Source organism: Syntrophotalea carbinolica DSM 2380, assembly GCF_000012885.1.
GTDB classification, from domain to species: domain Bacteria; phylum Desulfobacterota; class Desulfuromonadia; order Desulfuromonadales; family Syntrophotaleaceae; genus Syntrophotalea; species Syntrophotalea carbinolica.
This window is the reverse complement of record NC_007498.2, coordinates 2,594,594-2,652,129: the sequence shown is the minus strand read 5'-3', so window position 1 is coordinate 2,652,129 and position 57,536 is coordinate 2,594,594. Positions and strand designations below refer to the sequence as shown.

The 57,536-nt window shown below is 54.7% G+C and carries 51 protein-coding genes, 1 pseudogene and 2 riboswitches (2 of these 54 running past the window's edge); of the genes and pseudogenes, 33 read left to right on the top strand and 19 right to left on the bottom strand.

What is annotated here, in order from left to right; translation table 11 throughout:
• On the top strand, positions 1–162 hold the end of the coding sequence (locus PCAR_RS12410) for a histidine kinase (RefSeq protein WP_011342028.1). Its footprint begins 1,260 nt before the window's first position; only the last 162 of its 1,422 coding nucleotides appear in the window; its start codon lies beyond the left edge, outside the window; its stop codon occupies positions 160–162.
• A 920-nt stretch (positions 163–1,082) separates the two neighbouring features.
• On the top strand, positions 1,083–2,423 hold the full coding sequence (ltrA, locus tag PCAR_RS12405) for a group II intron reverse transcriptase/maturase (RefSeq protein WP_011342026.1): 1,341 nt from the start codon (positions 1,083–1,085) through the stop codon (positions 2,421–2,423).
• A gap of 397 nt (positions 2,424–2,820) precedes the next feature.
• Here the strand turns inward: ltrA and PCAR_RS12400 are convergent, their stop codons facing one another.
• The gene (locus PCAR_RS12400; protein ID WP_148204343.1) at positions 2,821–3,489 is read right to left on the bottom strand and encodes a glycosyltransferase; all 669 of its coding nucleotides are present in this window, start codon (positions 3,487–3,489) and stop codon (positions 2,821–2,823) included.
• Between the two features lie 445 nt (positions 3,490–3,934).
• Positions 3,935–4,013: riboswitch (cyclic di-GMP riboswitch) on the top strand.
• 112 nt (positions 4,014–4,125) lie between these two features.
• On the opposite strand from PCAR_RS12400, the gene PCAR_RS17960 reads away from it, so the two are divergent.
• The 6 genes and pseudogenes from PCAR_RS17960 to PCAR_RS12375 all read left to right on the top strand — a co-directional run bounded on the left by PCAR_RS17960 (position 4,126) and on the right by PCAR_RS12375 (position 8,586).
• Complete coding sequence (locus tag PCAR_RS17960; RefSeq protein ID WP_011342023.1) at positions 4,126–5,619, top strand: lysozyme inhibitor LprI family protein; 1,494 nt, start codon at positions 4,126–4,128, stop codon at positions 5,617–5,619.
• 12 nt (positions 5,620–5,631) lie between these two features.
• A complete protein-coding gene (locus PCAR_RS12390) occupies positions 5,632–5,904 on the top strand; it encodes a hypothetical protein (protein WP_041531372.1) in 273 nt (90 codons plus the stop codon).
• A gap of 15 nt (positions 5,905–5,919) precedes the next feature.
• Positions 5,920–6,645 carry an REP-associated tyrosine transposase gene (locus tag PCAR_RS12385; protein WP_245523289.1) on the top strand — a complete coding sequence of 242 codons (726 nt, stop codon included), beginning with the start codon at positions 5,920–5,922 and terminating at the stop codon, positions 6,643–6,645.
• Positions 6,646–6,699: 54 nt separating this feature from the next.
• A pseudogene (locus tag PCAR_RS19140) lies at positions 6,700–6,891 on the top strand (REP-associated tyrosine transposase); the annotation flags it as partial.
• 69 nt (positions 6,892–6,960) lie between these two features.
• Entirely contained in the window at positions 6,961–7,422 is a 462-nt protein-coding gene (locus PCAR_RS12380) for a hypothetical protein (RefSeq protein WP_148204342.1), read from the top strand.
• Between the two features lie 192 nt (positions 7,423–7,614).
• Entirely contained in the window at positions 7,615–8,586 is a 972-nt protein-coding gene (locus PCAR_RS12375; RefSeq protein WP_011342020.1) for an REP-associated tyrosine transposase, read from the top strand.
• Positions 8,587–8,744: 158 nt separating this feature from the next.
• Here PCAR_RS12375 and hflC read toward each other — a convergent pair whose 3' ends face one another.
• Both hflC and hflK read right to left on the bottom strand, forming a co-directional pair.
• Positions 8,745–9,677, bottom strand: coding sequence for a protease modulator HflC (gene hflC, locus PCAR_RS12370; protein ID WP_011342019.1), 933 nt, complete (start codon positions 9,675–9,677; stop codon positions 8,745–8,747).
• Positions 9,677–10,678 carry an FtsH protease activity modulator HflK gene (hflK, locus tag PCAR_RS12365; protein WP_011342018.1) on the bottom strand — a complete coding sequence of 334 codons (1,002 nt, stop codon included), beginning with the start codon at positions 10,676–10,678 and terminating at the stop codon, positions 9,677–9,679. The genes hflC and hflK overlap by 1 nt, the downstream gene beginning before the upstream one ends.
• 194 nt (positions 10,679–10,872) lie before the next feature.
• Here hflK and clpS point away from each other — a divergent pair, with 194 nt between their 5' ends.
• The 3 genes from clpS to aat are packed head-to-tail and all read left to right on the top strand — an operon-like array spanning position 10,873 to position 14,153.
• Positions 10,873–11,187: an ATP-dependent Clp protease adapter ClpS gene (clpS, locus tag PCAR_RS12360; protein ID WP_011342017.1), complete on the top strand. Its 315-nt coding sequence runs from the start codon at positions 10,873–10,875 to the stop codon at positions 11,185–11,187.
• 13 nt (positions 11,188–11,200) lie between these two features.
• Positions 11,201–13,459: an ATP-dependent Clp protease ATP-binding subunit ClpA gene (gene clpA / locus PCAR_RS12355; RefSeq protein WP_011342016.1), complete on the top strand. Its 2,259-nt coding sequence runs from the start codon at positions 11,201–11,203 to the stop codon at positions 13,457–13,459.
• 1 nt (position 13,460) lies between these two features.
• A complete protein-coding gene (gene aat / locus PCAR_RS12350) occupies positions 13,461–14,153 on the top strand; it encodes a leucyl/phenylalanyl-tRNA--protein transferase (RefSeq protein WP_011342015.1) in 693 nt (230 codons plus the stop codon).
• A 433-nt stretch (positions 14,154–14,586) separates the two neighbouring features.
• Here aat and PCAR_RS12345 read toward each other — a convergent pair whose 3' ends face one another.
• Positions 14,587–15,300, bottom strand: coding sequence for a PilZ domain-containing protein (locus PCAR_RS12345; protein WP_011342014.1), 714 nt, complete (start codon positions 15,298–15,300; stop codon positions 14,587–14,589).
• Positions 15,301–15,451: 151 nt separating this feature from the next.
• Complete coding sequence (locus PCAR_RS12340; RefSeq protein ID WP_011342013.1) at positions 15,452–16,312, bottom strand: DUF815 domain-containing protein; 861 nt, start codon at positions 16,310–16,312, stop codon at positions 15,452–15,454.
• A gap of 194 nt (positions 16,313–16,506) precedes the next feature.
• Here PCAR_RS12340 and PCAR_RS12335 point away from each other — a divergent pair, with 194 nt between their 5' ends.
• Positions 16,507–17,616 (top strand): THUMP domain-containing class I SAM-dependent RNA methyltransferase, encoded by a 1,110-nt coding sequence (locus PCAR_RS12335; protein ID WP_011342012.1) that lies wholly within the window; start codon positions 16,507–16,509, stop codon positions 17,614–17,616.
• Between the two features lie 114 nt (positions 17,617–17,730).
• Positions 17,731–17,925: a 30S ribosomal protein S21 gene (gene rpsU / locus PCAR_RS12330; protein WP_011342011.1), complete on the top strand. Its 195-nt coding sequence runs from the start codon at positions 17,731–17,733 to the stop codon at positions 17,923–17,925.
• Positions 17,926–18,115: 190 nt separating this feature from the next.
• Here rpsU and PCAR_RS12325 read toward each other — a convergent pair whose 3' ends face one another.
• Positions 18,116–19,561 carry a glyceraldehyde-3-phosphate dehydrogenase gene (locus PCAR_RS12325; protein WP_011342010.1) on the bottom strand — a complete coding sequence of 482 codons (1,446 nt, stop codon included), beginning with the start codon at positions 19,559–19,561 and terminating at the stop codon, positions 18,116–18,118.
• A 410-nt stretch (positions 19,562–19,971) separates the two neighbouring features.
• Here PCAR_RS12325 and PCAR_RS12320 point away from each other — a divergent pair, with 410 nt between their 5' ends.
• On the top strand, positions 19,972–20,955 hold the full coding sequence (locus PCAR_RS12320; protein ID WP_011342009.1) for a class II fructose-bisphosphate aldolase: 984 nt from the start codon (positions 19,972–19,974) through the stop codon (positions 20,953–20,955).
• Between the two features lie 46 nt (positions 20,956–21,001).
• Here the strand turns inward: PCAR_RS12320 and PCAR_RS12315 are convergent, their stop codons facing one another.
• The 3 genes from PCAR_RS12315 to PCAR_RS12305 all read right to left on the bottom strand — a co-directional run bounded on the left by PCAR_RS12315 (position 21,002) and on the right by PCAR_RS12305 (position 24,374).
• Positions 21,002–21,940, bottom strand: coding sequence for a glycosyltransferase family 2 protein (locus PCAR_RS12315; protein ID WP_011342008.1), 939 nt, complete (start codon positions 21,938–21,940; stop codon positions 21,002–21,004).
• Positions 21,941–21,989: 49 nt separating this feature from the next.
• Positions 21,990–22,958, bottom strand: a complete 969-nt coding sequence (locus PCAR_RS12310; protein ID WP_011342007.1) for an NAD-dependent epimerase/dehydratase family protein — start codon at positions 22,956–22,958, stop codon at positions 21,990–21,992.
• A gap of 414 nt (positions 22,959–23,372) precedes the next feature.
• Positions 23,373–24,374 carry an IS481-like element ISPca3 family transposase gene (locus tag PCAR_RS12305; RefSeq protein WP_011342006.1) on the bottom strand — a complete coding sequence of 334 codons (1,002 nt, stop codon included), beginning with the start codon at positions 24,372–24,374 and terminating at the stop codon, positions 23,373–23,375.
• Positions 24,375–24,609: 235 nt separating this feature from the next.
• On the opposite strand from PCAR_RS12305, the gene PCAR_RS17955 reads away from it, so the two are divergent.
• From PCAR_RS17955 to PCAR_RS12285, 4 genes are all read left to right on the top strand, one after another.
• A complete protein-coding gene (locus PCAR_RS17955; RefSeq protein WP_011342005.1) occupies positions 24,610–25,812 on the top strand; it encodes a GGDEF domain-containing protein in 1,203 nt (400 codons plus the stop codon).
• A gap of 183 nt (positions 25,813–25,995) precedes the next feature.
• Positions 25,996–26,310: a 4Fe-4S dicluster domain-containing protein gene (locus tag PCAR_RS19275; protein ID WP_425358609.1), complete on the top strand. Its 315-nt coding sequence runs from the start codon at positions 25,996–25,998 to the stop codon at positions 26,308–26,310.
• A gap of 456 nt (positions 26,311–26,766) precedes the next feature.
• Positions 26,767–28,161, top strand: a complete 1,395-nt coding sequence (locus PCAR_RS12295; RefSeq protein ID WP_011342003.1) for an MATE family efflux transporter — start codon at positions 26,767–26,769, stop codon at positions 28,159–28,161.
• 694 nt (positions 28,162–28,855) lie between these two features.
• The gene (locus PCAR_RS12285) at positions 28,856–29,617 is read left to right on the top strand and encodes an alpha/beta hydrolase (RefSeq protein ID WP_011342000.1); all 762 of its coding nucleotides are present in this window, start codon (positions 28,856–28,858) and stop codon (positions 29,615–29,617) included.
• Between the two features lie 16 nt (positions 29,618–29,633).
• On the opposite strand, the gene PCAR_RS17950 is transcribed toward PCAR_RS12285, so the two are convergent.
• The 7 genes from PCAR_RS17950 to PCAR_RS12250 all read right to left on the bottom strand — a co-directional run bounded on the left by PCAR_RS17950 (position 29,634) and on the right by PCAR_RS12250 (position 38,907).
• The gene (locus PCAR_RS17950) at positions 29,634–30,533 is read right to left on the bottom strand and encodes a S1C family serine protease (protein WP_148204340.1); all 900 of its coding nucleotides are present in this window, start codon (positions 30,531–30,533) and stop codon (positions 29,634–29,636) included.
• Between the two features lie 373 nt (positions 30,534–30,906).
• Positions 30,907–33,999, bottom strand: coding sequence for an efflux RND transporter permease subunit (locus PCAR_RS12275; protein ID WP_011341998.1), 3,093 nt, complete (start codon positions 33,997–33,999; stop codon positions 30,907–30,909).
• A gap of 33 nt (positions 34,000–34,032) precedes the next feature.
• A complete protein-coding gene (locus PCAR_RS12270; RefSeq protein ID WP_011341997.1) occupies positions 34,033–35,163 on the bottom strand; it encodes an efflux RND transporter periplasmic adaptor subunit in 1,131 nt (376 codons plus the stop codon).
• A 198-nt stretch (positions 35,164–35,361) separates the two neighbouring features.
• A complete protein-coding gene (locus PCAR_RS12265; protein ID WP_052643420.1) occupies positions 35,362–36,132 on the bottom strand; it encodes an HAD family hydrolase in 771 nt (256 codons plus the stop codon).
• A gap of 70 nt (positions 36,133–36,202) precedes the next feature.
• Entirely contained in the window at positions 36,203–36,964 is a 762-nt protein-coding gene (gene trpA, locus PCAR_RS12260) for a tryptophan synthase subunit alpha (RefSeq protein WP_011341995.1), read from the bottom strand.
• Entirely contained in the window at positions 36,957–38,183 is a 1,227-nt protein-coding gene (gene trpB / locus PCAR_RS12255; RefSeq protein ID WP_011341994.1) for a tryptophan synthase subunit beta, read from the bottom strand. Before trpB ends, trpA begins: the two co-directional genes overlap by 8 nt.
• Positions 38,176–38,907, bottom strand: a complete 732-nt coding sequence (locus tag PCAR_RS12250) for a GntR family transcriptional regulator (protein ID WP_011341993.1) — start codon at positions 38,905–38,907, stop codon at positions 38,176–38,178. Before PCAR_RS12250 ends, trpB begins: the two co-directional genes overlap by 8 nt.
• Positions 38,908–39,246: 339 nt before the next feature.
• Here PCAR_RS12250 and PCAR_RS12245 point away from each other — a divergent pair, with 339 nt between their 5' ends.
• Both PCAR_RS12245 and PCAR_RS12240 read left to right on the top strand, forming a co-directional pair.
• A complete protein-coding gene (locus PCAR_RS12245; RefSeq protein WP_011341992.1) occupies positions 39,247–39,648 on the top strand; it encodes a hypothetical protein in 402 nt (133 codons plus the stop codon).
• Positions 39,649–39,880: 232 nt separating this feature from the next.
• Positions 39,881–41,167, top strand: a complete 1,287-nt coding sequence (locus PCAR_RS12240) for a diadenylate cyclase (protein ID WP_011341991.1) — start codon at positions 39,881–39,883, stop codon at positions 41,165–41,167.
• Between the two features lie 130 nt (positions 41,168–41,297).
• Here PCAR_RS12240 and thiC read toward each other — a convergent pair whose 3' ends face one another.
• Together thiC and thiD are read right to left on the bottom strand one after the other, a co-directional pair.
• On the bottom strand, positions 41,298–42,590 hold the full coding sequence (thiC, locus tag PCAR_RS12235) for a phosphomethylpyrimidine synthase ThiC (RefSeq protein WP_011341990.1): 1,293 nt from the start codon (positions 42,588–42,590) through the stop codon (positions 41,298–41,300).
• Positions 42,591–42,658: 68 nt separating this feature from the next.
• Positions 42,659–44,098: a bifunctional hydroxymethylpyrimidine kinase/phosphomethylpyrimidine kinase gene (gene thiD / locus PCAR_RS12230; protein ID WP_052643418.1), complete on the bottom strand. Its 1,440-nt coding sequence runs from the start codon at positions 44,096–44,098 to the stop codon at positions 42,659–42,661.
• 63 nt (positions 44,099–44,161) lie between these two features.
• Positions 44,162–44,268: riboswitch (TPP riboswitch) on the bottom strand.
• A gap of 425 nt (positions 44,269–44,693) precedes the next feature.
• Here thiD and alr point away from each other — a divergent pair.
• The 8 genes from alr to PCAR_RS12190 all read left to right on the top strand — a co-directional run bounded on the left by alr (position 44,694) and on the right by PCAR_RS12190 (position 54,028).
• Positions 44,694–45,830, top strand: coding sequence for an alanine racemase (gene alr / locus PCAR_RS12225; RefSeq protein WP_011341988.1), 1,137 nt, complete (start codon positions 44,694–44,696; stop codon positions 45,828–45,830).
• An 81-nt stretch (positions 45,831–45,911) separates the two neighbouring features.
• A complete protein-coding gene (locus PCAR_RS12220; RefSeq protein ID WP_011341987.1) occupies positions 45,912–47,144 on the top strand; it encodes an ASKHA domain-containing protein in 1,233 nt (410 codons plus the stop codon).
• A gap of 113 nt (positions 47,145–47,257) precedes the next feature.
• Complete coding sequence (gene purH / locus PCAR_RS12215) at positions 47,258–48,823, top strand: bifunctional phosphoribosylaminoimidazolecarboxamide formyltransferase/IMP cyclohydrolase (RefSeq protein ID WP_011341986.1); 1,566 nt, start codon at positions 47,258–47,260, stop codon at positions 48,821–48,823.
• 224 nt (positions 48,824–49,047) lie between these two features.
• The gene (purD, locus tag PCAR_RS12210; protein WP_011341985.1) at positions 49,048–50,319 is read left to right on the top strand and encodes a phosphoribosylamine--glycine ligase; all 1,272 of its coding nucleotides are present in this window, start codon (positions 49,048–49,050) and stop codon (positions 50,317–50,319) included.
• A 118-nt stretch (positions 50,320–50,437) separates the two neighbouring features.
• Positions 50,438–50,956, top strand: coding sequence for a 5-(carboxyamino)imidazole ribonucleotide mutase (gene purE, locus PCAR_RS12205; RefSeq protein WP_011341984.1), 519 nt, complete (start codon positions 50,438–50,440; stop codon positions 50,954–50,956).
• Between the two features lie 105 nt (positions 50,957–51,061).
• Positions 51,062–52,435, top strand: a complete 1,374-nt coding sequence (gene resB, locus PCAR_RS12200) for a cytochrome c biogenesis protein ResB (protein ID WP_011341983.1) — start codon at positions 51,062–51,064, stop codon at positions 52,433–52,435.
• On the top strand, positions 52,432–53,289 hold the full coding sequence (gene ccsB, locus PCAR_RS12195) for a c-type cytochrome biogenesis protein CcsB (protein ID WP_011341982.1): 858 nt from the start codon (positions 52,432–52,434) through the stop codon (positions 53,287–53,289). Before resB ends, ccsB begins: the two co-directional genes overlap by 4 nt.
• A complete protein-coding gene (locus PCAR_RS12190) occupies positions 53,279–54,028 on the top strand; it encodes a tRNA1(Val) (adenine(37)-N6)-methyltransferase (RefSeq protein WP_011341981.1) in 750 nt (249 codons plus the stop codon). Before ccsB ends, PCAR_RS12190 begins: the two co-directional genes overlap by 11 nt.
• Before the next feature lie 7 nt (positions 54,029–54,035).
• Here PCAR_RS12190 and PCAR_RS12185 read toward each other — a convergent pair whose 3' ends face one another.
• Positions 54,036–54,542: a DUF721 domain-containing protein gene (locus PCAR_RS12185; protein ID WP_011341980.1), complete on the bottom strand. Its 507-nt coding sequence runs from the start codon at positions 54,540–54,542 to the stop codon at positions 54,036–54,038.
• A 282-nt stretch (positions 54,543–54,824) separates the two neighbouring features.
• Here PCAR_RS12185 and ffh point away from each other — a divergent pair, with 282 nt between their 5' ends.
• The 5 genes from ffh to trmD all read left to right on the top strand — a co-directional run.
• Positions 54,825–56,174 carry a signal recognition particle protein gene (ffh, locus tag PCAR_RS12180; protein WP_041531369.1) on the top strand — a complete coding sequence of 450 codons (1,350 nt, stop codon included), beginning with the start codon at positions 54,825–54,827 and terminating at the stop codon, positions 56,172–56,174.
• Between the two features lie 170 nt (positions 56,175–56,344).
• Positions 56,345–56,605 (top strand): 30S ribosomal protein S16, encoded by a 261-nt coding sequence (gene rpsP, locus PCAR_RS12175; protein ID WP_011341978.1) that lies wholly within the window; start codon positions 56,345–56,347, stop codon positions 56,603–56,605.
• 59 nt (positions 56,606–56,664) lie between these two features.
• Positions 56,665–56,898 carry a KH domain-containing protein gene (locus PCAR_RS12170; RefSeq protein ID WP_011341977.1) on the top strand — a complete coding sequence of 78 codons (234 nt, stop codon included), beginning with the start codon at positions 56,665–56,667 and terminating at the stop codon, positions 56,896–56,898.
• A complete protein-coding gene (rimM, locus tag PCAR_RS17945) occupies positions 56,898–57,425 on the top strand; it encodes a ribosome maturation factor RimM (protein ID WP_011341976.1) in 528 nt (175 codons plus the stop codon). Before PCAR_RS12170 ends, rimM begins: the two co-directional genes overlap by 1 nt.
• On the top strand, positions 57,425–57,536 hold the beginning of the coding sequence (gene trmD, locus PCAR_RS12160) for a tRNA (guanosine(37)-N1)-methyltransferase TrmD (protein WP_011341975.1). Its footprint extends 632 nt past the window's final position; the window shows 112 of its 744 coding nt (coding positions 1–112); the start codon lies at positions 57,425–57,427; its stop codon lies off the right edge, out of view. Before rimM ends, trmD begins: the two co-directional genes overlap by 1 nt.

Sequence of the window (57,536 nt, the reverse complement as noted above, 5' to 3'; positions counted from 1 at the left end):
CTCGGTCATGAGTTTGTGGTCGGCGCCAGTTATACCATCATGAAAGGCCTGACCGCCGATATTAACGCTGGTTACCTGATTGCTGGTGATGCTTGGGAGGCTTTGAGTGCCGACGGCGACGATGTCTTCCGTACCGACGCCCGTATTCGTTTTCAATTCTAAATTTTTTGGTTCTTTGTTGTGACCATTCGGGCTGGATTATTCTGGCCCCATTTTTTCGGATTTATCCACCGAATATTAAAATCCCCGGGCCTTGTGGCTCGGGGATTTTTTATGCTCGCGAGCACGAAAAAGATGCGCCGGCACGTCGGCAACTGCTATCGAAGCTATCGCCGCAAAAGATAGTCAAGGCGGTCGAAAAAGATTTTGGAACAAACAAGAAACTTGCCCGCCAGATAGGCATGTATCTTCGCCACCGATACAGCGGCAAAGGGAATCGAGAGATAGGAGCGTTGTTCGGCGTAGGGTCATCCGCCATAACGGAAGCCAGTCGTCGGTTGCAGGAACGGATAGAAGGGGATGCAAAGCTGGCAGGGGCAATTCAGGGGGTAAAGAGCAAATTGGTAATTTGAAATTTGGAGAGTTGACTGTACGCAGTAACAACTGCTTAATCTAGCGGGTTAAAGTCCCGTCCGGGGAGTTGTCCGTTCACCCCGGTAGCTCAAGGGAGCGGCGTCTTGGTAACAAGGGGTCGTAAGTTCCTAATTGGCAAAGCAGCAGGCCGTAACGCAAGTGAACCTGGATGTAGCCTCGTAACTCAATATGAAGATGCCGACCCTGTGGTCAAATGGGGAAGGCCGCTGCCACGGGCTCAGATAGCGGAAGCAGCCCGTGTGATCTTCCGGGGTAGCAGGGACGGCATGTTGCGGAAGATAAGCAGTCCAGTGCTGGAGACCCGATGCGGCGATGCTAGAGGAACGTCAACCGGCGCGTATAAGGCAACGAAATCGCGTTGGGCCGTATCGGGAGTCGGAGGGGTCCATAGTACCGTTTGAGGGCACGGGACAGCATAACCCGGTCCGAGGGAAGGGACCCTGCTTTGTTCACGCAACCGAAGAGTGGAAGGTGAGGGGATTGCAGAGATGCTAACAACCCCGGGAAACATCAGGAAACTACAGAGGAAGCTCTACCGCAAGGCCAAGCAGGAACCGGCCTGCCGCTTCCACGCCTTGTACGACAAGGTCTACCGGGCCGACATCCTCAGTCACGCCTATGCCCTTGTCCGTGCCAACAAAGGGAGCGCCGGCATCGACGGCGTCACCTTCGCGGCCATCGAGGAACGGGAAGGGGTCTCCGCACTCATTGCGGAACTGGAAGAAGCACTGAGAAGCAAGACGTATAAACCGGACCCTGTCAAGCGGGTCATGATTCCCAAGGCCGATGGCAGTCAGCGTCCCTTGGGGATTCCGACCATCCGGGACCGGGTGGCTCAAATGGCCGTAAAGCTGGTCGTCGAGCCGATCTTCGAAGCGGACTTCTGCGACACTTCCTACGGATTCCGGCCGAAGAAGTCAGCCCACGACGCAGTCGATGACGTAGCGTATGCCATGAATATCGGCTACACCGAAGTCATCGACGCCGACATCTCCAAGTACTTCGACACCATCCCCCATACCAACCTCATGGCCGTGGTCGCGGAGCGCATCTGTGACGGAGCAATCCTGCACCTCATCCAGATGTGGCTCAAGAGCTCGGTCATGGAAGTCGGCAAGGACGGCAAGAAACGGAATGTCGGCGGCGGCAAGGGGAACCGCAGAGGAACTCCGCAAGGCGGGGTCATCTCACCGCTGTTGGCCAATCTCTACCTGCACATTCTGGACAGGATCTGGGAGCGGCGCAACCTGCAACAACGGTTGAACGCCCGTATCGTCAGGTACGCTGACGACACCGTCCTGCTTTGCCGAAGAAACAAGTCGGACGAGGCCATGGCGGTGCTGCGGCAGATACTGGAGCGGCTGGGGCTTACCCTGAACGAAGCAAAGACCAAGGTCGTCAATGGTTACAAGGGGGGCTTCGACTTTCTCGGATTCTCAATCCGGATGGGGAAAAGCAGAAGAACGGGGAACTATTATCCCCATGTTCAGCCCTCGAAGAAATCCCTGCAAGTTATCAAAGACCGGGTAACCAAACTCACCAACCGAGTGAGGACGGTAAGGCCGTTAGCATGGGTGGTGAACGAAGTTAACGCCACCGTAAGAGGGTGGGTAGGCTATTTTCACTACCGTAATTGCAGCAAGACAATGACTCGTCTGAAGAGTCATGTCGAAGAGCGGTTGCGGACCCATTTACGCAAGCGGCACAAGGTCCGAGAGCGAAAAGCGGGGTACGTCCTGTTTCCCATTGGGACATTGTACAAAAGTGTGCCCTGTACAAGGTGCCGACGACAGCGGGCTGGACAAATGCGCATGCCTCGCGGTGAATGACATCGGAAAGCCGTGTGCGGGAAAACCGCATGCAGGTTTGATGAGGGAGGGCTGGGTAAGACCTACCCTTAATGGGGTCTCATGAACTCCATGGACGATGTGCGTAACAACAGGGAGCTGATGACCCTAGTGACCGGGGCTTGGCATCAATGAGCCATGCTATTGATGTTCATGTCCTCCTACTGCCAACCACCAATCCGGTATGGTGGAGTGAGTGCCGGCATTCGTTGCGGGACGGGCCCGTCAATCTGCATCTGGTCGACGGGGTGGAGGGGTATATGGGCCGGGGTCGGACCAAAGGTTTCTGTTTGGGAAATGCTCCCCATGTCGGGTCGAGAAGGGTGAAGCTTTTGTGTGTTGAGGAAAAAGATCTTTCCGTAATGAGGGTATCTGGATCTTAAGAGGTTGTCCCTTGAGCAGCGGCAGGTGTTGCAAGACGGGCCTTATATTTAATCGCTGCCTCGTAAAGTGTCGGGATGACCTGCCAGCGGGCAGCGTAAACGTCTTTAACGGGGAAATCTTTGTGGTTATTGGTCCGGTGAATGCGCCACTTGTAACCAAACCGATTCACGTGAATCCAGGGTCCATGTTTGCAGATGAGGCCCTTCAGTACAAAATCGCCCAACCAGGGCCACTTTTCCTCCAGTTCAGTCAGATAGGGCTCTACGCAGGACCGTCGCATGACGTAGATGTGATGCAGGTATTTGGGCTCCAATTGCAGAAGGGGATTCCAGGTCTCGCCGCTCCATATGCCCGGTTTGATGGTCCGTCCATTAATGTCGATTAGCAACTCGTCGGTAAAAGCTCCGCAGGCATCGGGGTTGGCCTCCAAGGCGTCAATACACGCCTGAAAAGCACCGGGTATCACCAAATCGTCGGGATCAATGCAGCTTACGTAAGGGGAGGTGCCCTGGCGGAAACCGTTGGCCCTGGCTTTGCCAAGATGACCTTTGACGCCTGGTATTTCATGTAAATGGATGGGCTCTTCCCGCACAGAGGCTTTGCATTCCTCCCACCACCCCTGATGGGTGTCCGGCATCAATAAAACATGTGTGTCTACTTTCACTTTATGCTCCATCCCTTTTGCTATTTCTTTCCAAAGAGGGCCGTCCCATCTGGCCCGGTCTGTGTGGGGCATCCTTGAGGCGACACCCCTGAAATTAATAAAAATGTTTCCAGCTTGGTTTTCAATTCCGCCTCTTTCAGAAATACCTGCGCGACAAAGTCCATTTCACACAAAATCCGATTATGGAAAAGGGCGTCTTCCTCAAGGTTGGGCTTGAGATCCAGGTTGGTCCGTTGCCCGCCAAACGAGAGATTGGTCGAGGTGACGCGATGAAAGAATATCCTATGTTGCTTTTTATTTGTTACGTTTACAACAAGCTAACATAAAAATAATTAAAAATATTTTGACACTATAATCTAATTTTTGTAATTAAGTAACTGTCTTTTGTGGAAGCCGATTAATCTATAATACGTTCTTCTGAAAGCGAAAAGATTAAAAGCACTAGCCGACGAAAAGGTAAACCCCGGGCAACCGGGGGGCGCAAAGCCGCTCATCCGGATCTTCCGGAAAGGAGGGCTGTCGAACCGGCTTGAGAGGCAACATCTCTCAGGATGATTCGATCATTTGGGCCCGCCTTTTTTGGCGGGTTTTCAGTTTTTCAGGATAGATAATAAGGAATCGGAAAAGGAGACAACTGTGAGTTTGGGTCAACGGGTTCTATTACTATGCATAGCTCTCTCTTTCTCGATCACCTGCGCATCAATGGCCGAAGGGCCTAGCTTCGATTGTGAGAAGGCTGGAACGAAGATCGAGAAGATGATTTGCGCGGATGCGGAGCTTTCAAAACTCGATGTCCGGATTGACGAGGCTTATGCTGCAGCTTTGCAGGCGACCGAAGCCCCCGAGACTTTAAAACAGCAGCAGCGGCTGTGGTTAAAAGCACGCAACGCGTGCGACGATGCTGCGGGCCTGAGCGAATCCTATACCTCTCGGCTGGCGCAGTTAGCAGCAGAGCCGGCGGATAAAAGTTGTCAGGCTGTTAAAGATTACTGCAGCGAAACAAAGAACATCACCTCTAGGCTGATCTGTTCTGACCAGGAACTATCGGAAATGAATCGCTCCCTGGCACGCTCCTATGCAAGGGCCTTGGAGCGGGTGAACGATTCGGCGACATTCAAGCGTCAGCACGAGGAGTGGCTTCAACGCATATATTACTGTATGGGAGATAGACCCTGCGTCTGGCAGAGATACCGGATGTACCTCTCCGCGCTTGACACGTTTTTAAAGGTGGCTGACCAAACCGGACAAGAGCCATCCGGCGCTTTAGCGAAAAAAAGATCGTTTGAGCCTCCAAGTGTTGCGGCCTCTTCATCGGCAGAGACACCTGCGTACACGTTCAGGTTTGAAAAAGACACCGACTGCACCGTATGCCGTGATCTTCAGGCCAATTACCAGGAGCTAAACCCTGCTCAATCCTCGTTTGCCTGCGAAATCCCTTTGAACCCCGCAAACCCTCAGTTCAGCTGGCCTCAGTGGCAGGAAATGATCGTCGAAGATCATCTGGATGTGATCTACACAATTGAATCCCACCTTTTACATGACGACCTGCCGCCTTTCGAAATCTGGCGGTCACAATATTTGGCCGACATGGCCAAGGGTACCTCTATGAGGCGGGCGGCCGGAGGTAAGCTTGTGCAAGCCTGCTTCAATCCCCGACTGCGGCAAACCCAAGTTCGCTTTGAGTCCGATGGCCGTCTGGAAAAGGTACTCGGCTACACCCGGGATCGCTTTGGTGGCGAACGATGCAGAGAGTCTATTACTGGATGCCCACTGCCTGTTAATGGCAACCTGGAAGCCTATCGCGCGTATTACCAATGTAACGAGCAATTGCAAAAAGACTCTTGTGTCCGGATGGATAGCCCCGGTGACCACATTGTTTTATTTGAACCGACAATACGCCAAGTACATTTTGTCTTTCCAGGGGATCAGGGGGCCGGTATGTCGACTATCGCGGCCGGACATCTGTTTCTCCATCACAAAAAGGCATATTTGGCTTTGGTTACAGTCTCGGGTATCTCCGTAAGCCAGATTGAAAGACTGGAGTTTGACAATCCAGCTATAAAGCCAACCAACCTTGGGAGGCAGGTTTGCGATATAATTTTTATTTTCCAAGATAAAACTATAAAATAAGGGAATAATGCTATGTCGATCACCATTTCAAGCACTTTAAAACAAGCACAATATGAGAATCTTCGTTACGCATTGATTGCTCAGTTCGAAGGAAAATCTCCAACGCCATATTTTGATAAGGCAAATCCTCCGCTTATTACTATTGGTATCGGTTTTAATATAGATAGAGAAAATAAAGATAGGCGAAACGAGGTAATGGACGCCATGGGCTTTAGTCCTGCCCAGAAGCAAATAAAGGGGTCAGCCCTTGACATTGGACAAAAGGTAAGCCCCGTCAAATATTAAACGGAGAGGTGGAGAATGGCGCGACCGCTACGCATCGAATTTGAAGGTGCGCTATATCACGTGACCGCTCGCGGCAATGAGCGCCGGAAGATATTTTTCAGCAAAAGAGATTTTGAGAAATTCAAGGAGTATATAGCCGGCGCGCAGAAAAAAATCGGATTTCTGCTCCACAGCTATGTGCTCATGGACAACCACTACCATTTGATGGTGGAAACACCGGAGAAGAATTTAAGCCGGATCATGCATCATATCAACGGTTCGTATACGACCTACATCAACATCAAAAGGAAAAGGAGCGGCCATCTCTTTCAGGGACGCTATAAAGCGATTGTGGTGGACAAAGACAACTATCTCCTGGAGCTGAGCCGTTATATCCACCTGAATCCGGTGCGAGCGAACCTGGTGCTAAAGCCCGGGGAATATCCCTATAGCAGCTACCGGCTATTTATCTCGGGTGAAGAGGAAAAGATGCTCACCCAAAAAGGGGTGCTTGGTATGCTGGCAAAAGATGAGCAGGTAGCCAGAGAGTGCTATCGCACTTTTGTGGAGGATACCCTTGGCAAAGAACCGGAAAACCCCCTTAAGCAAGTATATGCAGGGGCGCTTCTCGGCTGCGAAAGCTTTGTGGACAAGATCCGGCAACGCCTTGAAAACAGTAATCTGGGAACGCGGGAAGTATCCTATAGCCAACTACTGAAGGCTTCTCCAACCCCCGAGCAGATCTTGGACGTCACCTCCTAGCATTTTGGAGAGTCGGCCGGGGCAGCCACAGTCAACAGTCGCAGCGTAGCCCGAAAGGTTGGAATATATCTGGCGAAGAAGCACACCGCAGCAACCAACCGCCAAATTGGTGAGCTCTTTGGCGGTATGGGATATACCGCAGTGGCCAAGACCTATCAAAGGGTGGCCAGGCAGATCGGAAAGGATGAAGCATTGCAGGTGGCCGTCCAAGAACTGGAAGAGAAATTGTCCATTGTCAAGGGCTGACCCTTAATGGGGCTCCTTGATTCAGAGATGTCGAAAGGTTGTTTCATGGTGTTTTGTAAATTTAAGTCAATGACACAGAAAAAACAAAGTTTTCATTATATCGCTTTTGTTCTGGTCCTGTTGCTTTTTGTTGCTAGTCTATCTGCGGTTTTTTCGAGGAGCAAAACAAAACCTACTGAACAAATTGTTCCTATCCTGACTAAAATTGCTAGGGACATGAATCAATATTGTCCGACTATGCTGAGTGAAAGCTTAAGATCAGATAAAGTTGAATCACAAGGAAATAATCTAATATTACACTATTCTTTGGTTGAATCCGATCTTGGTGAAATTAATAGTATTGATTTAATTTCTGACATAGAAAAAGATATGGTGCCAACAATTTGTAAAATGGATGTATGGCGAAAAGTGTTATTAAAAGGTGCTGTTTTTAAGGCTTATTATTATGATAAGCATGGAAAAAATATCGGAAACATTGATATTTCTTATGAAAAATGCCTGCACTATGAGCAGTGTGAGAATATAAAATAAGGATAGATTTATGTCTGATATGTCTCTTGGAACTGAAACCGGAATTGAAACCGGAACTGGTGGTCAACTTGCCACTGACGTGTTGTTGTCAACAGCCAATTGCAAACAAAGGGGTCAGTGCAAACAAAGGGGTCAGCCCTTGATATTGGACAAAAGGTAAGCCCCGTCAAATATTAAACGGAGAGGTGGAGAATGGCGCGACCGCTACGCATCGAATTTGAAGGTGCGCTATATCACGTGACCGCTCGCGGCAATGAGCGCCGGAAGATATTTTTCAGCAAAAGAGATTTTGAGAAATTCAAGGAGTATATAGCCGGCGCGCAGAAAAAATTCGGATTTCTGCTCCACAGCTATGTGCTCATGGACAACCACTACCATTTGATGGTGGAAACACCGGAGAAGAATTTAAGCCGGATCATGCATCATATCAACGGTTCGTATACGACCTACATCAACATCAAAAGGAAAAGGAGCGGCCATCTCTTTCAGGGACGCTATAAAGCGATTGTGGTGGACAAAGACAGCTATCTCCTGGAGCTGAGCCGTTATATTCACCTGAATCCGGTGCGGGCGAACCTGGTGCGAAAGCCTGGGGAATATCCCTACAGCAGCTACCGGTTCTTTATCTCGGGTGAAGAGGAAGGTATGCTCACCCAAAAAGAGGTGCTTGGTATGGTGGCGCGTGACGAGCGGGTAGCCAGTGAGCGCTATCGCACTTTTGTGGAGGATACCCTTGGCAAAGAACCGGAAAACCCCCTTAAGCAAGTATATGCAGGGGCGCTTCTCGGCTGCGAAAGCTTTGTGAACAAGATCCGGCAACGTCTTGAAAACAGTAATCTGGGAACGCGGGAAGTATCCTATAGCCAACTACTGAAGGCTTCTCCAACCCCCGAGCAGATCTTGGACGTCACCTCCGAGCATTTTGGAGAGTCGCCCGGGGCAGCCACAGTCAACAGTCGGAGCGTAGCCCGAAAGGTTGGAATATATCTGGCGAAGAAGCACACCGCAGCAACCAACCGCCAAATTGGTGAGCTCTTTGGCGGTATGGGATATACCGCAGTGGCCAAGACCTATCAAAGGGTGGCCAGGCAGATCGGAAAGGATGAAGCATTGCAGGTGGCCGTCCAAGAACTGGAAGAGAAATTGTCCATTGTCAAGGGCTGACCCTTAATGGGGCTCGTCTGTCCACTGGGCGGGGTTGTTTACATGAAGGAGTCAGTGACCGGTAGCAGAGTTGTGCAAGGATTTTTCCTCTAGTTTGCTTGAATGAAAAACGGGACAGTGCAATCACTGTCCCGTTTTTAGTTACGATGGCTGCGGTTTTACCGGCTTTTCTGCAGATAGCGATAGAAATCGCTGTCGGTGGTAATCACCAGCTTGCCGTTTTGGCCAACCGATTTGCGGTAGGCCTCGAGACTCCGTACAAAGGCGTAGAAATTGCGGTCCTTGCCGTAGGCGCCGGCATAGATTCCGGCGGCTTCGGCGTCAGCCCGGCCTCGGATCTCTTCGGCTTGCCGATAGGCTTCGGAGGTGATGCTTTTAAGCTCCTTGTCCATCTGGCCGAGGATGTCGGCTTTTTCGCCTTCGCCCTCACTGCGGAATTGGGCGGCGACTTTTTTTCGCTCGGAGATCATGCGTTCGTAAACGCGTTTGCGGACCTGTTCCACATAATTGATACGCTTGATCTGCACATCGATGAGGTCGATGCCGTATTCCGGCGTACTGGCACGGGCTTTTTCCAGAATGTTGGACAGGATTTGTTCCCGACCGACCAACATTTCGGGTGAAACCGGCAGGCCTTCGATTTCAATTTGCTCCGTTTCGCCGCCAGGGGCCTGGTAGTCCGTACCGCGGACTAATTCAACCAGCAGGTGCCCGGAGACCGCGTCGCGGACGACGGAGTCGATAATGTCGTCGAGCCGACTATGGGCGCCGCGTTCGGTGGCGACGGTCTTGAAGAACAGCAGCGGATCGGCGATACGCCAGCGGGCGGTCGTGTCCAGGAAAATATAGCGTTTGTCCTTGGTCGGGATCTGGTTGGGGTCGCCGTCCCATTTAAGAATCCGCTTTTCGAAACGGTGGACCGTCTGGATAAAAGGAATTTTCAGGTGCAGGCCGGGGCCAAGTACGTCGCTGACCGGCTTGCCGAACTGGGTGACCAGGGCTTGCTCACCCTCTTCAACAACGAACAGGGGAGACTGTAAAAAAGCGATGACGAACAGGATGAAAACCAGCATGAAGATCGGTTTTTTCATTACTGGCCTCCTTTTTTGTCAGCGCGCAGGGGGAGCAGGGGCAGGGTTCCGGCACCGTCACGGTCCATGATATAGATCTCCTCAAGGTTGGGCAGTACCTTTTCCAGGGTTTCCAGATAGAGCCGCTGGCGGGTGACGTCCGGCGCCTTGCGGTATTCGGCGAGCAGGTCCAGAAAACGGCTCGTTTCGCCGCGGGCCTTGTTGATGCGCTCCACCGCATATCCTTCCGCTTCCTGGATGGTGCGACGTGCTACCCCGCGGGCTTTGGGGACCTCGCGGTTGTATTGCTCCCGTGCCTGAAAGATCAGGCTTTCTTTCTGCTGTTCGGCTTCGTTGACTTCGTTGAAGGCTGCCTTGACTGGATCGGGCGGGTTGACGTCCTGGAACTTGACGGTGACGATGCGTACGCCGATGTCGTAGCTGTTGAGGATCTCCTGCAGGTCCGTCTGGATGCTGTTGGCCAGCACGGCTCGTTCCGTGGTGAGTACTTCGGAGACATTTGAGTTACCTACCACCTTGCGCACCACCGCTTCGGACAGATCGCGAATGGTTCCTTCCGGATTGTGAATGCGGAACAGGTACTTGAAGGGATCTGAGATCTGGTACTGGACGATCCATTCGACGTCGCTGACGTTAAGGTCGCCGGTCAGGGTCAGGGATTCGTCTTCGAGATTTCTCTTGCTATAGGTGGTGCGCACTCCGGCCTGAAGGGTGCGAAAGCCGAATTCCTCCTTGAGCACGCGCCCGGTTTTAGCCTTGTATATCCGGTCGACTCCAAACGGAATCTTGATGTGCAGGCCCGGTTCGGAAAATCCGCTGAACCGGCCAAACCGTAGCACGACACCGGTTTCTTCCGTCTCTACTTTGTAGAAACTGCTGGACAGTCCGATCAATACCAGCAGGGTGGCCGCCGCGATAACAATCAGTCGCGGCAGGGGCTGGTTTTGTTTGAGGCGTTTGGCCAGATTTTGCAGGTCATCGCCCGGGTATCGAGATGGCATGAATCCTCCTTTGTTTATGCGATGTTAGCAGAATATGGAATGTTATTCATGGAGAGGTAATCCGCGTTCTGGATTATAACAGACTTTTTCGCATCTCGGAGAAAAACCGCCAGGGCAAATGTTCGGCCGTGCTTGGAAGTGGCGGGGTAAGTGTGATAGAGTTTTTGAAAAGAACAATGCAAGGGAGAACAACGGTGAGTCAGAAAAAAACGTCTTCGGACGTTCATATTGAGGAGCGAAAAGCAACGCGCACGGCACCGCCGCCGCTTTTTAGAGTATTGATGCACAACGACGATTATACCACCATGGAATTTGTCGTAGAGGTTCTTCAAGGGGTATTTCATAAATCTGCGGCTGAAGCGCATCGTATTATGCTGAACATCCATAATGAGGGCACGGGCCAATGCGGAACGTTCCCCCATGAAATAGCTGAGACCAAGGTCGCCCGGGTTCATCAGGTCGCCCGCCAGGCAGGTTTCCCCTTGCGTTGCAGCTTGGAAGAAGCATGAAGGGAGAGACCCTATGTTCGCACAGGAAGTACAGATAACCTTTTCACTTGCTGTTCGGGAGGCGCAGCGCCGCCGCCACGAATATCTGACCACTGAGCATATTCTCTATGCCATGCTGCTCGAGGAACATGGCAAGGAATTGATTGTTGCCTGTGGGGGGGATACCGAAGCGCTTAAGGGTCAATTGGAAACCTATTTCACCGAACGCCTCGAAAGCCTGGTTGAGGATACCGACAATGTTCCCGAACAAACCGTCGGTTTGCAGCGGGTATTGCAGCGGGCGGTGTTGCATCTGCATTCCGCCGGGAAAAAAGAGATCACCATCGGCGATCTGCTGGCGGCCATGTTTGCCGAAAAAAACACCCATGCGGTCCATTTTCTCGAGGAACAGGGCGTCTCCCGCCTCGATGTGCTCAACTATATTTCTCACGGTGTGACCAGGGTCTCCCGCCAGGGGGACGATTCCCAGCCGCATACGCCGTCCCAGCCCGGTGGCGGCAGTGACGACAAGGCCAATCCGGAGCGCGAGAAAACCAAGCAGGATCCGTTGACCCTGTTTACGGTCGATCTGGTGGAGAGGGCTCGTCAAGGTCGCATCGATCCTCTTATCGGCCGGGACGCCGAACTTGAGCGTACCGTTCAGGTGTTGTGTCGCCGTCGCAAAAACAATCCCCTGTTCGTTGGGGAGGCGGGCGTCGGGAAAACCGCCATGGCCGAGGGTTTGGCGTTGATGATCAGTCAGGGCCAGGTGCCGGAGATTCTCAGCCGGTGCGAAATTTTTGCTTTGGATATGGGGACATTGCTGGCCGGCACCAAGTTTCGCGGCGATTTTGAAGAACGCCTCAAGTCCGTTATCAAAGCGCTGGAAACCCACCCGGACTCGATCCTGTTTATCGATGAGATCCATACCGTGGTCGGAGCTGGTGCCACCAGCGGCGGTTCGCTTGATGCATCCAATATCCTCAAACCGGTGCTTGCCAGTGGTGATTTCCGCTGTATTGGGTCGACCACCTACGAGGAGTACAAAAATCTGTTCGACAAGGATCGGGCTCTGTCGCGACGTTTCCAGAAAATCGATATCGTCGAGCCCAGCGTCGAGGAAACTGTCGATATTCTCCAGGGGCTCAAAGATCGCTACGAGGAACATCATGGCGTGAGCTTCACCGACGAGGCCATAACCGCAGCGGCTCAGCTGTCCGCCCGTCATATTAATTTCCGTCACCTCCCGGACAAGGCCATCGATGTCCTCGATGAAGCCGGTGCCGCCATGCGTCTTGCCGGTGGTCGTGTGGTGCATTTGGACGATGTCGAACGCGTGGTTGCGGGCATTGCCCGCATTCCGGAGCGCAGTGTCTCAACCTCCGATCGCCGGCGGCTGAAAACCCTGGGGCGGGATCTTAAGCGTCAGGTGTTCGGTCAGGATCAGGCGGTTGACGCCCTGGCCCGTTCGGTACTCCGGGCACGCGCCGGGTTGGGGCATCCCGATAAGCCGACCGGTTCGTTTCTGTTTACCGGGCCGACCGGCGTCGGCAAGACCGAAGCGGCGCGCCAGTTGGCGTTGCAGCTCGGGGTTGAATTCATTCGCTTCGATATGAGCGAATACATGGAAAAACACTCGGTGTCGCGCCTTATCGGTGCGCCTCCCGGTTACGTCGGTTTTGACCAGGGTGGTCTGCTTACCGATGCGGTGACCAAACAGCCCTATGCCGTACTGTTGCTCGATGAAATCGAAAAAGCGCATCCGGACTTGTTCAGTATTCTGTTGCAGATCATGGATCACGGCAGCCTGACGGATAACAACGGCAAAAAGGCCGATTTCCGTAATGTTGTGCTGATCATGACCAGCAATGTCGGAGCGCGGGAGATGAGTGCCAATCCCATCGGCTTCGGCAAGGAGGGGGAGACGGTTCCGCGCCAGGCCGTTGAACGAACCTTTGCTCCGGAATTCCGCAATCGTCTCGATGCCATTATCCCTTTCCATGGCTTGGGTGAACAGACCATGCTCAAGATTGTGGATAAGTTTCTCGATCAATTGCGCGAGCGGTTGGCCGAGCGCCAGATTACCCTGGTGGTATCCAGCGCTGCCCGGGCAGACCTGGCCCGCCGTGGCTATGATCCGCGCTTTGGTGCACGTCCCCTGTCGCGTCTGATCCAGGCTGAAGTCAGCGATGTTATCGCCCAGGAAATCCTGTTTGGTGCTTTGCAGTCCGGTGGCGAAGTCCGTATCGGGTGCCGTGCCGGGAAACTGACCTTCCGTTTTTCCGCAGAGTAACATGCCCATCTATCAACTTATCGACGAGTTGGTTTTTCCTCCATTGGATCATGCTGAGCCCGGCGGCCTTCTAGCGGTGGGGGGAGATCTGTCTCCCCGCCGTCTTTTGCTCGCTTATTCTATGGGGATCTTCCCCTGGTTCAATGCCGACGATCCGATTTTGTGGTGGAGCCCCGATCCGCGGTGTGTCCTCGCACTTTCGGCTTTTTACCTGAATCGCAGTCTGTCCAAAGAACTTCGGCGCGGGCGTTATGAGGTTACTTTCGACAAGGCCTTTTCCGAAGTTATTCGTGCCTGTGCCCGGACGCCGCGTAAGGAAGGTCCCGGCACCTGGATTACAGGCGATATGCTCAAGGCCTATGAACTTTTGCACGGTTTGGGTTATGCGCATTCGGTGGAGGCTTGGTATGAAGGCTGTCTGGTGGGGGGCTTGTACGGCGTTGCTTTAGGCGGCTGCTTTTTTGGGGAATCGATGTTTCACTGCATGCCCAATGCCTCCAAAGTAGCATTTGCAACGCTTGTAAGGCACCTGGCGATGCTTGGTTACCATCTCATCGATTGTCAACAATCCTCCCGTCATCTATTATCCATGGGAGCGACAGAAGTGCCTCGCGCCGAGTTCCTTCAACTTCTTCAAAACGCCGGTGTACACCCCTCCACTTTGCCTCCCAAGGGAAAATTCCCCTCCCGTTGAGTCTCTTCCCGTATATGAAACGATTGGCCGTCGGCGGCAGCTTCGCCGGTATTTGGCCTGCTTGTGTGTGCCCAAAGTGGCCGCTTTTATTATCTGCAAAGGCCTCGTTCGTTGACCTTTGGAGGCTGCTTAAAAATTATGCAAAATGCCACGAACGCCCTTGCAAACAGGGGTCGGGAGTTTATCCACCGGTGTTCCCCACAGGGTTTTCCACTAAACTGTGGATGAATGCAGAAACGTTCGGTAAATCAATAATTTAGGTCTGTGCTTTGAGGGTGAAAAAATGACCGGCAAGCCAGCTTTATCGGCAGGGATATGAAGCCTAATGGTTTGTTAGTATGTTCTTAACCCCGGGCTTATCATGGCGGGAGCAGCGGTCGGGCCGTGAAAAAGCCGCTTGGGGTCGGTGGTTTCACGGCATGGCCGGACGCTTTTATGAAGCATGCTTTTGTTTTTTCATGGTCAGGCGCGTGGCGCGAATGAATGCTTCCAGGCGTTTTTGATCTTCAGCCATCATGGCCAGAAACTGCAAGCCGGCTGTGCAGGACGTGCTGTTGTGCTTGGTGTGGGTCCATACGACTTCCGCCATGGTACAGATCGGTCTTGTTCCCGGTTCGGTTTGGAGCAATAACAGGCACAGCTGGGATTTGTCGACGGTGTTTCGAAAACCGAGTCGGATGCCGCCATTGCTCAGGTTTACCATGCCGCTGGTCAGTTGGGGCAGGTTGTCGGGCGGGGTGTGGGTAAGTTTGTGGATATGTTGCTGCCACTGTTGACGTGCCAGGGACAGGTTCTCCGTGACTCTGCTATAGCGCAGGCCAATAGGGACCGTCAAACGCGCTGCAGGGCGCCTTTGGAAAAAGTGGAGATCGCCTTCAAAACGCAATTGTATGGAATTGGCTTTGGGTTGCGCATGAAAATAGGTATGGGCCTTTAATCCCATGCCCAGGCTTTCCGATACGATGGACAAGTTGGAGTCGGGGGAAAAGATATCCGCATCCAGGTCGTAAGGAAGGTCAAGGGAGAGAATGCCATTCTCCACCGATCGGCAGCAGGCGGAAAGGTTTTCGATGCGATCATCTCCGTTGTCTGGATTGGTCAGGTGGATGAGTACTTTTTGGCCAGGCTTGAAGTGTTTGTTGAACATGGTGCTCGATCCATTGTAGAGGGTTTTGAAGAGAGGGCGAAATGCCGGTATTTTTTGCATGTTCCATGCCATGGAATGGGTGCGTTTTTCCGGGGGTAGGTAGCGGCTCGGCCTGCTGCAGTGGGCAGACAGTGCGCAAAGCGTAGTTTTTTCAGGAGGGTGGGGTGTGGGTGGTTTTCTGTTTCATACGCCAACGGCCTACCTGGTCATCGATAAATTGATGGGCCATCAATCCCGACAGGGTTTTTCGAGATTCGGCCCATTTCAAAGCAGCCTGTTTAAGCGTTTCTGCCGACAGCGGCAAGTTATGTTGTTGTGCCAGGTGTCGGCAGATATCGAGGTAGATTGCCTGTTGCATGGGGGCCATGTCGAGAATCATGCCGAATCCCTGTTCAATGTCGAGGCTTTTTCCGGATATGCTGTCGGGGGCTGAAGTATCGGTTGCATAGATCAGGATATTGCCGGGGCGGGTTTCGATGCCTCCTTGAAGAAAGTCCCTCAATTCGCGGAAGTGAGCATATTCTGTCGGCTCCAGCAGGTCGCAGCAAAGCAGAATGAAGAAAAAGGGGAAGTTTCTGAGTTCATTGCTGATGCTGGTCAGTTGCTGCAGATCCTCCCTGTGAACTTCGATCAATCGCAATCCATCGCCGGCGTATTTTGCCAACAGACCTTTGATGGCCGATCTTTTGCCGTTGCCGGCGTCGCCTCTGATCAGGATATTGTTGCAAGGCAGGCCGCGAACAAACTGCTTCGTGTTCTGGCATAGAGGCACCAGAATGTCCTGCATGCCCAAAAGGTTTGCATGCTGCGGCATGTCGGAAAAGGTGGCGGCTTCAAAATAGCCTGTTTGCCGGTAGCTTACCCAGCGAAAGGCGAGGTCTTGCTGAAACAGTTGCGGTTCCGCCTGGTAGTCGATCAATGTGCGCGTCAGGTATTCTTCACCCAGGTCCAGAAAGTGCTCCATGCGTTCAAGCAGGTATTCCCAGTCGATGTCGAGTGCATTGAAGTCCATACCGGATTATCCTTTACAAGTATCGGGGAACTGCTTCTTACTATCATAGCAGAATCGAACCCCCAATTTTCGATAACTGGATTTTGCGGGGAGGTCAAAGTGACCGGATGCACGTTTGATCTTGTAAGGAAGCTTGATTGTTGGCGTTGCCGCGGGGAGTGGTGTAAGATGGCGAACCTTTTTGGGAGCATGAGATGAAAAAAAATATTTTTGAACTGTTTGCCGTGACCGCTTTGGGACTGGAATCGGTGTGCGCCCGAGAATTAAAAGACCTGGGCATAAAATCGCAGGTATGCAAGGGCGGCGTCGCCTTTTACGGAGGACTGGAGCAACTGTATAAGGCCAACTTGTGGTTGCGCACGGCCTCCCGTGTGCTTGTCCGGTTAGGCAGCTTCGGCTGTAAAGATTTCCCTGACTTATACCAGAAGGCTTTGCGACTTCCCTGGGGGCGTTTTGTTAAACCCGACACCGACTTGCAGATCAAGGCAAGCAGTTCCCGGTCCCGCCTTCAACATACCGGACGCATCGTTGAAACCGTTGAGTCTGCCGCGCATCGTGCTCTGGGCCGAGCGACGGATTCCGGGGCCGGTTTGCGGCAACTTATTCTGGTGCGTTTCGAGGACAATCGGTGTGTTGTGTCCGTCGACAGCAGTGGCCCGTTGCTGCATCGGCGCGGGTATCGTCACATGGTGGGGGCGGCTCCGCTCAGAGAAACCCTGGCGGCGGGAATTCTGATGTTGCTCGACTGGGATGCTCGAACGCCCCTTGTCGACCCCATGTGCGGTTCGGGAACATTTGTCGTCGAAGGCGCCCTTATGGGGATGCGCCGTGCGCCGGGGACTGCGCGCGAGTTTGCCTTTATGCAATGGCCGCGTTACCGCCCCGGTTTGTGGCATGTACTGCAGACACAGGCTCGCAGTGCAGAACAATCATGTTTGCCGCCCCTGTTGGGGTACGACCGGGATCCGGACGTTATCGACGCCGCCGCCGGCAATGCATCCCGGGCCGGTGTGGCAGCGGTAACCCAGTTTGGGAAGGCGGAGTTGGGCGAAGGCCGGTTTCCCGAACGTCCTGGGTTTATCATGTGTAACCCGCCTTACGGAGGGCGGCTCGGACGTGATGTGAGGCTGACCGGACTCTATCGGCGTCTGGGGGAGTTTTACCGTTCCTCGGGAGGCGTGTGGCAAGGCGCGGTGCTGTGTCCCGTGGGGCCTCTTGCCAAATCTCTGGGAGAGGGGTTCGATTGCATTGGCCTGCTCAATAACGGCGGTATCGATGTTGGCCTTTATAAGGTCTCGCTATGAGAAAAAGGTAAAATTTTCTTGCATTATCACACTGTAGACATTATAATTCGCCTTCGTGTCGTTCGGCTGAGCTGTGCGGCACAATTTGATAGAGGGAAGTGAGGTGAAGGTCTCGTGGAAATTCAAGTCGTCGACAACAATGTCGAAAAGGCTATCCGTGTGCTCAAGCGCAAGCTGCAGCAGGAAGGCTTGTTTCGTGAAATGAAGCAGCGCAAGTTTTACGAAAAGCCCAGTGTCAAGCGTAAGCGCAAAGAAAAGGAAGCACAGCGTCGTCTGCGCAAAAAAATGCGTATGATGAAAAAAGCCTGATGCCTCGCCGATATGCGTTTATAAAATGAAAAGGGTCGCTTCCTGTGGAGCGGCCCTTTTTATTGGCATAATTCCAAAAAAGAAAAGCCGAAGCTGCTGAAAGGATCAGTCGCTTCGGCTTTTTGGGTTGTTTGAACCGGTTGTTGTGCTCGCCTCCATGTTGAAGGCGGGTTTGCATGGCGTGCGAAAACTAGTTGGGCATAACCGGCAATTCGATGCCTGCGATTTTTTGCAGCAGACGCACGACCTGGCAGGTGTAGCCGAATTCGTTGTCGTACCATACATACAGAACGCAGCGATCGCCATTGACAATCGTTGCCAGGGAGTCGACCACGCCGGCATGACGGGAGCCGATAAAGTCGCTCGATACCAGTTCCGGCGAGTTGACGAAGGCGATCTGATTCTGCAGCGGAGAGTGCAGGGCCAATTCGCGCAGATAGTTGTTCAGTTCATCGACCGTGGTTTCTTTGCCCAGGGACAGATTTAAGACCGCCATGGAAACATTGGCAACCGGTACGCGTATAGCGTTGCCTGTCAATTTACCCGCAAGCTCCGGAAGGGCTTTGGCTGAAGCTTTGGCCGCTCCGGTTTCGGTGATGACCATGTTGAGTGCTGCGGCACGACCACGACGGCTTTTCTTATGATAGTTGTCGATGAGATTCTGGTCGTTGGTGTAGGAGTGGCAGGTTTCAAGGTGTCCGTTGACGATGCCGAACTTGTCGTTGACGGCCTTGAGCACAGGTACCACGGCATTGGTGGTGCAGCTGGCAGCAGAGAAGATGGTCTCGTCTTCGTTGACGAGGTCGTTGTTGATGCCGAAAACGATATTGGGGATATCGCCTTTGCCGGGAGCGGTGAGAATGACTTTGGAGGCGCCTTTGGATTTGAGGTGTTGGCCAAGCCCCTCGCGGTCGCGCCACAGACCGGTGTTGTCGATGATGATGGCGTCGTTGATGCCGTAAGCGGTGTAGTCGATGCTGTCCGGCGAGTTGGCGTAAATCAGGCGGATCATGTTGCCGTTGGCGATAATGGCGTTTTCTTCTTCGTCAAAGCTCAATACGCCGTTGAAGGGTCCGTGTACCGAGTCGCGCTCGAGCAGGCTGGCGCGTTTCATGAGGTCCTCGTCGGTGCCCTTGCGAACGACAATGGCCCGCAGGCGCAGTTTGTCGCCGCCGCCGGTTTTTTCCACCAGAACCCGTGCCAGCAGGCGACCGATACGTCCGAAGCCGTACAGCACCACGTCGCGGGGTTCGTTCAACAAGGAGCCGCGGCCATTGTTGACCGTTGCCAGCTTTTGGGCGACGAATTCATCAATGGATAATTGGTCTTTCTGTTCCTGGTACTGAACGGCCAGTTTGCCGATATCGACCCGCGAGGGTGACAGGTCCAGCTTGCTCATGGCCAGCAGGACGGGATAGGTGTCGACGACTGTAAGTTCACTGCCGAGTACCTTTTGGGCGAACTTGTGGGCACTCATCAGGTCGATGACGGTTTTATTGACCAGGGATTGTCCGTAGACGTTGACGTTAACTCCGCGATCACGGTAAAGATGACCGATCAGGGGAAGCATGGCTTCGGCTGATTCATCCTGCTTGATCCAGTCGTTCAGATACTTTTCCTGCTTTGGCATACTCATATCTGCTCCCTTCTAAGGCTCGCATCCATCGAGCCGGAGGTTGAAAAAAAACGGCCCTCATCCTATAGAAACAAAGAAGGCAATACAATGCTTTTCTGCCCTGGGCAATTACTTTGGGCTGGACTTCACTCTCATATCTGTTATTAATAGGCGCTAGGAATACTCGGCGGGCGGAAGCGGATATGGTGCCGAAATCAGCAATCATCTCACCGGAAACCAACCCTGGACGAGTGTTTTGCAGGGGCTGCTTAAAACCCTCTTATTCTAAACCAAGTGACTTGCCTTTTCAATCATTTGTTGGTAGTTTCTGGTGATTTTTACCTGATCTGGATGCTGGAAGAGTGCGGAGGTAAGCAGCCCGGCCGGGGAGTATTTGGTGAGACATGAAACCGACAAGGAGGTTGCAGGATATGGCGGAGGAAACCTTTTACCGTGAACTGGGGCTGGTCAATACCCGCGACATGTTCGAGAAGGCGATGTCGGGTGGCTATGCCATTCCCGCTTACAATTTTAATAACCTTGAGCAGCTGCAGGCTATAGTCCAGGCATGTGCGGAGACGGCTTCACCTGTTATCATTCAGGTCAGCAAGGGTGCTCGCAACTATGCCAATGCAACCATGTTGCGTTATATGGCCATGGGGGCTGTGCGCATGGCGCGTGAAATGGGGTCGGAAATTCCCATTTCCCTGCATCTGGATCACGGCGATTCTTTCGAGTTGTGTCAGTCCTGCATTGAGTCCGGTTTTTCATCGGTGATGATAGACGGTTCGCATTTGCCTTACGATGAAAATGTCGCCCTGACCCGCAGGGTCGTTGAATACGCCCATGCTCACGATGTTACGGTAGAAGGGGAACTCGGCGTTCTTGCCGGTATCGAAGATGAGGTGGTCGCCGAACATTCGACGTACACCAAACCGGAAGAAGTTGAAGATTTTGTCAGTAAGACCGGCGTCGACTCTCTGGCGATTTCCATCGGTACCAGCCATGGTGCCTATAAGTTCAAGGTTGCGCCGGGCGAGGAGCCACCTGCGCTGCGGTTCGATATTCTTTCCGAGGTTGAAAAGCGGATCCCCGGTTTTCCCATTGTGCTTCATGGGGCCTCCAGCGTGGTGCCGGCTTATGTGGAGCTTATCAATCGCTACGGCGGCAATCTTGAAGGGGCCGTCGGCGTTTCCGAGGAACAGTTGCGTCGCGCCGCTTCCAGCGCCGTATGTAAAATCAATATCGATTCCGATGGTCGCTTGGCCATGACGGCCAAGGTCAGAGAGTATCTGGCCAATAATCCCAAGGACTTCGATCCGCGCAAGTACCTTGGCGCCGGCCGCCAGGAGCTCATCGACTTGATCTCCCATAAAAACCGCAATGTGGTCGGAAGTGCCGATAGACTTGCGTGATTCTGGTAATAACCGGTAAAAAAGGCCGCCTTTTGGGCGGCCTTTTTTATTGCGTGTTTTTTGATGCTGGCAAAGGTTTTAATATCTTTGCGATTTTTCGCCGATATTTCCAGCGGGACCATAGGGAGATTTCCCGGTTGTTTTTTAGCGCCAAACGATATTTTTTGAGAAGCCTATGGTTTTTTGAGCCGGTGGCTGCTTCGCCCAGTAGCGCTTTATATAGATGGTGGCCTCGGATATACCGGTATTGTTTTACCTGTTCTGATGCGTGGGCAAATAATTTGGCGCGGCATAAGTCGTGGAAGTGTTCGTTTGTCCTGTCTTTCTTCCGGCCGAAAAACTGGTTGTTGCCGTGGACGCGATAGTAGACTAGGGGGTCCTTGAGATAGAATTTGCGTCCATTGTAAAGAGATGCAAGATAGATCAGGCAATCATCGGCACGGATGCGCCAGTCCTGCTCAAAGGGGATAGGGAAAAACCGGTCGGCCAGCGAACGTCTGATAGACAGGGTCGAGGTCGGTTCCCCAATCCAGAGTCGGCACGTATAGGTGATCAGTCCGGTGTATCCCAGGTCTGTTACTCTTTCCGGAAAGGGCTGGATAACTTTTTGGTTTGCGCCATCGCATCGTTCTAGTGCGCAGAACGTGAAATCGCAGGCCGGGTGCTGGTTATAGAGCGCCATGATGTTTTCAATGTAATCTTCGTGATACAAGTCGTCCGCATCCAGAAAAAACAGAACTTCGCCCTGAGCTCGTTTTACGCCAGCGTTAAATGCTGACAACTGCCCCCCGTTCGGCTTGAAAATCGGGGTGATGCAACTGTGGTTTGCGGCAAGTTTTTCGATACATTGGCGAGAATTGTCGGTGGAACCGTCATCAACCAGTATGATTTCGATCTGGGAGTAGGTTTGATTGAGTACTGAAACTACGGCATCTTCCACAAATTTGGCGTAGTTGTAGTTATTTATGAGGACAGATGCAAGCATTGACTTTCCTTTTAGTGGATGAAACGGTGAGCTTTCGCAATATGCAGCTTTACGCTGTCCCGGCAAGGCCTGTCTCGTTTGTTTGTTGCCGAAGTAACTGCGTGAAATAATCTATGGTTTGAAGAAGTCCTGATTCCAGGCTGACCCGAGGTAGCCAGTTCATGGTTTGATGCGCACGTTTAATACAAGGTTTGCGTTTTTTAGGATCCGCTTCGGGCAGAGAGTGGAAATGCATCGGTGCGTTGCTGCCTGTCAGTTGCAGGATGGAATGCGCAAGGTCAACGATGCGGACTTCGCGGGGGTTTCCGAGGTTGTATACGGGGAGGTTGTCCCCCGCTAAATCCATGAAACGCAGCAAGGCTTCTACGGTATCGCTGACGTAACAGAATGAGCGGGTTTGTGATCCGTCACCATATATGGTCAAGGGCTGTTCAGTCAGGGCGCTGATGGTAAAGTTGGATACGACCCGGCCGTCGTCTTGATCCATGAAGGGGCCATAAGTATTGAACAGTCGGGCAATGCGTACCGCACACCCGCGTTTGTGGTATTCATAACATAAAGTTTCCGCCAGGCGCTTGCCTTCATCGTAGCACGCGCGATCTGTCAGTGTTCCGACGTTGCCCCGGTAACTTTCAATCTGCGGGTGAATTTCCGGATCGCCGTAAACTTCGGAAGTCGAGGCGTGCAGCATGCGCGCATTGTTGCGCCGGGTGGCTTCGAGGAGATTGCGCACGCCGAGAGTGCAGGCATCAATGGTCTGCAGGGCAAGGCGTTGGTATTGCGGGGGGGAAGCGGGGCAGGCAAGATTGAATACTTTGTCGAAGCTCAAGTTGATGGGGTCGACGATGTCGGCTTTTATGAATTCGAACCGGGGACTGGGGGTAAGGTCTCTAATGTTTTGGTAGTGACCGGTTGAGAGGTTGTCGAGGCAAACCACCTCGTTGTTATCTTTGAGGAGCCTTCTTGACAGATTGGCTCCCAGGAAGCCGGCTCCGCCAGCTATAAGAATTCTTGGCATGATGATTCTCGTTTTGTTTTACAGCTGGTGTGCATCCGATTTGCCTGATGTGGACCACGTTGTAAGAAAGCCAAAGAGATGTGCAAAGTATTTTCAGGTTCAGGCCAGCCTGAATGATACTACATTTTTCTGGTATGATGAGTAAGTTTTTAAAACGCATGCTAATGCACTCCGATTGTTTTTCCTGTTCACGAATCGGGATGCTTTCCCGCTTTGGTGAGGCATGTTTAAGTCCGGGGGGATCGGTTTTCGTTGGGCGTGCAGAGGGTGGCGAATATAGTGAAAGACTTCTGTCGGAGTCGCACATATTATATTTCATCCGGAAATCGTGCTAGGACGGCAAGGTGGATATGTGATAAAGATTCATACAGTGCCTGCCGTTTGGTTCTGTTTGTGCTATTCATAAAACAGGGTTTACGCCGGTGCGCCGCTTCGGTGGTACTTGTCAGGTCCCGCATGATTCCTGACCTGTTTACGGAAAAGTTTTGGTTTCTTTTTTTGCCAATCCTTCAGAGCTTGTATGGGAGTTTTATGCCCCAACGCTCGCTGAGGAATATGCTGGTTGTATAGATAACCATAACGTAACAATGTCTGCTCCAAATTTTCGGCGGAATCGAACCGGGTTGTTGCCAAAACCTCGCTGATGCGACCGTTGAATCGCTCAACCATCCCGTTGGTCTGAGGGTGGCGTGGAGGAATAAGCCGATGTTCAATACCATGCTGAACGCAGGTTTTGTCGAATACATGATTCCCTGTTGGCTTTCTCTCTCCAGCAGTGGAAAATCGATCCGTGAATGCCTTGTCGTTGTCGGTGAGCAATTTTTTGATCACAAATGGCGCTTTGGCTACCAGGCGATTCAAAAAGCCCTTTGCGGCTTGGGCGGATTTGCTCTTGCACACTTCCAGGTAAACCCAGCGGGTAGCACGGTCGATGCCTACAAACAGGTAACGCCGAGAGGTTTCGTCCGGCATCTGTGGCAAATATTTGATATCGACATGAACGAACCCCGGATCGTAGTTTTTAAATGTTTTGGGCTTGTTGTTGGCCGTTTCCTCTTTCGGGATCAGGTCCGCCAATCGGGATACCCCATGTCGTCGCAAACAACGGTCAAGTCCCGCACGAGAGACGTCAGCATTGACAAATTCCCGAGTGACGACCAGGAGATCATCGAGAGACAACAACAAAGAGCGACGCAACTCGATGACAACAGCTTCCTGGGCTTCGGTCATCGTTGTATTCAGTCGGTGTGCCGTATGAGACCGATCGTGAACATCGTCACGTTTGCGCCAGCGACGTACCGTGTCAATGGATATGCCCAGTTCTTTAGCTAAAGCCTTGTGCGATTTTTCCGACTCTTGGATATATCGTCGGATTTTCGGGGTCGTTGTGGCATTAGCGTGTAACCGTATCGTCATGTCAGACTCCTTTAGATTTCACCGCAGAGAATATCAAAAAGCATATCCCGAGCTAAGAATAACGGGAAGCTTTTTCTGCTAATGGAATCATCCGGGACCCAACAGGTACTGATGAGGAATTCATCGGTTGTTTCCCATAGGCTCGGGCCATGCCTCGCTTTTGTCCGGGACATCATATTTAGGCAATTTTCGCCAACCAAGAAGCGAATTAATTTTATTTACGGGGACAATAGTGATGCAGTTTGAAAATTGCGATATGAGTACAACATTGAAGTTTTTAGATCCCGGTCTTGAGGAAGCCTATATTCAAGAAGCTGTCTTGAATAATCATTTTGTACCACGATTGATTTATCTTGGCGGTGCTTTTTTATATGCAATATTTTTTATGCTGGATATGTTTTTTCTTAAAGAAATATTGAGATACTGCGTTTTTATACGGTTTTTTTTGGTTTGTCCCCTGTTACTTTCTATTTATTTCCTTATTGGTAGCCCCATTTATAAAAAGCATCACACAGCTATATCCGTTATTGCCGGATTTGTCTCAGGCGGCGGCCTGCTTTTTATGATAGCAAATGCGCCGTCTCCAGCTGAGCATCTATATTATGCCGGTCTTATGCTTTGTTGTCTTTTCTATTATGTGTTTCAGCCAAGGCAATTGTTGTCAAATTCTTTGTCCTGGGGAATGTTTTTTCTATATATAGCGGTCAGCCTGGCTTACACAGAGGTTCCAGGCGCTATTTTATTGAACAATCTGTTTATATTCTTTTTTTTCAATATTGGTGGTATGTTTGCCTGTTACGCTATGGAGTTGACCCAGAGGAAAGAATTTATCCATAAATGTACTATGGAAGACCAGTCCTATCGTTTATATCAAGCCTTGGAAGAGGTTGATGGTCAACGTGAAAAAGCGGAGCGGCTTTCTCTGCAAGACCCTCTCACCGGACTTCCCAACCGCAGGCATTTTTTCTCCGTTTTGCGTGAAGCTTTGGAACCTGGGCACCGTGATGGTCAGGAGTTGAGCCTTATGTTGATAGATATCGACTATTTCAAAGAGGTCAACGATCAATTGGGGCATATGGCCGGGGATGAGGTTCTGGCTATTGTCGCTCATATCATAGGTGATTCCGTTCGTCAGTGCGATACGGCCTGCAGATATGGTGGCGAAGAATTTGCCGTTTTGCTGCCGGGTGCTTCGAGCCAGACTGTTGAAACAATCGGCAGGCGACTTATGGAGAAAATTGAATCAGCTGATTTGCTGGCCGGGCGAAGTGAAGTCAGTTTAACGGTCAGTGTGGGATTTGTTTCATTGTCGCCGGGCTCGAAAATTTCCATTGAGGAGGTTATCGGTCGAGCCGACCGTGCTCTATACGAAGCAAAAAACAGCGGTCGGAACCAGTTGCGCATGTGGTCCAGCGATTCGCACGGTTGCTGTGTCTGATTTAGATGGTTTGTTTTACTGTAAAGTTAGCGGATGGGATTTTTCGTTCAGTTTTAAATATTTCCATTAATGGTATTCGCCCGAGGAGAGACGTTTTAGCGGAGATTCAATGTGATATTTGGTTTTTTTTAAACGATTGACTCGCAGGTTGATGGCTGTTAGCTTTGTCCTGAAGATGATGTCATGTCATTTTATCGAGGACAAACTATGTTTGCTCGCATTAAAATAGATGGAGACCGTTGCAAAGGGTGCGGTCTTTGTACAATTTCCTGCCCGAGGCATCTTCTTTATTTAAAAACTACAGATAGCAATAGTAATCATCCCGTTGCCGATATTAAAGATAATGGCCATTGTTGGGGGTGTGCATATTGCGCATGCATATGTCCCGATCTTGCAATCACAGTTCTAAGTCTTGTCCGAAATGAAATAACGGGCAGATTAAGTAAAGTGTTTCCCCGTTATTGTAAAATTGTCGAGACACTCTGTTGTGAACTTTAATGCTTTCCCCTGCGGCTTTTCACCATCCCCCTCCTATCTCTTTTTTTGAACGGCTTTCTCGGCGAATCTTCTAGACTCTTATATCCGTCGACATCATTGAAAATTACCCTGGGTGTGACCCCCAGAGAAACAGCCGTATGGTCCCACTCAGGCGGTGCGTTGAATCCCTTACTTCCGGTTTGTCTCCATTTTAACGGCAGCATATGTATTCATGCTGTTATATGCCTGTTTCGCCTGTGACCGGCTTGGCTGGCCTGTTTAACGATGGTTGCTGAATTGTAACCTTTGCGGCAAAAAAATTCCCGTCAGTAAGTCATTTCATTTGATCTTTATGCGGGTTGAATGATAGCCATGAAATTGTTGGTACCCCGGGTTTTCTGCCTTTTGGTGAAAAGCGGGAGTTTAGCCTTTAACACGGCCGTTTGCCCTCTGGTATGAGGCCGTAGGATATTGTTTATGAACATTTTTCCGGTAGCGAAATCGCGACTATGCGGAATGAAGATCGAAAGTTTCGCTCTGATGAAACTGACGGGCCCCATTTTGACGGCACACCTTGCGCAACAGGCCCTTGCCTTTACGGATACGGTCATGGCCGGGCGGGTCGGTGCCACTGATCTGGCCGGCGTGGCGGTTGGGGCCAGTTTGTGGATCCCTGTTTCGTTGTTCATCTATGGGGTATTGTTGGCCGTGACGCCGATGGTCGCTCAAATGCATGGGGCAGGCCGAACCACAGAGACCGGCCCTTTGGTGCGTCGTGGGCTATGGGTAGCCTTGCCGATGGTGGTTATGGCTATGCTTATGTTACGTCATGCCGGCGGGGTCTTTGTTCTTATGGAGGTGATTCCACAGGTCGCTTCGATTGCATCAAATTATCTCAAGGCGATAGCCTGGGGCTTGCCGGCTGCGGCGGTCTTTTTTTTATTGCGAAATCTCAGCGAGGGAATGGGGTTGGCCCGGCCGAGCATGCTTATCGGTCTGGCGAGCCTGCCGATAAATGTTGCTGCAAACTTTGTGTTTATCTATGGCAAACTCGGTTTTCCAGCGCTTGGCGGGGTTGGTTGCGGGTGGGCCTCGACTCTCACGTTGTGGTTTATGTGCGGATGTATGTGTGCAACCATTTTATGGGGGCGGGGCTACGCCGTTACGCATTGTTTTGATTTTCGCCGGTCCTGTGGAGAAGAAGGGGCCATGCATATCCTGCGTCTCGGTTTCCCTATCGGGTGTTCTTTGCTTGTGGAGTCGAGTGTTTTCGCCCTGATTGCGCTTTTTCTTGCGCCGTTAGGGGCAAGCGTAGTGGCTTCCCATCAGATCACCCTGAATTATTCGGCCACGGTCTTCATGATCCCATTGAGTGTTTCAAGCGCCATTACCATCAGGGTGGGCCATGCCGTCGGATCGAGGGCTCGGGACCTGGCTCGTCTGACGACCAGGACCGGTTTACTGATGAATACGGTGATTGCAATTATGACCGCGGCTTTTACGGTGTTTTTCGCTGAACAGATTGCCTGTCTTTATACCTTCGATCGCCAGGTTATTGGCATGGTAGTGGGGTTGTTGTACCTCAATGCCCTTTATCAGGTTTCCGATGCGTTTCAGGTTGGCGCCATCGCCGCCTTAAGAGGTTACAAAGACACCCGTGTTCCTTTGTTGCTGATACTGGTCGCATTTTGGGGCATTGCCATGCCTTTGGGGTACAGCCTTTCATTGACCTCTTTCTGGGGAGCGCCCATGGGGGCCAAGGGATTCTGGATAAGTCTGGTCGTCGGGCTGAGTATTTCAGCGGTGTTGCTGGGGGGACGGTTGTGCCGGTTACAACGCGGGATGGCAAGGATGGAGAACGGCGGAGAATGATCGCAACATGTCGCTAGCGCAACCAGGGAGCTTGTTAAGCATCGGGCGGAACGTTTTAACAAGCCGACAACGTAGGTTCTGCTGCCAGAGTCGAAAAGATTGTTTCGAGGTGTTGAGCTTCGTCCATTGGCGAACGCGGGATCTGCTGCGTTTGGGAAAGCTGGTGGCGTAACTTCGGAGTTCGTGCTAGCATCACAGCTTGTTCAACAAATCCTTTTGGTGAGTACAGAGATGATTTCACTAAATTCTACTCAAAACCAAAGTGGGTCTGACTTTAAAAGGTGACCATAAAGAGATGGTACCCCCCTCATTTCAAAAAGGGGATGATTATGAGATAATCCGATTAATAAAAATGTTGCCATAACGTTGACAAGTGTCCTGAGGTATATCTTAAAAACGCCATTAACCATGAACTTGGCCGTGTGTTTTTCTGTACCACCGATCGGTTTTATGTCGATATGAATGGCCAGAAAAATTCTTGGTTGCCCCAGATCTGCGAATCCCGTGAGCCGATACCCCATTAAGGATGATCCGCCGGTTTGACGGTGTCCGAACAAAAAAGAGAGAGAGGATCCGCCGGGCAATTAAGCATGCTTGCCAAGCGGATTTTTTTTGGAGAATCGGCCGGGGATATTGCAGCCTATACCGATTTTTGATCGTAATCGAGCGTTTTGTTCCTGCAGAGAAGATGACGATGAGCGGCCCGTTTATTCTTGATCACGATGCAATTTCCGCACGGCTTTTTTATCCCTGGCCCGACCCGTTTCTCGATCCATTTTACGTGAAAGGAGCCGCCGGCCGCCTGGGGTGCTGGTACGGTAACTTTTTCCCGGAGGGGATGACCATGTTTCGATTTCATGGCAACGGCGAAACAGTCAGGGAATATCGCGACGACTTTTCCGGGCAAGTGGCCGATTTAAAAATCAACCTGCTGCTCGCGGAATATCGCGGTTACGGTATGGCGGAGGGGCGGCCTCTTTTGGCTGATATGTTGAAGGACTTTCCCGCTATTGTCGAGGCTACCGGAGTGTCCGCCGACCGGGTGATCTTTTTCGGTCGTGCCCTTGGGTCTCTGTATGCCGTTCATGCCGCCGCACTTTACCCCCGCGCGGCAGGATTGGTGGTCGAGAGTGGCATCGCCGATCCCCTCGAATTGATAATGGAACGGGTGCGTCCGAAACAAATGAATATCTCTCCGGAGGCGTTGCGGAACGCTGTGGAGAGGGTATTTGATCAACGGGGAAATCTTGCGGGATTCTCCGGACGCACCGTAATCATGCATACCCGTAATGATGAGTTGATATCGGTTTCCCATGGCGAATCGCTTTATGCCCTGGCCGGTGGTGCGAAGCGGCTTGTGGTTTTTGAACGGGGTTATCACAATAATATTCGCGAGGTTAACGAAAACGCCTATTGGGGCCACCTGCGAGAAGTGGTCAGAGAATGTAGCGGTTAAACGAAACGCCTCGGTTTTAATCGGAAATGTTTGAAGAGTATTCATCCCATACATGTTGAATAGCAATAGCGAACCCGATTCCCTGGGTATTTTTTAGGATCATGGTGTTGACGCCGATGACCCTGCCGTCGCTATCAATCAGGGGCCCCCCACTGTTTCCAGGGTTAATAGGAGCATCGGTCTGGATCATGGTGCTCGATCCGTATGTGCGATATCCGGAAACAATGCCAGATGTGACCGTATGCTGAAAACCGGAAGGATTTCCTACCGTATAAACCTTGTCTCCCTGACGTAATGCCGAAAATCGCGGTTGTAAATAGGTCCATGGACCGTTTGGGCTGCCTTTGATAGAAATTAATGCCAGGTCGAAATCATCGCTTATGCGGATATCGGAAATGCCCCTGACCTGGCCATCGATGGTGGTGATCCGTACATCCGACAGAGGGGTATAGTATTCGATTTTGCGTTTTTGGGCCTCCAGATCATCGTACAACTTTTTGTATTTGTCATACTCCGAACGGCGGTAGGTTAATTGCTCTTTCATCTGTTCTTTGGTGCCCCCCGGAGGGAGGCCAGCGATACGGTCCTCGACCGAGGACAAATACTTTTTTTCTTGAACCAGGGCGTTGTATAGCTGTTCCAGGCGTTCCCGGAGCTTGTTGATGTTTTCCCGGTTATATTCCACCACGTGGCGATTGGTTAGGACATGTCCACGATCATCGACGAAAAAACCGGCACCGCTTCCCCAGGGGGTTTGAATCAGAACCGTGGCGTTTCTGGCCATTTCGATGGGATTACCGCGGGATTGGTGTGTAGCGGTAGCGGCAGGGGGCGAAGATAGGGGGTCGTTATCCACTACGTTTACGGGAATGGTTATGTTATCGGCTGCGGGTGGAGGCGCTCCATCGTCGGCCATGGCCGGGGATGAGTCTCCTTCCGGTCCGGGTTGTTTGGCTCCCCATAAAAACTTGCCGCCCCATAGCCCGACGATAATGGCAAGGATGACGATGAGCCAACTGCCTCCTTTCCTTTGCCGAACCTGTGGTAAGGGTTCTAGGGGCGCTTCTTCAAGGTGTTTTTGGTGTTCGGTGTATTTTCTAAAAATGATCCCGCATGCCAAACAGGTATCGGAATCTTCCTGTTCAAAGCCACATTTTGGACATTTTATCAAAGCGTGCTCCGTATCATATTTCCCGACGATAATCCATAGAATCTCCGGCCGGAAGAAAAGTGTCGTTGGTAAAGTTTAACGAAAATTATGGCAAGATCCGGTATAGGTGTAAAGAAGTTTATACTTTCGCCATCGCTTCGCGGCGCTTGATATCCCTGGCATGGTCGCGGGCTACCAGCATGTAAATGGACGGAACGATGAACAGGGTGAAAATCGTGCCGACGAACATGCCTCCCACCAGTACCAGGCCGATGGAGTTACGGGCGGCGGCGCCGGCGCCGGTGACCAGGGTCAGGGGGAAATGGCCGGCGATGGTGGCAACGGACGTCATCAGGATCGGCCGCAGACGGGTAAGAGAGGCTCCACGTACCGCTTCGAGTTTGCTGTGTCCCTGCAGTTGCAGCTGATTGGCGAATTCGACGATGAGGATGCCGTTTTTGGCTACCAGGCCGACCAGGGTAACCAGCCCGACCTGGGAGTAGATGTTGAGAGTGGTGGTCCAGCCGTTGGTCCAGAAAGGGACGTTCGGATCGGGCATTTTCAAAAAGGTGAAGATCATGGCGCCGAACATGGCCAGCGGCACCGATCCGAACAGGATGACGAAGGGGTCGCGGAAGCTGTTGAACTGGGCCGCGAGCACCAGGAAGATGAGGATGACTGCCAGGCTGAATGCGGGTAGAAACCGGTTGCCTTCGGTTCGAAGCTGGCGCGATTCGCCTGTGTAATCGATCGAGTAGCCGTCCGGCAGGATTTTGGCCGCCTCGGTTTCGAGGAAGGTCAGCGCTTCGTCCAGGGGGCGTACGGAGACGCCGCTGAGTTTGACCGCGTTGAGTTGCTGAAACCGGTTCAGGGAGCGGGGTACCGTGCTGTCGCGCAGGCTCGCAACGGTGCTTAAGGGGACCAGCTGGCCGTCGGGACCTGTTACGTAGATATTCTGCAATTGCTCGGGAGTAAGGCGTCCGCTGCGCTCGATTTGCGGGATGACCTTGTAGCTGCGTCCCGAGATATCGAAGCGGTTGACGAAATTGCCGCCGACCATGGCGCCGAGATCGGCGCCCACCTGGGACAGGTCGAGGCCGAGCATCGCCACCTTGTCGCGATCGATGATGAATTCGGTTTCCGGTTTGTCGATCTTGACGTCGATGAGGGGCGGAAAGGCAAACATGCCGCTCTGTATCGCCTTGAGTTGCAACTGTTGGGTGAACTCGAGGATCCGCTCGGTGTCGGCGGTGGAGGCGATGACGAACTCCACAGGGAACTGCCCGCCTCCGGGCAGGGCCGGCGGCGTGACGGGGAACATGCGGATGCCGGGGATATCTTGCAGTTTTTGGTGGATTTCCGGAAGGATCTGAAACACCGTGCGCTGCCGTTGCTGCCACGGTTTGGTCACCATGCCGCCGAAGCCGGCGGAGGGGTTGGTGATCTGGAAGGTGAATTCGGTCTCCGGCGCACTGAAAAAGACGTCGTTGGCCGCCGCCGCATAGCGGCTGGTCTGGTCGAGGGTGGCGTTGGCGGGCGCGTCGAGGATGCCGAAAATGACCCCCTGATCTTCGGTCGGCGCCAACTCCACCGGCGACATCATGTACATGGGGATGCTCAACAGCCCCACCACGATCCACACCGTATAGACCGCCGGACGCATGGCCAGGGTGGCGTCGAGGAGGCGGGCGTAGCCGTTACGCAGGCGCTCGAAGGTGCGGGCGATGCGGGCCGCGAGGCCGTGTTCCTCGATGTCGGGGCGCAGCAGCTGGGCGGACATCATCGGCGACAGGGTCAGGGCCACGACACCGGAGATGGTGACAGCTCCGGCCAGGGTAAAGGCGAATTCGCGGAACAGGGCGCCGGTCAATCCGCCCTGCAGGCCGATGGGGGCATAGACCGCCGCCAGGGTAATGGTCATGGCGATGATCGGTCCGACCAGTTCCCTGGCGCCGAGGATCGCCGCCTGCATCGGCGATTGCCCCTCCCGCAGGTGCCGTTCGACGTTTTCGACCACGACGATGGCATCGTCCACCACCAGCCCCACCGACAGAACGATGGCGAGCAGGGTGAGGAGGTTGACGGTAAAGCCGAAGCTTTGCATCAAAAAGACCGCGCCGATCAGCGACAGGGGGATGGCGACGACCGGTACCAGCACCGACCTCATGGATCCCAGGAACAGGAAAATTACGAGGATAACGATGATCAGGGTATCGCCAAGGGTTTCAATGACTTCGTGGATGGCGTTGTTGATGTAATCGGTGGCGTCGTAAGCGAGCCGTCCCTCCAGTCCCGTCGGCAGATCCTTGCGGATGCTTTCCATTTCGACGCGTATGCGACGGATGACGTCGAGAGAGTTGGCGTTGGGCAGGGCCCAGATCCCCATAAAAACGGCGGTTTGCCCCGAGAACCGCACTTCCGTGTCGTAATCCTCGGCCCCCAGCACCACATCGGCGATATCGGCCAGACGCACGATGGCATCGTCTTGCTGGTGTATGACCAGATGACGGAATTCTTCGACGGTCTGCAGATTGGTATCGGCGGTCAGGTTGACCTGGATCAGTGCCCCCTTGGTCTGCCCCACGGCCGACAGGTAGTTGTTGGCGGCCAGCGCCTCGCGGACCTGCATCGGCGTGATATGAAAGGCCGCCATGCGGTCGGGTTTGAGCCAGATGCGCATGGCGAAGGTGCGGGCGCCGAGGATTTCGGCCCGTTGCACCCCTTCGACCGCCGACAGCCGCGGTTGCACCACACGCATCAGGTAGTCGGTGATCTCGTTCTGCAGCAGCACATCGGAGGAAAAACTCAGGTAGGCCGAGGCGAATTCGCTGTCGGCCGATTCGATATTGAGGATCGGCACCTCGGCTTCCGGCGGCAGGTCGTTGCGGACCTGGTCGACCTTGGAGCTGATCTCGGCCAGGGCTTTGGTCGAATCGTAGTTGAGTTTTAGCCGTACCTTGATGGTCGAGGTTCCCTTGGCGCTCTGGGACTCGATGTAATCGATGCCGTCGGCGGCGGCGATGGCCCGCTCCAGGGGGGTGGTGATAAAGCCCCGCACCAGATCGGCGCTGGCTCCGACATAGACGGTGGTCACCGTGATGGCGGCGTTTTCGCTGCGGGGATACTGGCGTACGTTGAGGGTGCGGATGGCCTGCAGGCCGGCTATGGTGATGAGGAGGCTGACCACCAGGGCCAGTACCGGACGGCGGATAAAGATGTCGGTAAATTTCATGATACCCTCAACTCGGCGGTAAACAGGGATTTCTTAATTGTTTTCCGGTGTGGGTGCGGTTTTAAACTGCGGGGAGAGGCTGTTGTCCACGATGACCGATTGACCGTTGCGCAATTTGAATACCCCGGTAGTCACGACGGCTTGCCCTTCTTCCAGTCCGGATGTTACCGCGACGAAATCGCCTTTGCGGGTGCCGAGACGTACCAACTGCTGGCGGATGATTTTCTGTATTTCGCCGCTTTGTTCATCTTTCTGATCCTCGATGACGAATACCGAATCGCTGTACGGGGCGTAGAGGATCGCCGTCGCCGGGATGGTCAGCACCGGTTCCTTTGTGGGCAAGACGACCGCGACATTGACGAACATGCCGGGGCGCAGTTGTTCTCCGGGGTTTTTCAGAATCGCCTGGATGCGTACATTGCGGGTGGCGCTGTCGACCTCGGGATTGATGGCGTTGATGGTCCCTTCGAGGGTTTGGTCGGGGAGCGTATCCGCCGTTACCCGTACCGGCAGCCCGGCGTGCAGGCCGGCAAGTTGCTGTTGGGGCAACAGAAAATTGACATGTATGGGGTCGAGTTGTTGCAGGGTAACGATGGCCTGTCCGTCGCTCAGCATTTGGCCGAGGTCGACCTGACGGATGCCGAGACGGCCGGCGAAGGGCGCGCGGACGGTTTTTTTGCCGATGGTGGCGCGGATGGCGTCGGCCGCCGCCCGGGCGCTGCGGTAGTCGGCTACCGCCTGGTCGTGTTCGGCCGGCGATATGATGTGTTCGGCCAGCAATCGGTCAGAACGCTGCAGATTGAGTCGCGCCAGGGTGACCTCCGCTTCGGCGCCCGGCAACTGGGCTTGTTCCGAGGAGGTATCCAACCTCACCAAAAGGTCGCCCCGCTGAATGGCGTCTCCGGATTGGAAGGCGAGGCGGGTGACTTTGCCCGGCAGTTCCGCGGCGACGGTTACCCCCTGCATGGCTTCGAGGGTTCCGACGGCGTTGAGGAGCGTCTCCCATGTCGCCTTCTGCGCGGTCGCCGCCGTAACCTTGGTCGGCGGTGGGGTGTATGCGGCGCCCTGCTGCACCAGGCGGCGGATCTGCAGAACTTTAATGCCGGTCAGTGCGCCGGCCAGCAGGATGAGAATGGCGATGGCAAAAAAAATACGCTTTTTCATAGCACCTGCGGAGGCTGGAGGTGAACAGAGGGTATGTAAAACGTGGTAACGATGGCATGGATTGCCGGACGTAAATCGCCGGATGGTTCACGGCCGGCCTTAGACCAGGAAGATAGGATGAGGCGGTGGGTTATGTCAATGCGCAAATGAGCATTTTTTATCGGAGCCCCGGCTCGATGGAAACCGGGGTGCCGGTACTTACAGCTGTTCTACCAGATCGAACAGTTGCTCATGGCTGTCGATATTGATGGCGTCGGCAAAATTGCCGCGGTAACCGACGAAACGGATATTGGCGCGCCGCGCCGCTTCGCGGTCCACATCCATATCCCCCACGAACAGCAATTCCTCCGGGGCGACGCCCAGTTGTCTGGAGGCCAACAGCAGCATGTCGGGGTGGGGTTTGCCGCGCTCCACATCCTTGCAGGTGAGGATGGTCTTGAAATAGCGGTCGAGTTCGAAATGGCGGGTGATGTCGCGCATGCTGCCGCCGCGGTTGGTGGCGACTGCCAGCGGCATGCATGACGACAGCCGCGCGAGGGCGTCGAGGATGCCCGGTTCGGGAACCATCAGGGGAATGAACCGGGTGTAGTCGATGCTGCGTGAAACGCGCAGCGCCTCATCGAGCCGCTCCGGCCCGAGGATCGCTTCGAACAACTCCGGCGTGGTGACCGTGTGGCAGAGATAGATTTTTTCCCGGTCGTCATGGGCGATGGGCGGCATGCCCAGTTGCTCCAGTGCGGCGCTGTAAAACGCCACATTGGCCTGCAGGCTGTCGAACAGCACGCCATCGCAATCGAAGATAAGTCCCTTGACCATGCGTATTTTTCCTTTTTTATGCACAGGTCCCGGGGCCGCAGCGGATAGCGGACGGTTTGAAAAGGGTGGCGGCCCGGGATTTTCCTGATCGAGTTGAAAGCAAAGCAACAGCTTTGAACAATAATAAACATGATCGGCGTTCAAATGCAACATAAACCGGAAAAATCCTGAGGGGGCCGCTTTTTTACCGCGGGGCGGTCCATAACCGCCCCGTTGCCGCCATTTAACGTAGACTGCGGATAAATGCTTCCACCGCCGGCACGCCTCCTTCATCCAACACCCGGATAGCCTGGGAGCCGACCACGGCGATATCGGCTTTGCCTTTGATAAACTCCACATCGGCGCGATCCTTGACGCCGAACCCGAGGGCCAGCGGCAGCTGCGTCGAAGCGCGGCAATGGTCCAGATGATCGCCGAGCTGTCCGGAAAAATCGGTCTGCAGCCCCGTGACCCCCTTGCGCGCCATGCAATAGATGAAACCTTTGCCGTGTTCGGCGATGCGCTGCATGCGGGCTTCGGTGGTATTGGGGGCGTAGATGAAGATCGGCGCCATGCCGTGTTTGTTCATGGCCGCCAAATAGTCGTCGGCCTCTTCCGGCGGCAGGTCGGGCACGATAGCTCCGCACAATCCGCATTTGGCCATGCGTTCGGCAAACGCTTCGACCCCGTATTTGAACAGGATGTTGTAATAGGTCATGAACAGAAACGGGATGTCGTAGGCTGCGGCGACCTTTTCCGCGAAATCGAAGCACTCATCGACGGTGATGCCGGTGGCCAGGGCGTCCTGGTTGGCCTTGAGGATTACCGGTCCGTCGGCCATCGGCTCGGAAAAGGGGATCTGCAATTCCATCAGGTCGACCCCGGCCTCCACCATGGTGCGGACCACTTCGAAAGAGGTGTCCAGATCCGGGTAGCCGATGACGATATGGGTCATCAGCAGGATATCCTTTTGCGCCAGTTTGTTGCGGATGGTCGTCTCAAGCATCGTATTGCTCCGCCTTGTGTTTGATGAATTCCTTCCAGGCCGGGTCGTTGAAGGCGTCGGCGACGGTGAAGATGTCCTTGTCGCCGCGACCGGACTGATTGATGATGACGATGTCGTCTTTCGACAGGGACGGGGCCTCCTTGAAGGCCTGCGCGAAGGCATGGGACGATTCCAGAGCGGGGATCAGCCCCTCTTTGCGCATGGTCAGGGTCACCGCTTCGAGCACCTCGGCATCGGTGGCCGCTTCGAACCGTGCACGGCCGATGGCCTGCAAATGCGCCAGGATCGGCGAAACGCCGACGTAGTCGAGCCCCGCAGAAATGCTGTGGGTGTCCTTCATCTGGCCATCATGATCCTGTAAAAAGTAGGTTTTGTAACCCTGGGCCACGCCGACGCTGGCGTCCTTGGAGCTGAGGCGGGCGGCGTGTTTGCCGCTGTCCAGTCCCTTGCCGCCGGCCTCGACCCCGACCAGCTCCACCGGATCGTCCATGAAACCGGAAAACAGCCCCATGGCGTTGGAACCGCCGCCGACGCAGGCGTAGACGCTCTTCGGCAGGCGTCCCTCGTGCTCCAGGATCTGTTTGCGCGCTTCGATGCCGATGATCGACTGGAACCAGGCCACCATCTCCGGGAAGGGGTGCGGCCCGCAGGCGGTACCGAGGACGTAATGGGTGGTGTCCATGTTCGATACCCAGTCGCGGAAGGCCTCGTTGATGGCGTCCTTGAGGGTGCGTGAGCCGTCTGTTACCGGTACCACCGTGGCGCCGAGACGCTCCATCCAGAACACGTTGGGACGCTGACGTTCCACGTCTTCCTCGCCCATGTAGATGGTGCACTCGAAACCCATGCGCGCCGCCATGGTGGCGGTGGCCACACCGTGCTGCCCGGCGCCGGTTTCGGCGATGACGCGTTTTTTGCCCATGCGTTTGACCAGCAGTCCCTGGCCCATGACGTTGTTGGCCTTGTGGGCGCCGGTGTGGTTGAGGTCCTCGCGCTTGATGTAGATGCGTGCTCCGCCGAAATGGTTGGTGAGGTTTTCGGCGAAGGTCAGCGGAGTGGGGCGGCACGAGTAGTTCGACATGACGTCGATGTATTCCTGCCAGAAAGCCGGGTCGGCCTTGGCCGCTTCATAGGCCTTGACCAGTTCCTCGAAGGTTTCGTTGAGGATTTCGGGGATGAAACAGCCGCCGAATCCGGAAAAGTAACCGCGTTTATCCATGGTCGGATGCTCCCATGTGTTGTGAGAAGACGATATGATCGGTGCGGCAGAACAGCCGCGAGAAAAATCCGTCACGGCCGGCGGCGAAATCGAGGCGCCGTTCGACCTGCAATAGTGGCGTGGTGGTGGTGACGTCGAGGCAGCGGGCCCGCGCCGCGTCGGGGTAACCGATGCGGAAGCTCTGCTTGCCCCCCTGCGGGCGCAGCATGAAATGCTCCGCGGCGATGCCGGACAGGGAACGGCCGGCCAGGTCCAGGTCTTCGATCCCCGCGAACATCTGCGGATGCAGATAGAGATCTTCGAGCAATACGGGGGCGTTGTCGAGACAGGTCAGGCGCGAAAAATAGTAAGCCGTTCGGCCGCTGAAGGGGTTGTCAGGCGTATCTTCGATCGGTTGCAAGCGGATCGCTTCGCGGATGCGGGTCTGTGCCGCCAGGCCTTTTTTATGAAATGCCGCCGCAGTGCCGTCGAGGGAGAAAAGGTCGATTTCCCGTGCCGGTTCGCTGACGTAGGTCCCCGAACCGCGCCGCCGGCACAGCAGCCCCTGCCGCACCAGGGAGTCGAGCGCCTGACGCACCGTAGGGCGCCCGATGCCGTATTGAGCCACCAATTGCGGCTCCGAAGGGATACGCTGGCCCGGCGCCAGTTCGCCGTTGCGGATCTGTTCGCCGAGCCGTTCGGCCAGTTGGTGGTACAGCGGAATGGGGGAATCGGGATTGAGCATGGTCTTTGAGCCTCCCTTTTATGCCGGATATTTTAGAGGTCAGGTTGACAGGTTGTCAAGACAACTTTTGCGGCGATCGGTGGTTTTCCGTTCGGATTAAATGGTTTTCTCCATAAACCCTGGTGGAAAAGTGGTGCGCACAGCCGGAACGAATTATGCGGTTTGACTTTTCTTGTATACGGTTTACTCTTGAGTAAAATCCGTTGTTCGATCCAGCAGTACCAAACCCCAATGGAGTGGTATTTCATCGGTTTTGAGGGCGTGGCGGTCAAGGGGGATCTCCTGCGTATCTGAAGACAGTGCCGTCTCTACGGAGTCAACTTTTTTCAGGAGGTTTCCATGGAGCGTTTTGAACCGTTGACCGCAGCTGATTGCGAACAGTTAAGACAGGAGGTAATCGGGTTAATCACGCCGGTCGCCGAGAAGTACGGACTGAATCTCGATTTTGTCAAGGATGTTTGCTCCAGTGGGGCAGACAGTGTTTCCATCAAGGCATGCTTCACGCTGCCGGAACGACCTGAGTCGGTCGCTACGCTGAAAGAGGAGCGGGATTTTCGATGCTATGCGGAAGGGTTCGGCATGCACCCCTCATGGCTCGGCAAGGAATTCAAACGCGGAAAGTTCACCTATAAAGTGGCTGGGTTGATGGTCAAATCTCCCACAAAATGTGTGGTCCTGGAGAGGTCCGATGGCGCCCGCTGTACTCAGGATGGCAAGTTGGTTGCGCGTTATCTCGGTTAAGGGTGCCGGGAGCGACTTACGAAAAAAACGGGCACCGGCAAACGCCGGTGCCCGTTTTTTTCGTTCTTCGAATTCAGGTATATGGAAGTAGGGGCAGAGATCTCGCCGAAATACCTCTATGGGTGATCACGGGTGTGATCAATGGTTGCGGTATGTTATGAATGTTCAAGCATTTGAATTTTGCTTCACTTTTCTCTTGAACCCCGGCAGACGATAGGGCAGGCTGTGTGATATGCCAAAATCAGCTTTCAGTGCCATTGAAAACAGTTTGAGTTCCTTTCTCGGCGGTGCCAAAGTCATGCTTGCCGAGCTCGAAGAAGGCGAATCGACACCGTCCTCGGAAGGTCAACGAGAGATCGTTTCCCGACTGGAGATCGACGAGGTTGCTTATTTTTTTCGTGCGCGTCGTAAGGAACTGGCTTTTACCTCCACGGAGAAGGCCTTTATCATCGAATTGCTTACGGCATTTGAAGGCTTGTTTGCCGGATTTTCGGCCAAAGGTTACGATGCCCATTTTCGAACCGCTTTGCTGACCTCGCTTACCGATATCGCCGTGGCCCGTTATATTCGCGGTGATCGCAAAGGGGTCTTCTGGCCGACTCAGAGTTTGATCCAGCTGCTCAAAAATCTTTCCTATCAACGTTATGAGAGGTCGCCGGCCACCACCGGTTTTCTCGTCTACCGGACCCAGCTTGACGATTTTCTTGAATCCCTCGAGAAAACCCGCTACGACTGGCTCGATCTCGGCAGTGACCGTCGACGTATCTCCGGCGATTTTTTTCGCAATCCTCTCTCGTATCGTTTTGTTGATGGCTATCGAGCGTTGTTCATCTGCGATATTCGCATGAACGTCAAGGGGACGATCCGAACCAGTGCCCCCGGCCCGAGCGATAACATTGAGCAGCTGTCGAACCGGGAAACCGTCTCGCTTCTGTCCCGGGCCGGCGCAGGCGCTTTTGCTGTTTACGTCAACAAGGCTTCGGAGGTCGAAGTCGTTCTGGACAGCGACAAATTGCTTCTTTGGCGCAAAGGCTACTGGGGTATTTATGATCCGGATATCATGCATGAGTTTCTAGCCGGCAAGCTGGAAAAACGTTCCATCGACTATCTGGTATGGTCGATTTACGCCCTCTCCAAAGCTCGCCACGGTACGGTGGTTCTAGTTGCTGAAGACCAGACCAGTTTTGAGTCGCTGCGCAAGGGCTCCGTAGGCGGTCGGGATCCGCTCAGCCGCGCTTTGATCCGGCATGTACGCGGCACAAAAATCGGTACACTGAAGCGTTCCGGTGAGCTTAGCCGAATCCTTTCCTCGGACGGTATGACGGTCATCAACCGCAAGGGCGAGCTGCTCGATACCGGTGTGATTATCGATACCTCCCGAGTCAGCGATCTGGTCACCGGTGGTGGGCGTACCACCGCCGCCACCGCTGCTTCTTATCTGGGCCCGGTGGTCAAGGTCTCCGAGGATGGACCGGTCGAGCTTTATCGGGATGGACGCAGTGTTTATCGCTTCGGGTGATTCGCATAAGGATACGCCTATATACTGCAAGAGCCCCCAGGCCATATCGGCTTGGGGGCTCTTTTTTGCATCGCATTATCGATAGATCGGCGTCCCTCGATGGGGCTGGTGGGGATGCCGACATGTTGTCTTATTGTTTCGGCTTACGCTCATCCATGACCTTGTAGGCGCAGAATTCGCCGCACATGGTGCAGGCGCCGTGTTCCTCGTCCACCCCGGATTCGCCCCGCCGCTTGCGGGCCAGCTCAGGGTCGATGGCCAGGCAGTACTGGGTCTCCCAGTCGAGGCCTTTGCGCGCCTTGCTCATGGCGATGTCCTTTTCCATGGCTCCGGGCAGGCCTTTGACGATATCGGCGGCGTGGGCGGCGATGCGGGTTGCCATGACCCCATCGTGCACGTCCTGGACATTGGGCAGGCACAGGTGCTCACTGGGAGTGACATAGCAGAGGAAGTCGGCGCCTGCGCCGGCAGCTACGGCGCCGCCGATGGCACAGGTGATGTGGTCATAGCCAGGAGCGATGTCCGTGACCAGCGGGCCGAGTACGTAAAAAGGGGCTCCGTGGCAGAGACTTTTCTGCAGCTGGATGTTGGCTTCGATCTGGTTCAGAGGGACATGCCCCGGTCCTTCGATCATGACCTGAATGCCGGCGTCCCAGGCGCGCTGGGTCAGTTCGCCGAGGATGATCAGCTCGTGGATCTGGGCGCGATCGGTGGCATCGGCCAGGCAGCCGGGACGGAACCCGTCGCCCAGAGAGAGGGTGGCATCGTAGGGCTTGACTAACTCCAGCAGGCGATCGTATTGCTCATACAGCGGGTTTTCCGCATTGTTGTGGGTCATCCAGGCGACGGTGAAGGAACCGCCGCGGGAGACGACATCCATGATGCGTCCTTCGTTGTCCATGCGCTCAACGGTGCTGAGGGTTACTCCACAGTGCACGGTGATGAAGTCGACGCCGTCGTCGAGATGTTTTTTAATGCCGTCGAAAATTTCGTCGGCGGTCATGTCAACAATGGCTTTGCCTTTCTTTACCACCGTGTCGCAGGCAGCCTGGTAAAGAGGCACGCTGCCGATACAGGCTTGGGTTTCGGCGATGATGGCGCGGCGGATTTCATCGATGGGGCCGCCGGTGGACAGATCCATGATGGCGTCGGCTCCGGCAGCGACCGCTACGCGGGCTTTTTCCAGTTCGTTGTCGATGCTGGTGTCGTCCTTGCTTGTGCCGATGTTGGCATTGACTCTTGTCGGCAAGCCCTTGCCCACGGCCAGGGGGCGGCCATTGGCGTGCATATTGTTGTGACAGACGATGGCGGTGCCTTCGGCAATGCGTTGCCGCAGGATCTCGGCATCGATGCCGGCATCGGCGGCGGCTTGCTTCATTTTGTCGGAGACGATGCCCTGGCGGGCCATTTCGAGCTGGGTCATGAATCTACCTCTCATACGTCAAAGCTGTAAGCTGTAAAGTTTGAAGCTGTAAGTTGAAAGCGGTAATTTTACAGTCCTTCGATTGTGTTCATCAGGTATTTGGCCGCGGCGAAGTGATTGACCGGTCCGTGGCCGGCTCCAAGGTCGGGAGCGGTGCGAATCGCTTCGGTAATGAATTCCTTGGCCAGGGCTACCGCCTGGGGCAGGGGGTGGCCGCCGGCCAGCAAAGCGGCAATGGCTGCGGAGCTGGTGCAGCCGGTGCCGTGGGTGTTGCGACTGTCGATACGTTTCGCCGGCAGTCGATGCAGGGTATTGCCATCCAGTAGCAGATCGACGGCTTCGCCCTCGAGGTGTCCGCCCTTGAGTAACACGTGGCGCGCACCGAGTTGCTGCAGGCGCCGGGCCGCCTTTTCCATATCGGCCTCGGTGTGGACGGGCAGGCCGGTCAGTTGTTCGGCTTCCGGCAGGTTGGGGGTGAGCAGATAGGTGTGCGGAAGCAGATGCTCTCGACAAACCTTGGTGGCTTCGTCGCGCAGCAACGAGGCGCCGCCCTTGGCGATCATGACCGGATCGACTACTGCCAGCAGACCGTGGTCTTTGAGGGCCTGGGCAACCAGCCGGACGATGGCCGCATCGAGCAGCATGCCGGTCTTGACCACTTCCGGTTGGAGATCGCCAAGCACTGCCGCCAACTGTTCGCCGACAAAGCTGGCAGGGACCGGGTAGATGTTTTGCACGCCACAGGTGTTTTGTGCGGTCAGGGCAGTGATGACGCTCATGCCGTAGCCGCCCAGCAGCGTGATGGTTTTGAGGTCGGCCTGAATGCCGGCCCCGCCGCCGCTGTCTGAACCGGCTACGGTCAGCACTCGGCCGTGAGGTACTGGGGCGCGGCGATTGAATTGTAGAGAAATTTCCCGCGCAGCCAGTGCCGGGCTGGGGTCGGCCATGACCGCGGAAATCAGGGCAATGGCATCGGCCCCGGCATGGATGACCTCCGAGGTATTGTCCCGGTTGATGCCCCCGATGGCCACCAGAGGGATGTCCACGGCCTGACGGATATCATGCAAGACATCGAGTCCGATATGCACGGCATCCTGTTTGCTGCCGGTGGGGTAAACGCTGCCGGCGGCAACGTAGTCAGCACCGGCCTTTTGCGAGTTGACAGCCTGTTCGACGGTGCGGTTGGAGGTGCCGATGATTTTATCCGGGCCAAGCAGGGCGCGGGCCTCGGCAATGTGCATGTCCTGCTGGCCCAGGTGCACGCCGTCGGCCTGACAGGCAAGGGCCAGATGCGGGTCATCGTTGACGATGAACAGGGCACCGGCCTGTTTGCACAGGCTATGGACCATGCGTGCCTCACGGTGTCGCACATCCTCCGGGAGATGTTTGCCTCGGTACTGTACAATGCGCGTTCCGCCTTTGAGAGCGGCGACAAGTTTGGCTTGCAGCTGGTCGCCCCGCGAATCATCGGTAATCAGGTAAAGACCCCGAAAATGTCTGTTTTTCATAGCAGTTCCTGGCTCGAATAAAAAAATCGCCACGGCCGGAAAGCACGTGACGATGATCACGACTGCCTTGCGACACCGCTTCCCTACGCCGGTATGATCCGGGTCAGGTTCCAAGGGTTGTTGCGCTTATGCGAAACTCTCAGTACAGAATGACGCCCCTAGCGGTTATGTCTGTGAACGGGCAGGTGTATACGTTCACCCGTTTCATAATAGTACGGCGCGGGTCTATCATGCAAAGCAATTTATGGCGGAAGGTTCTTCGGGGCTTGTGCAACCCGCGGCCACTCTAGCGAATGCGGTTTTGCCTGTCAAGCGACCGGCCTGCGGAATCACCTCAGCGATAATCCCGACCTGTTCAGCGTTTTTACCGGCAAGGCTTACAGGCTGTTTTGGCCTTTACAGCATGGGGGTGTCGTGCTAATTGTTTGATACGCATTGGGAACCTGCTGCCGATCGGAAGCAGGGTCTTTTTTACGTGGAGCTTCGCGCTGTAACTGCAGACAGTGGGGAGCCAAACCACACTTGAGCGTGAGCTCTTGTCGTATCCTCGGTCATTATCTGACCGATCAATTATAGATTCAGGAATGAATGTGTCATGAATGATCCCCGGGCGCATCGCCCCACCCGCGTTGAAATCGATCTTGAGGCGCTAAAACATAACTTTTACCAGGCTCAACGGCTGGCAGGACCGGGGCAGGGTGTCCTGGCCGTGGTCAAGGCGGATGCCTACGGTCATGGCGCGGCGCATGTTGCCATGGCCTTGCAGGGTGTCGGGGTGGAGATGTTCGGCGTGGCCATTGTGGAGGAAGGCGTTGCCTTGCGCGAGGCGGGAGTCGTTTGTCCTATCCTGGTGCTTGGCGGCCTTTATCCCGGCCAGGAGGAAAATCTGCTGCGCTACGGTCTGGTGCCGACTCTTTTCGATATGGACGTCGCCCGGCGGCTGGACAGCTGTGCGCGGGCGGCCGGTGTGGTTCTGCCTTATCATATGAAGGTCGATACCGGTATGAGTCGCGTCGGTTTCCGGCCGGATGATCTGCCCCGGGTGCTGGAAGAACTGGGTGCGCTTTCGGGGTTGCGCATGGATGGACTGTTCTCCCATCTGGCTATGGCTGATGAGCCGGAAAATACGGTTAATCAGAAGCAGCTTGAGATCTTCCGGGGCTGCCTTGACCGAGTCAGGCAGGCCGGTTTTGCGCCGCGGTATGTGCACTTGAGCAACAGTGCCGCATTGTTGACGAGGGAAGTGCCCGAATGCAATTTGTCGCGCCCCGGTATCCTGCTTTACGGTGCTTTGCCCAGTCCGGCTTTTGCCGGGCGGTTCGATTTGAAGCCGGTGATGAGTTTTCGCACCCGTATTGCACAGATCCGCAAGGTGCCGGAAGGCACAGGGGTTTCTTATGGGCATCGTTTCGTGGCTGAACGCCCGACGGTACTGGCGGTTATTCCGGTGGGATATGCCGATGGCTACAGCCGACAGCTTTCCAATGTCGGCGAAATGTTGGTGCGCGGTCAGCGTGCCCGGGTCGCCGGGACGGTCTGTATGGACTGGACCATGATCGATGTGACGGATATCCCTGACGTGGCCGTTGGCGATGAGGTTACCCTGCTTGGTTGCGACAACGGTCAATGCATCACCGCTGATGAATGGGCCGAGCGCATCGGGACCATCAGTTACGAAGTGTTCTGCCAGTTCAGTAAGCGCGTGCCGCGCCTGACCAACGATCGCCGGTGAATCGTGCCGGCGGGGTTCGAGGGTTGTTCCATACGGCTGTTTTGCACGGCGGTTGAGCTTTTCTAAACCCAAGGAGGGCGGATGTCCCGCAGCCACTGCCTGTTGGCTCTGGATCTTGGAACCACCACTCTGGCCGGGCGTGTGCTCGATGCCGATGGCAGAGTTCTGGCACAAGAGCGCCTGCTCAATCCCCAGGTGGCTTTGGGGGGCGATATCATGCGTCGGATGGAGGCTGCTCTGGCAGGCGAAGATACGCATCTGCAGGCTTTGCTGTGCGACGGGTTGCGCGAGATTATCGATGCGTTGCTGCGCCAGGCAGGGTTGCGCTGTGCCGATATCGGCGCGGCCGGCGCCGCCGGCAATCCTGGGATGGTTTATCTGCTTCGGCGTCTGCCGGTGAGATCCATTCTGTTTCCTCCCCATCGCCCTTCACGGCGCGAGGCTGTCTATCTGTCCTCCGAAGAAGTCGATCTGGGCTTACCTGTTCCTCTGTATCTTTTTCCCCTGGTCAGCGGTTATGTCGGCGGCGATCTCGTGGCCTTTCTCTTTGCTCAGCACGAGGTGACGGAAAACAGTTTTTTCCTCGATGCGGGTACCAACGGTGAAATGGCTTTGTATGCAGGAGGGCAATGGCGAGTAACCTCCGTGGCTGCCGGCCCGGCTTTTGAAGGCGGGGATATTTCCTGCGGCATGGTTGCAAAGGCTGGCGCTATCAGTGATGTCCGTATCGTCGACGATACCCTGCACCTGATTGTCATCGGAGGAGGAACACCGCAGGGCCTTTGCGGTAGCGGGCTGGCCGCGGTGCTGGCGGCAGCTCTTGATGGTGGGCTTGTCGATCGCCACGGAACGATCGTCGATCCTCTCGAGGTGCCCACCAATCTCTCCCGATATATTGTGCAGACGCCGCAAGGCAGGGCCCTGCGTCTTTATCGCGATGCGGCAGCCGATCTGCTGCTGACCCAGCAGGATGTGCGGCATTTCCAACTGGCCAAGGCCGCGGTGTTGGCCGGCATCGAATGTTTATTGCAACGCGCGGGTCTGGATGCCGCCTCCGTGGGGCCGGTAACGTTGACCGGCGCCTTTGGTTTTTCCTTGTCCCGACAGGTTTTGAAAAGGGTTGCCTTGCTCCCGGAAAACATGGTAGATAAGGTACGCTTTGCGGAGGCCGGTGTGCTGGCGGGAGTCGGACGGTTGCTGTGCGAAGCGGAGGGTCCCGCCAGAGTGGATCGACTGGCTGCGAGGCTGCATGCGTTGCCCCTGTCGGGAACCCCAGCCTTCGAGAAGGCTTTCATCAAAGCTATGGATTTCTAGAAAACCGCCAACATGACGGTTTTTTTGTTTTTGCACCCTAAAGGTTGACGCGTTTTCGGACTTTGGGTCGGAAACGACGTCTGAATGTATTTACAGCAGGAAAGGATAAAAATATGGCCGTCATCAAGCGTGCGCTGATCAGTGTTTCGGATAAAACCGGCATCGTCGAATTCGCCAGGGAACTGGCGGGTTACGGAGTGGAAATCCTCTCGACAGGCGGCACCGCTGCTTTGCTGCGGCAAGAAGGTCTGGCTGTGAAGGATGTCTCGGAATATACCGGTTTCCCCGAGATGCTCGATGGCCGGGTCAAAACGCTGCACCCCAAGGTGCACGGCGGCCTGCTCGGCATGCGTGAAAATCCCGCTCATGTGGCCAAGATGAAGGAGCACGGCATCGAACCGATCGACATGGTGGTGGTCAATCTCTACCCCTTCGAAGCGACGGTCGCCAAACCTGACTGTACGCTGGAAGATGCCATCGAAAATATCGATATCGGCGGGCCGACCATGCTGCGCAGTGCGGCCAAGAACAATCGCGACGTCACGGTGGTTGTCGATCACGTCGATTACGATCAGGTTCTGGCGGAAATGAAGGGCAGCGGCGGGGCGGTTTCACGCGGCACCAACTTTAAACTGGCGGTCAAGGTCTACCAGCATACCGCAGCCTACGACGGAGCCATTTCCAATTGGCTGGGGCAGCGCATGGGGGACGAACTGGCCGATTTCTCCGATACTTTGACTGTGCAGTTTAAAAAAGTACAGGATATGCGTTACGGAGAAAATCCCCACCAGAAGGCAGCCTTTTATGTCGAACGCGATGTGCAGGAGGCCAGTATCTCCACCTCCCGCCAGTTGCAGGGCAAGGAGTTGTCTTACAACAATATCGCCGATACCGATGCCGCCCTGGAATGCGTCAAGCAATTCAATGAGGGGCCGGCATGCGTTATCGTCAAGCATGCCAATCCCTGCGGCGTAGCCCTCGGAAGTAATCTGCTCGAAGCCTATAATCGGGCTTTTTCCACCGATTCCGAATCGGCATTCGGCGGCATCATCGCTTTTAACCGTGAATTGGACGGCACGACAGCCCAGGCCATCGTCGAGCGCCAGTTCGTCGAGGTCATCATTGCTCCCGCGGTATCCGCGGAAGCCATCGACGTTGTCGCCACCAAGAAAAACGTTCGCCTGCTCGAGTGTGGTTACTGGCCTCAGGAGCCTGGCGCCCGTTACGATTTCAAACGCGTCAACGGCGGTTTGCTGGTGCAGGATGCCGACCTGCTGCTGAGCGGTGACATCAAGCCTGTGACCAAGCGTGTGCCTACCGAAGAAGAAATGCGGGATCTGCTGTTTACCTGGCGTGTTGCCAAGTTCGTCAAATCCAACGCCATTGTTTACGGTAAGGACGGCATGACTATCGGTGTCGGTGCCGGACAGATGAGTCGTGTTAACTCTGCTCGCATTGCCGGCATTAAAGCCGAACTTGCCGGATTGGAAGTGCCGGGTTCGGTGATGGCATCCGATGCGTTCTTCCCGTTCCGTGACGGACTCGACAATGCCGCCAAGGCCGGCATCAAGGCGGTTATTCAGCCGGGCGGATCGATCCGGGACGAGGAAGTCATTGCTGCCGCCGATGAGCACGGCATCGCCATGGTGTTTACCGGGATGCGGCATTTCCGGCATTAAAAGCGATGACTGGTGACTGGTGACTGGTGACTGGTGACTGGTGACTGGTGACTGGTGACTGGTGACTGGTGACTGGTGACTGGTGACTGGTGACTGGTGACTGGTGTGCTTTTGATGTTGCTAATCACTAGTCACTTATCACAAATTACTCGATTACGGGTTCCGGCAGTGGTCTCTGTCCATTGGCAGTACCTATTAGGTTGTGAAGAAAGGCAAATAAAACGATGAAAGTTCTGGTTATCGGCAGCGGCGGGCGTGAACATGCCATGGTCTGGAAGATCGCCCAATCCCCTCTGGTTGAGGAAGTTTTCTGCGCGCCTGGCAATGCCGGTATCGCCGGGCAGGCCACCTGTGTTTCCCTCAAGGTGGATGATATCGACGGGTTGCTCGCTTTTGCTCAACAAAAGCAGATCGACCTGACCGTTGTCGGTCCGGAGCTGCCTCTGACCCTGGGGGTGGTGGATCGGTTTCGCGCCGCCGGCCTGACCATCTTCGGCGCAACCCGTGATGCTGCCCAGATCGAGGGGAGCAAGAGTTTCTGCAAGGATCTGATGGCCAAATACGGCGTGCCGACAGCTTCTTACGGTACTTTTACCGATTGCGATGAGGCCGTGGCTTTCATTAAACAGCAGGGTGCTCCCATTGTGGTCAAAGCCGACGGTCTTGCCGCCGGCAAGGGGGTTATTCTGGCGGATACCGTGGAGCAGGCTGTTGCCGCGGTTGAGTCGATTCTGTGTGAGGGGGCGTTCGGCAGTGCCGGTGCCCGTGTGGTGATCGAAGAGTTTCTGGAGGGTGAGGAAGCATCCTTCCTGGCCTTTACCGATGGTGAGCGCATTGTGCCGTTGGCTTCATCCCAGGATCACAAAGCGGCCTACGACGGCGATACCGGGCCGAATACCGGCGGCATGGGGGCTTATTCGCCCGCGCCTGTGGTAACCCCGGAGATTCACGATAAAATCATCGAGCAGGTACTCAAACCGACCATTGCCGGGATGGCTGCAGAGGGCTGTGCGTATAGCAGTATTTTGTATGCCGGCCTGATGATCAAGGACGGCGAGCTGAAAGTGCTTGAGTTCAATGCCCGTTTCGGCGACCCCGAAACTCAACCGCTGCTGGCGCGTCTCAAGTCGGATATCGTTCCGGTGTTGCTGGCCTGTGCGCGCGGCGATCTGTCCGGTGTTGAACTCGAATGGCATGACAAGGCCGCGGTCTGCGTTGTTATGGCTTCAGGAGGCTATCCGGGCGATTATGCCAAGGGGCATGCCATCGATGGGCTTGATGCCGCAGCCGGCATCGAGGATTTGGTGGTATTTCACGCCGGTACAACATTGCAGGATGACAGCATTGTTACCGCCGGGGGGCGCGTACTCGGTGTGACCGGGCTCGGCACCACCGTAGCGGAAGCTATCGAGCGCGCCTACCAGGGAGTCAAGACCATCAACTGGAAGGATGTTCATTATCGAAGCGATATCGGTCGCAAGGCGCTGAACCGGTAAGCGATAGCAGGAGCGGTTTTAATCCGCTTTATGGGACCGGTAGTTCCTACGGCCGCTTCGAGTTCAGTGGTTCCAAATTTTTAGCTTTTACATCAATGAGTTTGCAGGAGACTTTATTATGAATGACAAGCCGCTGGTTGGGATCCTCATGGGCAGCGACAGCGACTACGATATCATGGTCGAAGCAGCCCGCGCTCTGCAGCGTTTTGACATCCCTTTTGAGATGACGGTATCAAGCGCGCATCGTTCTCCCCAGCGTACGGCCGAATATTCCCGCACTGCCCGCCAGCGCGGGGTGCGGGTGCTGATTGTCGGTGCCGGCGCCGCAGCGCATCTGGCCGGCGTTGTCGCCGCCGAGTCGACGCTGCCGGTGATCGGGGTGCCGATCGACGCTTCGGCTCTCAAAGGGCTTGATGCTCTGCTGGCGACCGTGCAGATGCCTGCCGGCATCCCGGTGGCGACTATGGCCATCGGCAAGGCCGGGGCGCGCAATGCAGGCATTTTTGCCGCACAGATCATTGCCGGCAGCGATCCGGTTATGATCGAAAAGCTCGAAACATTCAAACAGGAACTCGCTGCCGGTGTCGAGGCTAAAGCCGAGGCGCTGCAGGAGCGTCTGGTGCGCGACGGGTTTTGATACCCGATCCGGTCTGAAGGGCTGCCATGCGGTAATAGCCGGATGGCGGCCCCCTGGTTCCGGCGCAACCCTTCGAACCTACCGTGTCGCAGGACAGGAGCGATCATGTCTTCCGGAACTTCCTCACCCTTGCATGTGGTCCTGTGGAACGGCCTGCGTTCCCTGAAACTCACCCTTGTTTCACTGTTCCTGCTGGCCGGCAGTTCCGTTCTCGGGACCCTGTTGCCGCAGAACCTTCCCCTTGCTGAATATCATCAGCGCCTTGGCCCTGTCGCCGTTCGTATTATCCGCATCTTGCAGCTTGATAACATGTATCATTCCTGGTGGTTTTACGGACTGCTGGGGCTGTTCGCGCTCAACCTTTCGGCCTGTTCGGTTCATCGTCTGCCCGGAGTATGGAGGCAGATCTTCTGCCCGCAGTTGATGCCTGAGGATCGCTGGCTGCAGAGTCGTCCCCTGCACTGCAACTGGTTGGATTCACGATGTCCCGAGGTGGTGACGCGGCGATTGTCGGAGGTGCTGCGGGGGCGGTTCGGCACAGTACGCCGCAGTCAAAAGGATGGTACCGTCTGGTTGTTTGTTCAACGTCATTCCTGGGCGCGGCTTGGTGCCTACGTTACCCATCTTGCGATTTTGATCATATTGCTCGGCGGTGTGGTTGGCGGTAAGTGGGGCTATCGCGGTTATCTGACCATTGCCGAAGGGCAGGCCGTCGCTCATCTGCCCTTGGTGGGAGGGGAGGGCGTGAGGCCGCTGGGGTTCAGTGTGCGCTGCGACCAATTTGTCATCGACTATTATGCTAACGGCTATCAGCCACGTGAATTCCGCAGTCTGCTGACTATTCTTGAAGACGGGCGAGAGGTACCCGGGCATGTGCGGGTTCCGGTACGGGTTAATCATCCCTTGCGTTATCGCGGATTGACCTTCTATCAGTCCGGCTACGATACGGATGCCGGTCTGTTGCGTTTTTCCGTGACCCCCAGGGGGGGCGGCGAGCCTTTTGATCTGATGGTCGTTTACGGTCAGTCCGTTTTGTTGCCGGACGGTACCGCTTTGGCCGTTGCCGGTTACATTTCCGATTTTGAAGGAAAAGGGCCGGCGGCAGGCCTTGAACTGACCTCTCCCGACGGTCAACGCGGGCGTGCCATGGCGTTTCAGGATCCCGACTTGTTAATGGGGGAAGCTCAGGCGCCGTACGTGTTTAGGTTGCTGTCCATCGAGCCGTGTCGGTATACCGGTCTTCAGGTCAGTCGTGATCCTGGGGTGCCGCTGGTCTGGTTGGGGTGCCTGCTGTTGGTGGTTGGAACCCTGGCAGCTTTTTATTTTTCCCATCAGCGACTCTGGTTGCGTTTGCAGGGTGATGCCGGGGGAACCCGGGTACTTATGGCCGGACACGCCCACCGCCAGCAGGGTGCTTTCTCCGGACGATTTGAAGTTTTGTGCCAAGAGTTTCGGAATCTTTCCAAGGAACAGCCATGACCAGCTTTCATTTGCTCAGTGGGGCCACCAGCGCCTATTTTATAGCATTTTGGTTGATGGTCGCCTATGCCGGATTGCGTCGCGAAGGGTTGGGGCGCGCCGGTATCGGTCTGACCTGGCTGGGACTGGTCTGCCATGGTGCCGGCATCGGTTTGCGTTGGTATGAGTCGTACCAGTTGCCGGGCGGAGTCGGTCATGCGCCCTTTGCAAATTTTTACGAGTCCGTGGTCTTCTTCGGATGGGCCATCGTGCTGGCTTATCTGTTGCTCGATATCAGGATGCGCCGGCGCGTACTTGGCGTGTTTGCGCTGCCGCTTGCCCTGGTTTGCATGGGGTGGGCCCAGTTGTCAGGGCGTGATGCCATAGAGCCCCTTATGCCGGCACTGCGCAGTCGCTGGTTAACCTACCATGTGATCAGCTGTTTTCTGGCTTATGGCGCGTTTGCCATGTCCTTTTGCGTTTCGGTGATGTATTTGCTGAAAGCGCGGAGCCACGATGCTGCCTGTCGTTCTTCGAGGTGGCAAGGGTTTCTGGGCCTGTTCCCCTCGCCGGCCACGCTGGATGATGTCAATTATCGCGCGGTGGCCATCGGTTTTCCCATATGGACCGTCGGTATCGTTACCGGCGCCGCCTGGGCCAACTATGCCTGGGGGCGTTACTGGAGCTGGGATCCGAAGGAAACCTGGAGTCTCATCGTCTGGTTTATCTATGCCGCTTTTCTGCATGCCCGGCTGACTCGCGGCTGGAGCGGCCGCGCCACGGCCTGGTTGGCCATCGGCGGTTTTGCCGCTACCCTGTTCTGTTATCTGGGCGTTAACCTGTTGTTGTCCGGTTTGCATTCCTATGGCAGTTGATATTCCCATACATCACGACGAAACCCTCGATGATCTGCGTCTTGGTGGACTCAAGATTCTTCAGAAAAAAGGTGGATACCGATTTTCTCTCGATCCGGTGTTGCTTTGCGCTTTTGCAGGATTCCAGGGGGTAGAGCGTATCTGCGACCTCGGTTGCGGTAGCGGTGTCATCCCGTTGATTCTGTCCCGCACCTCTGACGCCCGCAGGATCGTCGGGGTCGAAATTCAGGAGGAATCCGCCGATCGCGCCAGGCGCAGCGTGTTGCTTAATGGAGTGCAGGATCGGGTTGAAATCGTGCGGCGCGACGTGAGGTCTGTGCGCGAGGTGCTGGCTGCCGAATCGTGCCAGGTGGTCATGACCAATCCGCCATACCGTCGGCCGGGTACCGGACGCCTTGCCCCGGGTGATGAGCGGGCCAGAGCGCGTCACGAACTGCATGGCGGGCTGGACGATTTTTTAGCCTGCGCATCGTATCTGCTAGGTACCGGTGGTCGTTTTTTTATGGTTCACCTGGCTGAGCGCCTGACGGATGTGCTGGCAGGAATGAGACAGGCCGGTCTGGAACCGAAACGTTTGCGTTGCGTGCATTCCCGGTATGGCGAGTCGGCACGGATGATTCTGGTCGAAGGTCGCCGTGGCGGTGCTCCGGGGTTGGCGTTGGAGGCGCCCCTGTTCGTGTATGACAAGAGCGGCAAAGGGTATTCCGAGGAGGTTCTGGGGTTCTACGGGGAAGACTGACGTCTTTTTATTTTTTGTCGGTTTTGGCTTTGCGGGCCTTGTCGAGGCGTGCCTGCATTTCCATCAGGTGGCGAAGATGCCGGCGTATCTCGTCATCGGCCAGCCCGGCGACGGTTTCTTCAATGTGCCGTTGTTCGCCTTCGCTCAGAGGTGCGTTTTGCCAGCTGCTTGGTAACGCGTGCTGTTCCGACTCGGTTCGGGATGTGCCGGTTCGCCCATGACGCAAAAACAGGTCGTCGATGAGATGCTCACCCAGCTGTTCATTGAGTTTTGCAAGAATGCGGGGTTTCATGAGCTGTAACTGTTGCATCCATACCGGGTGGTCGACGCGTACCTCGAGAATGGCGCCGCGCAGGCGCACCGGTTTGGCGCGGGCAGCGATTTGCGTTCCCACGACGGCTTCCCAGAACTGCCAGACGCGGTATCGGCTGAATTTGGTATCCATGCCGCGGGCTGACAGCCATTTTTGCAGAATATGTTGTACGCCGTCGATACCGGAACGTGAAGATCTCATGGGTGATGCTTCCAATTGAAAGGTTTGCTTGGGGTTCCGACGTCAGTCTAGCTTTCCCCGGTGCGGGTGTCAACGATGCATGCGCCGACTGCCTTTGGAGCTCGTTGTTACAGGGTGTGCCGGTTGTCTGCCGGCGACTCAGTGAATCGCTGGGTTGGTAACGCCAAAACTTGGCCGCATGAATAACCTGGGACGGTGTTTTCCCTTGACAACGGATGGGGGCTCTCCTATAGTTCGCATTTACGCTAGACGTGTTTTCACCGTACCGACAGGCTAATGACCATGTTTGACAATCTGACGGATAAACTCGATTCAGTCTTCAAAAAGCTGCGCGGGCAAGGGCGGCTTACCGAAGATAATATCAAGCAGAGCATGCGAGAAGTCCGCCTGGTGCTGCTTGAGGCAGATGTCAACTTTCGCGTGGTCAAGAACTTTGTAGCTACAGTGCGCGAGCGTGCTGTCGGTCAGGAAGTGCTTAAAAGCCTGAATCCGGCTCAACAGGTCATCAAGGTGGTACGCGATGAGCTGGGGCGTCTGATGGGCGAGGGCGAAGATAATAGCCTCGACCTGGCGGCCCGTCCACCCGTGCCGATCATGCTGTGCGGTTTGCAGGGCGCGGGGAAAACCACTTCCTGCGGGAAGCTGGCCCTGCAGTTACGCAGGCAAAAACGCAATCCCCTGCTGGTGCCGGCCGATGTTTATCGTCCGGCCGCGATCGAGCAGCTCAAGACGCTCGGCAAACAGCTGAATATCCCCGTGTTCGATTCCAATCCGGACGTCGATCCCGTAAAATTGTGCACGGACGCCAGGGAATTTGCAGAACTCAACGGTTACGACACCCTGATTCTGGACACCGCCGGTCGATTGCATGTCGACCAGGAACTGATGGCGGAGTTGCAGCGCATCAAGCAGGCTTTACAGCCGCGCGAGATTCTGTTTGTCGCTGACGCCATGACCGGTCAGGATGCTGTAAACGTTGCCGAGAGTTTCGACCAGCAACTCGATGTGACCGGCGTGATCCTGACGAAACTGGATGGCGATGCTCGTGGCGGCGCGGCTTTGTCGATTCGCGCTGTAACCGGCAAACCGATCAAGTTTGTAGGGCTGGGGGAAAAGCTCGATGCCCTGGAAGTGTTTCATGGCGATCGCATGGCGCAACGCATCCTCGGTATGGGGGACGTTCTGTCCCTGATCGAGAAGGCCGAAGCCGCTGTCGATAAGGAAGAAGCGCAGGCCATGGAGCAAAAGCTGCGCAAGGAAGGCTTCACGCTTGAGACCTTTCGCGATCAGCTTAAAACGATTAAAAAAATGGGTTCCATGGAATCTTTGCTGAAACTGATCCCCGGTGCCGGCAAAGCCATGAAGCAAATGGGCGGCATGCAGCTTCCCGACAAGGAACTCAAAAAGATCGAGGCCATTATCAATTCCATGACATCGGCTGAACGACGCGACCAGCGCATACTCAACGGGTCGCGACGTCTGCGCATCGCCAAAGGGAGCGGTACCACAGTTCAGGATGTCAATCAACTCATCAAGCGCTTTTCCGAAGCGCAGAAGATGATGAAGAAAATGCAGAAGCTCGGCCCCAAAGGCATGAAAAACCTTATGGGACGGGGCGGAATGCCTATGTAAAGCAGTTGTGACCGGTCGGTTCTGCCGGTCATTAACTACAGGCGAGCCGTTTCGGCGGCATCGCGCGGGCCAAAACGGCCCGCTTTTTAGTGGCTATTAAAAAGCAAAGAACCTAATATACTTTAACCACCATCGAAAAAACGTTTTGGAAACACCAGGAGGAATAACACATGTCGGTAAAAATCAGACTGGCTCGCGGCGGCGCCAAGAAAAAACCTTTCTACCAGGTCGTGGTAGCGGACGAACGGTTCCCGCGTGACGGTCGTTTCATCGAGCAACTTGGTCAATATGATCCCCGGCAAAATCCGTCGATGGTCACCTTGAAGGAAGATAAGACGCTTGAATGGTTGAATAAAGGTGCTCAGCCCACCGATACGGTTCGCCGTTTGCTGCGTACCCAGGGCGTCTGGGCCAAATTCAAGCAGGCGTAAGGCATCTGATGCCGAACCGGTGACCAGACGGGCCGCTTTTCTCCAAAGGACCGATGACTATGAAGGAGCTGATCGAATTCATCGCTAAATCCCTGGTAGAAAATCCTGACGCGGTTTCCGTTACAGAGGAACAAGGAGAAGACGGTAGTATTCTCCTGAAGCTCGCGGCAGCTCCCGAAGATATGGGGCGTATTATTGGCAAGCAGGGGCGGACCGCGAAAGCGATGCGCACCTTGCTTAATGCCAAAGCGACCCGTGAGGCTAAGCGGGCTTCTTTGCACATCATGGAGTAATGGTTCTGCAACAAAGCGATTTGCTGATTCTAGGGGTTGTTATCGGAACCCACGGGTTGCGTGGCGACCTCAAGATCCGCGGTAGTGACCAGGATTTTCCCTTGTTGTCCAAGATGCACCAGCTTGTCTTTCTGCGTGAAGGCGAGACGGTGCTGAAGTGCGCCCGTCGCAAGGCCGGCTGGTACAAGGGGCATCTTCTGTTGCAGATTGCCGGTTATAGAGATGTTCGTGCCGTTCAACATCTTGTTGGATGCGAGGTTGCCGTTCGTCGAGATGATGTTCCCGGGTTGCCTGCAGGTGAATACTACTGGTTTCAGCTTAAGGGCATGACCGCCGTTGACCGTCGGTTGGGTGCCCTCGGTTGCCTTGAGGATATTTTCACCACTGCGGCCCATGACATCTACGTGATTAACGGGGACTATGGCGAGGTTTTAGTGCCAGCCGTCAAGGCCTTTATTGCGGATGTCGATCTGGAGAGCAACCGTATATTGTTTGATCTGCCTGATGGGCTGGTTCAGGAAACCTGATGTTCTTTGATGTTTTGACGCTTTTTCCCGGAATGTTCGCTTCTCCCTTTGCCGATAGTATTATGGGCAAAGCGGTGAAACGGGGCCTTGTGCAGATCACAGCTCATCATT

Bases quoted from the DNA above. Each gene is read 5' to 3' on its own strand.
- ltrA (WP_011342026.1), top strand. From the start codon at position 1,083: ATGCTAACAACCCCGGGAAACATCAGGAAACTACAGAGGAAGCTCTAC.
- PCAR_RS12390 (WP_041531372.1), top strand. From the start codon at position 5,632: ATGTCGATCACCATTTCAAGCACTTTAAAACAAGCACAATATGAGAAT.
- PCAR_RS12385 (WP_245523289.1), top strand. From the start codon at position 5,920: ATGGCGCGACCGCTACGCATCGAATTTGAAGGTGCGCTATATCACGTG.
- PCAR_RS12380 (WP_148204342.1), top strand. From the start codon at position 6,961: ATGACACAGAAAAAACAAAGTTTTCATTATATCGCTTTTGTTCTGGTC.
- PCAR_RS12375 (WP_011342020.1), top strand. From the start codon at position 7,615: ATGGCGCGACCGCTACGCATCGAATTTGAAGGTGCGCTATATCACGTG.
- hflC (WP_011342019.1), bottom strand. From the start codon at position 9,677: ATGAAAAAACCGATCTTCATGCTGGTTTTCATCCTGTTCGTCATCGCT.
- hflK (WP_011342018.1), bottom strand. From the start codon at position 10,678: ATGCCATCTCGATACCCGGGCGATGACCTGCAAAATCTGGCCAAACGC.
- clpA (WP_011342016.1), top strand. From the start codon at position 11,201: ATGTTCGCACAGGAAGTACAGATAACCTTTTCACTTGCTGTTCGGGAG.
- aat (WP_011342015.1), top strand. From the start codon at position 13,461: ATGCCCATCTATCAACTTATCGACGAGTTGGTTTTTCCTCCATTGGAT.
- PCAR_RS12345 (WP_011342014.1), bottom strand. From the start codon at position 15,300: ATGTTCAACAAACACTTCAAGCCTGGCCAAAAAGTACTCATCCACCTG.
- PCAR_RS12340 (WP_011342013.1), bottom strand. From the start codon at position 16,312: ATGGACTTCAATGCACTCGACATCGACTGGGAATACCTGCTTGAACGC.
- PCAR_RS12335 (WP_011342012.1), top strand. From the start codon at position 16,507: ATGAAAAAAAATATTTTTGAACTGTTTGCCGTGACCGCTTTGGGACTG.
- PCAR_RS12325 (WP_011342010.1), bottom strand. From the start codon at position 19,561: ATGAGTATGCCAAAGCAGGAAAAGTATCTGAACGACTGGATCAAGCAG.
- PCAR_RS12320 (WP_011342009.1), top strand. From the start codon at position 19,972: ATGGCGGAGGAAACCTTTTACCGTGAACTGGGGCTGGTCAATACCCGC.
- PCAR_RS12315 (WP_011342008.1), bottom strand. From the start codon at position 21,940: ATGCTTGCATCTGTCCTCATAAATAACTACAACTACGCCAAATTTGTG.
- PCAR_RS12310 (WP_011342007.1), bottom strand. From the start codon at position 22,958: ATGCCAAGAATTCTTATAGCTGGCGGAGCCGGCTTCCTGGGAGCCAAT.
- PCAR_RS12305 (WP_011342006.1), bottom strand. From the start codon at position 24,374: ATGACGATACGGTTACACGCTAATGCCACAACGACCCCGAAAATCCGA.
- PCAR_RS17955 (WP_011342005.1), top strand. From the start codon at position 24,610: ATGCAGTTTGAAAATTGCGATATGAGTACAACATTGAAGTTTTTAGAT.
- PCAR_RS19275 (WP_425358609.1), top strand. From the start codon at position 25,996: ATGTCATTTTATCGAGGACAAACTATGTTTGCTCGCATTAAAATAGAT.
- PCAR_RS12295 (WP_011342003.1), top strand. From the start codon at position 26,767: ATGAACATTTTTCCGGTAGCGAAATCGCGACTATGCGGAATGAAGATC.
- PCAR_RS12285 (WP_011342000.1), top strand. From the start codon at position 28,856: ATGAGCGGCCCGTTTATTCTTGATCACGATGCAATTTCCGCACGGCTT.
- PCAR_RS17950 (WP_148204340.1), bottom strand. From the start codon at position 30,533: ATGGCCGACGATGGAGCGCCTCCACCCGCAGCCGATAACATAACCATT.
- PCAR_RS12275 (WP_011341998.1), bottom strand. From the start codon at position 33,999: ATGAAATTTACCGACATCTTTATCCGCCGTCCGGTACTGGCCCTGGTG.
- PCAR_RS12270 (WP_011341997.1), bottom strand. From the start codon at position 35,163: ATGAAAAAGCGTATTTTTTTTGCCATCGCCATTCTCATCCTGCTGGCC.
- PCAR_RS12265 (WP_052643420.1), bottom strand. From the start codon at position 36,132: ATGTTGCATTTGAACGCCGATCATGTTTATTATTGTTCAAAGCTGTTG.
- trpA (WP_011341995.1), bottom strand. From the start codon at position 36,964: ATGCTTGAGACGACCATCCGCAACAAACTGGCGCAAAAGGATATCCTG.
- trpB (WP_011341994.1), bottom strand. From the start codon at position 38,183: ATGGATAAACGCGGTTACTTTTCCGGATTCGGCGGCTGTTTCATCCCC.
- PCAR_RS12250 (WP_011341993.1), bottom strand. From the start codon at position 38,907: ATGCTCAATCCCGATTCCCCCATTCCGCTGTACCACCAACTGGCCGAA.
- PCAR_RS12245 (WP_011341992.1), top strand. From the start codon at position 39,247: ATGGAGCGTTTTGAACCGTTGACCGCAGCTGATTGCGAACAGTTAAGA.
- PCAR_RS12240 (WP_011341991.1), top strand. From the start codon at position 39,881: ATGCCAAAATCAGCTTTCAGTGCCATTGAAAACAGTTTGAGTTCCTTT.
- thiC (WP_011341990.1), bottom strand. From the start codon at position 42,590: ATGACCCAGCTCGAAATGGCCCGCCAGGGCATCGTCTCCGACAAAATG.
- thiD (WP_052643418.1), bottom strand. From the start codon at position 44,098: ATGAAAAACAGACATTTTCGGGGTCTTTACCTGATTACCGATGATTCG.
- alr (WP_011341988.1), top strand. From the start codon at position 44,694: ATGAATGATCCCCGGGCGCATCGCCCCACCCGCGTTGAAATCGATCTT.
- PCAR_RS12220 (WP_011341987.1), top strand. From the start codon at position 45,912: ATGTCCCGCAGCCACTGCCTGTTGGCTCTGGATCTTGGAACCACCACT.
- purH (WP_011341986.1), top strand. From the start codon at position 47,258: ATGGCCGTCATCAAGCGTGCGCTGATCAGTGTTTCGGATAAAACCGGC.
- purD (WP_011341985.1), top strand. From the start codon at position 49,048: ATGAAAGTTCTGGTTATCGGCAGCGGCGGGCGTGAACATGCCATGGTC.
- purE (WP_011341984.1), top strand. From the start codon at position 50,438: ATGAATGACAAGCCGCTGGTTGGGATCCTCATGGGCAGCGACAGCGAC.
- resB (WP_011341983.1), top strand. From the start codon at position 51,062: ATGTCTTCCGGAACTTCCTCACCCTTGCATGTGGTCCTGTGGAACGGC.
- ccsB (WP_011341982.1), top strand. From the start codon at position 52,432: ATGACCAGCTTTCATTTGCTCAGTGGGGCCACCAGCGCCTATTTTATA.
- PCAR_RS12190 (WP_011341981.1), top strand. From the start codon at position 53,279: ATGGCAGTTGATATTCCCATACATCACGACGAAACCCTCGATGATCTG.
- PCAR_RS12185 (WP_011341980.1), bottom strand. From the start codon at position 54,542: ATGAGATCTTCACGTTCCGGTATCGACGGCGTACAACATATTCTGCAA.
- ffh (WP_041531369.1), top strand. From the start codon at position 54,825: ATGTTTGACAATCTGACGGATAAACTCGATTCAGTCTTCAAAAAGCTG.
- rpsP (WP_011341978.1), top strand. From the start codon at position 56,345: ATGTCGGTAAAAATCAGACTGGCTCGCGGCGGCGCCAAGAAAAAACCT.
- PCAR_RS12170 (WP_011341977.1), top strand. From the start codon at position 56,665: ATGAAGGAGCTGATCGAATTCATCGCTAAATCCCTGGTAGAAAATCCT.
- rimM (WP_011341976.1), top strand. From the start codon at position 56,898: ATGGTTCTGCAACAAAGCGATTTGCTGATTCTAGGGGTTGTTATCGGA.